Annotated in this window: 52 protein-coding genes and 1 pseudogene (2 of these 53 cut by a window edge); 26 read left to right on the top strand and 27 right to left on the bottom strand. The window is 70.4% G+C overall.

The features are described from left to right. From BLU79_RS19975 to BLU79_RS19955, 5 genes are all read left to right on the top strand, one after another. Positions 1-119: the final stretch of a maleylpyruvate isomerase family mycothiol-dependent enzyme gene (locus BLU79_RS19975; protein ID WP_093907175.1), read on the top strand. The gene continues 568 nt to the left of window position 1, outside the view; the window shows 119 of its 687 coding nt (coding positions 569-687); its start codon lies off the left edge, out of view; it ends in the stop codon at positions 117-119. A 44-nt stretch (positions 120-163) separates the two neighbouring features. Next, positions 164-820, top strand: coding sequence for an MBL fold metallo-hydrolase (locus BLU79_RS19970; RefSeq protein WP_093907174.1), 657 nt, complete (start codon positions 164-166; stop codon positions 818-820). 280 nt (positions 821-1,100) lie between these two features. After that, the gene (locus tag BLU79_RS19965; protein ID WP_093907173.1) at positions 1,101-1,985 is read left to right on the top strand and encodes an ABC transporter substrate-binding protein; all 885 of its coding nucleotides are present in this window, start codon (positions 1,101-1,103) and stop codon (positions 1,983-1,985) included. Then, the gene (locus BLU79_RS19960; protein ID WP_093907172.1) at positions 1,982-2,902 is read left to right on the top strand and encodes an amino acid ABC transporter permease; all 921 of its coding nucleotides are present in this window, start codon (positions 1,982-1,984) and stop codon (positions 2,900-2,902) included. The genes BLU79_RS19965 and BLU79_RS19960 overlap by 4 nt, the downstream gene beginning before the upstream one ends. Before the next feature lie 20 nt (positions 2,903-2,922). Next, complete coding sequence (locus tag BLU79_RS19955; protein WP_093907397.1) at positions 2,923-3,651, top strand: amino acid ABC transporter ATP-binding protein; 729 nt, start codon at positions 2,923-2,925, stop codon at positions 3,649-3,651. A gap of 82 nt (positions 3,652-3,733) precedes the next feature. On the opposite strand, the gene aroQ is transcribed toward BLU79_RS19955, so the two are convergent. Continuing rightward, on the bottom strand, positions 3,734-4,207 hold the full coding sequence (aroQ, locus tag BLU79_RS19950; protein WP_093907396.1) for a type II 3-dehydroquinate dehydratase: 474 nt from the start codon (positions 4,205-4,207) through the stop codon (positions 3,734-3,736). Between the two features lie 104 nt (positions 4,208-4,311). Between aroQ and BLU79_RS19945 the strand changes: the two genes are divergently transcribed. Together BLU79_RS19945 and BLU79_RS19940 are read left to right on the top strand one after the other, a co-directional pair. Beyond that, on the top strand, positions 4,312-5,358 hold the full coding sequence (locus tag BLU79_RS19945; RefSeq protein WP_093907171.1) for a S66 family peptidase: 1,047 nt from the start codon (positions 4,312-4,314) through the stop codon (positions 5,356-5,358). Between the two features lie 94 nt (positions 5,359-5,452). Next, entirely contained in the window at positions 5,453-6,724 is a 1,272-nt protein-coding gene (locus tag BLU79_RS19940) for an MFS transporter (RefSeq protein ID WP_093907170.1), read from the top strand. 67 nt (positions 6,725-6,791) lie between these two features. On the opposite strand, the gene BLU79_RS19935 is transcribed toward BLU79_RS19940, so the two are convergent. The 6 genes from BLU79_RS19935 to BLU79_RS19910 all read right to left on the bottom strand — a co-directional run bounded on the left by BLU79_RS19935 (position 6,792) and on the right by BLU79_RS19910 (position 15,389). Next, a complete protein-coding gene (locus BLU79_RS19935) occupies positions 6,792-7,892 on the bottom strand; it encodes a calcium:cation antiporter (RefSeq protein WP_093907169.1) in 1,101 nt (366 codons plus the stop codon). Positions 7,893-8,188: 296 nt separating this feature from the next. After that, positions 8,189-9,190, bottom strand: coding sequence for a TerC family protein (locus tag BLU79_RS19930; protein WP_093907168.1), 1,002 nt, complete (start codon positions 9,188-9,190; stop codon positions 8,189-8,191). A gap of 232 nt (positions 9,191-9,422) precedes the next feature. Further along, positions 9,423-11,495, bottom strand: coding sequence for a TerD family protein (locus tag BLU79_RS19925; RefSeq protein WP_093907167.1), 2,073 nt, complete (start codon positions 11,493-11,495; stop codon positions 9,423-9,425). A gap of 64 nt (positions 11,496-11,559) precedes the next feature. After that, positions 11,560-12,138 (bottom strand): TerD family protein, encoded by a 579-nt coding sequence (locus BLU79_RS19920; protein WP_093907166.1) that lies wholly within the window; start codon positions 12,136-12,138, stop codon positions 11,560-11,562. A gap of 197 nt (positions 12,139-12,335) precedes the next feature. Beyond that, positions 12,336-14,483: an excinuclease ABC subunit UvrB gene (gene uvrB, locus BLU79_RS19915; protein WP_093907165.1), complete on the bottom strand. Its 2,148-nt coding sequence runs from the start codon at positions 14,481-14,483 to the stop codon at positions 12,336-12,338. A 39-nt stretch (positions 14,484-14,522) separates the two neighbouring features. Further along, entirely contained in the window at positions 14,523-15,389 is an 867-nt protein-coding gene (locus BLU79_RS19910; protein WP_093907164.1) for an MHYT domain-containing protein, read from the bottom strand. 278 nt (positions 15,390-15,667) lie between these two features. Here BLU79_RS19910 and BLU79_RS19905 point away from each other — a divergent pair. The 3 genes and pseudogenes from BLU79_RS19905 to BLU79_RS19895 all read left to right on the top strand — a co-directional run. Beyond that, positions 15,668-16,525 (top strand): annotated as a pseudogene (locus BLU79_RS19905) (glycerophosphodiester phosphodiesterase); the annotation flags it as partial. Between the two features lie 77 nt (positions 16,526-16,602). Further along, complete coding sequence (locus BLU79_RS19900; RefSeq protein ID WP_093907162.1) at positions 16,603-17,157, top strand: methylated-DNA--[protein]-cysteine S-methyltransferase; 555 nt, start codon at positions 16,603-16,605, stop codon at positions 17,155-17,157. Between the two features lie 136 nt (positions 17,158-17,293). Continuing rightward, positions 17,294-18,583 (top strand): MFS transporter, encoded by a 1,290-nt coding sequence (locus BLU79_RS19895; RefSeq protein ID WP_093907395.1) that lies wholly within the window; start codon positions 17,294-17,296, stop codon positions 18,581-18,583. Between the two features lie 486 nt (positions 18,584-19,069). Here the strand turns inward: BLU79_RS19895 and BLU79_RS19890 are convergent, their stop codons facing one another. Next, complete coding sequence (locus BLU79_RS19890; protein WP_093907161.1) at positions 19,070-19,498, bottom strand: VOC family protein; 429 nt, start codon at positions 19,496-19,498, stop codon at positions 19,070-19,072. A 98-nt stretch (positions 19,499-19,596) separates the two neighbouring features. On the opposite strand from BLU79_RS19890, the gene BLU79_RS19885 reads away from it, so the two are divergent. Continuing rightward, positions 19,597-20,505 carry a pseudouridine-5'-phosphate glycosidase gene (locus BLU79_RS19885; protein WP_093907160.1) on the top strand — a complete coding sequence of 303 codons (909 nt, stop codon included), beginning with the start codon at positions 19,597-19,599 and terminating at the stop codon, positions 20,503-20,505. Between the two features lie 228 nt (positions 20,506-20,733). Beyond that, positions 20,734-21,636: a carbohydrate kinase family protein gene (locus BLU79_RS19880; protein ID WP_093907394.1), complete on the top strand. Its 903-nt coding sequence runs from the start codon at positions 20,734-20,736 to the stop codon at positions 21,634-21,636. Positions 21,637-21,749: 113 nt separating this feature from the next. Here BLU79_RS19880 and BLU79_RS19875 read toward each other — a convergent pair whose 3' ends face one another. Then, positions 21,750-22,544, bottom strand: a complete 795-nt coding sequence (locus tag BLU79_RS19875) for a methyltransferase domain-containing protein (RefSeq protein ID WP_093907159.1) — start codon at positions 22,542-22,544, stop codon at positions 21,750-21,752. 270 nt (positions 22,545-22,814) lie between these two features. Here BLU79_RS19875 and corA point away from each other — a divergent pair, with 270 nt between their 5' ends. Beyond that, on the top strand, positions 22,815-23,942 hold the full coding sequence (gene corA / locus BLU79_RS19870) for a magnesium/cobalt transporter CorA (protein ID WP_093907158.1): 1,128 nt from the start codon (positions 22,815-22,817) through the stop codon (positions 23,940-23,942). A gap of 102 nt (positions 23,943-24,044) precedes the next feature. On the opposite strand, the gene BLU79_RS19865 is transcribed toward corA, so the two are convergent. The 3 genes from BLU79_RS19865 to BLU79_RS19855 form a co-directional block, all read right to left on the bottom strand. After that, positions 24,045-24,482: a CBS domain-containing protein gene (locus BLU79_RS19865; RefSeq protein WP_093907157.1), complete on the bottom strand. Its 438-nt coding sequence runs from the start codon at positions 24,480-24,482 to the stop codon at positions 24,045-24,047. A gap of 139 nt (positions 24,483-24,621) precedes the next feature. Continuing rightward, positions 24,622-25,035 (bottom strand): PPOX class F420-dependent oxidoreductase, encoded by a 414-nt coding sequence (locus BLU79_RS19860; protein WP_093907156.1) that lies wholly within the window; start codon positions 25,033-25,035, stop codon positions 24,622-24,624. A gap of 54 nt (positions 25,036-25,089) precedes the next feature. Continuing rightward, a complete protein-coding gene (locus tag BLU79_RS19855) occupies positions 25,090-25,731 on the bottom strand; it encodes a nucleoside/nucleotide kinase family protein (RefSeq protein WP_177001091.1) in 642 nt (213 codons plus the stop codon). A gap of 373 nt (positions 25,732-26,104) precedes the next feature. Between BLU79_RS19855 and BLU79_RS19850 the strand changes: the two genes are divergently transcribed. The 3 genes from BLU79_RS19850 to BLU79_RS19840 all read left to right on the top strand — a co-directional run bounded on the left by BLU79_RS19850 (position 26,105) and on the right by BLU79_RS19840 (position 29,266). Next, a complete protein-coding gene (locus tag BLU79_RS19850) occupies positions 26,105-26,800 on the top strand; it encodes a DUF2293 domain-containing protein (protein WP_093907155.1) in 696 nt (231 codons plus the stop codon). A 317-nt stretch (positions 26,801-27,117) separates the two neighbouring features. Then, entirely contained in the window at positions 27,118-27,597 is a 480-nt protein-coding gene (locus tag BLU79_RS19845; protein WP_093907154.1) for an anthrone oxygenase family protein, read from the top strand. 181 nt (positions 27,598-27,778) lie between these two features. Further along, positions 27,779-29,266: a glutamate synthase subunit beta gene (locus tag BLU79_RS19840; RefSeq protein WP_093907153.1), complete on the top strand. Its 1,488-nt coding sequence runs from the start codon at positions 27,779-27,781 to the stop codon at positions 29,264-29,266. Between the two features lie 129 nt (positions 29,267-29,395). On the opposite strand, the gene BLU79_RS19835 is transcribed toward BLU79_RS19840, so the two are convergent. Then, a complete protein-coding gene (locus tag BLU79_RS19835) occupies positions 29,396-29,947 on the bottom strand; it encodes a carboxymuconolactone decarboxylase family protein (protein ID WP_256333387.1) in 552 nt (183 codons plus the stop codon). 73 nt (positions 29,948-30,020) lie between these two features. Between BLU79_RS19835 and BLU79_RS19830 the strand changes: the two genes are divergently transcribed. Beyond that, positions 30,021-31,508, top strand: coding sequence for a MocR-like pyridoxine biosynthesis transcription factor PdxR (locus BLU79_RS19830; protein WP_093907152.1), 1,488 nt, complete (start codon positions 30,021-30,023; stop codon positions 31,506-31,508). Between the two features lie 107 nt (positions 31,509-31,615). On the opposite strand, the gene BLU79_RS19825 is transcribed toward BLU79_RS19830, so the two are convergent. The 3 genes from BLU79_RS19825 to BLU79_RS19815 all read right to left on the bottom strand — a co-directional run bounded on the left by BLU79_RS19825 (position 31,616) and on the right by BLU79_RS19815 (position 33,624). Further along, entirely contained in the window at positions 31,616-32,404 is a 789-nt protein-coding gene (locus tag BLU79_RS19825) for an SAM-dependent methyltransferase (RefSeq protein WP_093907151.1), read from the bottom strand. A 104-nt stretch (positions 32,405-32,508) separates the two neighbouring features. After that, a complete protein-coding gene (locus BLU79_RS19820; RefSeq protein WP_019757219.1) occupies positions 32,509-32,763 on the bottom strand; it encodes a DUF397 domain-containing protein in 255 nt (84 codons plus the stop codon). Continuing rightward, on the bottom strand, positions 32,764-33,624 hold the full coding sequence (locus tag BLU79_RS19815) for a helix-turn-helix domain-containing protein (RefSeq protein WP_093907150.1): 861 nt from the start codon (positions 33,622-33,624) through the stop codon (positions 32,764-32,766). Between the two features lie 348 nt (positions 33,625-33,972). Between BLU79_RS19815 and BLU79_RS19810 the strand changes: the two genes are divergently transcribed. From BLU79_RS19810 to BLU79_RS19800, 3 genes are all read left to right on the top strand, one after another. Then, the gene (locus BLU79_RS19810; protein ID WP_093907149.1) at positions 33,973-34,599 is read left to right on the top strand and encodes an ATP-binding protein; all 627 of its coding nucleotides are present in this window, start codon (positions 33,973-33,975) and stop codon (positions 34,597-34,599) included. After that, complete coding sequence (locus BLU79_RS19805; protein ID WP_093907148.1) at positions 34,590-35,027, top strand: hypothetical protein; 438 nt, start codon at positions 34,590-34,592, stop codon at positions 35,025-35,027. Before BLU79_RS19810 ends, BLU79_RS19805 begins: the two co-directional genes overlap by 10 nt. Before the next feature lie 212 nt (positions 35,028-35,239). Then, entirely contained in the window at positions 35,240-37,183 is a 1,944-nt protein-coding gene (locus BLU79_RS19800; protein WP_093907147.1) for an ABC transporter ATP-binding protein, read from the top strand. Positions 37,184-37,224: 41 nt separating this feature from the next. On the opposite strand, the gene BLU79_RS19795 is transcribed toward BLU79_RS19800, so the two are convergent. The 4 genes from BLU79_RS19795 to BLU79_RS19780 all read right to left on the bottom strand — a co-directional run bounded on the left by BLU79_RS19795 (position 37,225) and on the right by BLU79_RS19780 (position 41,009). Continuing rightward, a complete protein-coding gene (locus BLU79_RS19795) occupies positions 37,225-37,410 on the bottom strand; it encodes a hypothetical protein (RefSeq protein WP_093907146.1) in 186 nt (61 codons plus the stop codon). Positions 37,411-37,563: 153 nt separating this feature from the next. Beyond that, on the bottom strand, positions 37,564-38,253 hold the full coding sequence (locus tag BLU79_RS19790) for a DUF899 domain-containing protein (RefSeq protein WP_093907145.1): 690 nt from the start codon (positions 38,251-38,253) through the stop codon (positions 37,564-37,566). 80 nt (positions 38,254-38,333) lie between these two features. Further along, on the bottom strand, positions 38,334-39,518 hold the full coding sequence (locus BLU79_RS19785) for a cytochrome P450 family protein (RefSeq protein WP_093907144.1): 1,185 nt from the start codon (positions 39,516-39,518) through the stop codon (positions 38,334-38,336). Between the two features lie 114 nt (positions 39,519-39,632). Further along, positions 39,633-41,009, bottom strand: a complete 1,377-nt coding sequence (locus BLU79_RS19780; RefSeq protein ID WP_093907143.1) for an amidohydrolase — start codon at positions 41,007-41,009, stop codon at positions 39,633-39,635. A 128-nt stretch (positions 41,010-41,137) separates the two neighbouring features. On the opposite strand from BLU79_RS19780, the gene BLU79_RS19775 reads away from it, so the two are divergent. Beyond that, positions 41,138-42,091, top strand: a complete 954-nt coding sequence (locus BLU79_RS19775) for an endonuclease/exonuclease/phosphatase family protein (RefSeq protein WP_093907142.1) — start codon at positions 41,138-41,140, stop codon at positions 42,089-42,091. Between the two features lie 49 nt (positions 42,092-42,140). Here the strand turns inward: BLU79_RS19775 and BLU79_RS19770 are convergent, their stop codons facing one another. Both BLU79_RS19770 and BLU79_RS19765 read right to left on the bottom strand, forming a co-directional pair. Further along, entirely contained in the window at positions 42,141-44,111 is a 1,971-nt protein-coding gene (locus BLU79_RS19770; RefSeq protein ID WP_093907141.1) for an FUSC family protein, read from the bottom strand. Positions 44,112-44,302: 191 nt separating this feature from the next. Then, the gene (locus BLU79_RS19765; RefSeq protein WP_093907140.1) at positions 44,303-44,557 is read right to left on the bottom strand and encodes a response regulator transcription factor; all 255 of its coding nucleotides are present in this window, start codon (positions 44,555-44,557) and stop codon (positions 44,303-44,305) included. Between the two features lie 300 nt (positions 44,558-44,857). Here BLU79_RS19765 and BLU79_RS19760 point away from each other — a divergent pair, with 300 nt between their 5' ends. Further along, entirely contained in the window at positions 44,858-47,299 is a 2,442-nt protein-coding gene (locus BLU79_RS19760) for a SpoIIE family protein phosphatase (RefSeq protein WP_093907139.1), read from the top strand. 1,525 nt (positions 47,300-48,824) lie between these two features. Here BLU79_RS19760 and BLU79_RS19750 read toward each other — a convergent pair. Further along, positions 48,825-49,778, bottom strand: a complete 954-nt coding sequence (locus BLU79_RS19750) for a serine/threonine-protein kinase (protein WP_256333386.1) — start codon at positions 49,776-49,778, stop codon at positions 48,825-48,827. A 235-nt stretch (positions 49,779-50,013) separates the two neighbouring features. Here BLU79_RS19750 and BLU79_RS19745 point away from each other — a divergent pair, with 235 nt between their 5' ends. The 3 genes from BLU79_RS19745 to BLU79_RS19735 all read left to right on the top strand — a co-directional run bounded on the left by BLU79_RS19745 (position 50,014) and on the right by BLU79_RS19735 (position 51,855). Then, positions 50,014-50,742, top strand: coding sequence for a hypothetical protein (locus BLU79_RS19745; RefSeq protein ID WP_256333385.1), 729 nt, complete (start codon positions 50,014-50,016; stop codon positions 50,740-50,742). A 223-nt stretch (positions 50,743-50,965) separates the two neighbouring features. Continuing rightward, positions 50,966-51,391, top strand: a complete 426-nt coding sequence (locus tag BLU79_RS19740; protein WP_093907136.1) for a RidA family protein — start codon at positions 50,966-50,968, stop codon at positions 51,389-51,391. Next, entirely contained in the window at positions 51,388-51,855 is a 468-nt protein-coding gene (locus BLU79_RS19735; RefSeq protein WP_177001090.1) for a GNAT family N-acetyltransferase, read from the top strand. Before BLU79_RS19740 ends, BLU79_RS19735 begins: the two co-directional genes overlap by 4 nt. A gap of 302 nt (positions 51,856-52,157) precedes the next feature. On the opposite strand, the gene BLU79_RS19730 is transcribed toward BLU79_RS19735, so the two are convergent. The 4 genes from BLU79_RS19730 to BLU79_RS19715 all read right to left on the bottom strand — a co-directional run bounded on the left by BLU79_RS19730 (position 52,158) and on the right by BLU79_RS19715 (position 56,241). Continuing rightward, on the bottom strand, positions 52,158-52,619 hold the full coding sequence (locus BLU79_RS19730; protein WP_093907390.1) for a hypothetical protein: 462 nt from the start codon (positions 52,617-52,619) through the stop codon (positions 52,158-52,160). 88 nt (positions 52,620-52,707) lie between these two features. After that, positions 52,708-53,631, bottom strand: coding sequence for a hypothetical protein (locus tag BLU79_RS19725; RefSeq protein WP_093907134.1), 924 nt, complete (start codon positions 53,629-53,631; stop codon positions 52,708-52,710). A 380-nt stretch (positions 53,632-54,011) separates the two neighbouring features. Beyond that, complete coding sequence (locus tag BLU79_RS19720) at positions 54,012-54,725, bottom strand: aspartate/glutamate racemase family protein (protein WP_093907133.1); 714 nt, start codon at positions 54,723-54,725, stop codon at positions 54,012-54,014. 4 nt (positions 54,726-54,729) lie between these two features. After that, positions 54,730-56,241 (bottom strand): NCS1 family nucleobase:cation symporter-1, encoded by a 1,512-nt coding sequence (locus BLU79_RS19715; protein ID WP_256333384.1) that lies wholly within the window; start codon positions 56,239-56,241, stop codon positions 54,730-54,732. Between the two features lie 163 nt (positions 56,242-56,404). Between BLU79_RS19715 and BLU79_RS19710 the strand changes: the two genes are divergently transcribed. Further along, a protein-coding gene (locus BLU79_RS19710; protein ID WP_093907132.1) for a GntR family transcriptional regulator crosses the window boundary here: on the top strand, positions 56,405-57,027 show its 5' portion. The gene runs 43 nt beyond the window's last position; only the first 623 of its 666 coding nucleotides appear in the window; the start codon lies at positions 56,405-56,407; its stop codon lies beyond the right edge, outside the window.

The following is a 57,027-nucleotide window of genomic DNA, read 5'->3' as shown; positions in this document are numbered from 1 at the left end:
CTGCCGAGGTCACCGTCCAAGGGTCCGCACCCGACCTGCTCGGCTGGCTCGCCGGCCGCCGCGACGGGGCCGCCCTCAGCACGGAGGGCGGCACGCTGCCGCCGCTTCCCCCGCTGTAACGCCTGACGGCCCAGCGCCCCCTGTGCGGCTATAGGCTGCCGACATGACCTACAGCGGACAGGTGACGGTCGGCGGCCCCGCCGACGTGCACGAGCTCAAGGACCTGATGATCACCAAGATCGCGGTCGGCCCGATGGACAACAACGCCTATCTGCTGCGCTGCCGGGCCACGGACGAGCAGCTGCTGATCGACGCCGCCAACGAGGCGGACACGCTGCTCGGCATGATCGGTGACGACGGCATCGCGTCCGTCGTCACCACGCACCAGCACGGCGACCACTGGCAGGCGCTCGCCGCGGTCGTCGAGGGGACCGGCGCGCGCACCTATGCCGGACGCGACGACGCCGAGGGCATCCCTGTGTCGACCGACGTCCTGGTCGATGACGGCGACATCATCCAGGTGGGGCGCGTGGAGCTCACCGCGCGCCACCTGGTCGGGCACACGCCGGGCTCGATCGCCCTCGTCTACGACGACCCGCACGGGCATCCCCATGTGTTCACCGGGGACTGCCTGTTCCCGGGCGGTGTGGGCAACACCCGTAAGGATCCAGAGGCGTTCGCCAGCCTGATCCACGACGTCGAGACGAAGATCTTCGGCGTACTGCCGGACGAGACCTGGGTCTACCCGGGCCACGGCAACGACACGACGCTGGGCGCGGAACGGCCCCATCTGCCGGAGTGGCACGCGCGCGGCTGGTGAGTGCGCGCCCCGCGTACGCGCCCCGTGTGAACCATTCACACGAGCCGGTGTCATGCGCGCGCTCCCGGCGGACGTTGTTGCGCAGTCAACTGGAAGCAGCCCCGCACAGGATGACGGCTCCTGAGCGGTACGGGCCGCCGGTCTAAATCCCCGCCCTCGGCCGGCGGCCCCGGCGACTGCCGAGGGGACAATTCACAGGAACGCAACACCCGTTCCCACTATGCGGACATTCACCGTCGTGACCTCGACAAAAGCGACGGTGTACTGTCAATCTCCCGCCATGCACCCTGCCCCTCGCGCGCTGCGCCGCGCCGTCGCCGTCGCAACGACAGCCCTCCTCGCCACCGCCCTCGGCTGTGCTCCGCAGCCGGACGGCAAGGCCGCCGACACGCCGTCGGGGTCGGCCGGGCACACCTGCGCCAAGGGCAAGTTGGCCACCCAGACCTCCGGCAAGCTGACGATCGCCACCGACGAGCCGGCGTACGAGCCCTGGTTCAAGGACGACAAGCCCGCCAATGGTGAGGGCTTCGAGTCGGCGGTCGCCTACGCGGTGGCGAAGCAGCTCGGCTACGACAAGAGTGCCGTCGTCTGGCAGAGCGTGCCGTTCAACAAGGCCTTCGCGCCCGGCGAGAAGACCTTCGACTTCGACATCAACCAGGTGTCCATCAGTGACGAGCGCAAAAAGGCCGTGGACTTCTCGTCCGGCTACTACGACGTCCGCCAGGCCGTCATCGCGCTGAAGGACAGCAAGGCGGCCAAGGCCCAGAGCGTCGCGGACCTGAAGGGTCTCAAGCTGGGCGCCCAGGTCGGCACCACCAGCCTCAGTTACATCGACGACGTGGTGAAGCCGACCCAGGAGGCCGCCGCGTACGCCAAGAACGACCAGGCCAAGTCCGCGCTGAAGAACGGTCAGGTCGACGCCATCGTCGTCGACCTGCCGACCGCCTTCTACATCACCGCGGCCGAGGTGACGGACGCGACCATCGTCGGCCAGTTCGAGAACCAGGGCGGTACGCCGGAGCAGTTCGGGCTCGTGCTCGACAAGGGCAGCGCGCTCACCGCGTGCGTGACTGACGCCGTGGACACCCTGCGCGAGAACGGCACCCTGGCCAAGCTCGAGCAGCAGTGGCTGTCGGACGCAGTCGACGCCCCGGTACTCAAGTGACGGTCACGAAGCAGGAGTCCGGCCACGGGGGCGCCGACGACAACGGTGACATGTCCGGAGCGGGTGGCGACGACTACGTCCCCTCCCAGCGACGTCTCGACCGCGAGCGCTACAAGCGCGCCCGCGCCCGCCGCGCCACGGCGATCGCCGCCCTCTCCACCCTGGTCACCGGCGTCGTTCTCTACCTGGTCGTGGTCAACGCACCGGGCTGGCCACGCACCAAGGAGACGTTCTTCAGCTGGGAGTACGCGCGCGAGGCGTTTCCCAAGGTCCTCGAAGGGCTCTGGCTCAATGTCCGGCTGCTGCTGATCTGCGGCGTGGCCGTGCTGGTTCTCGGCATGCTCATCGCCGTCGCGCGCACGCTGCGCGGCCCGGTGTTCTTCCCTCTGCGCGCGCTGGCGGCGGCGTACACGGACTTCTTCCGGGGCCTACCGCTCATCGTCAACCTCATGATCGTCGTCCTCGGCGTCCCCGCGCTGCGGCTGCAGGGCGTGACCGTCGATCCGGTGCTGCTGGGCGGTACGGCGCTGACGCTGACGTATTCGGCGTACGTCGCCGAAGTGTTCCGCGCGGGCATCGAGTCCGTGCACCCCTCGCAGCGCGCCGCGGCCCGCTCCCTCGGCCTCACCAACCGGCAGGCGCTGCGGCACGTCGTCCTGCCCCAGGCGGTGCGCCGGCAGGTGCCGCCTTTGCTGAACGACCTGGTGTCACTGCAGAAGGACACCGGCCTGGTGTCGATCGGCGGCGCGGTGGACGCCGTACGCGCCGCGGACATCGTCGTGGGACGCAGCCTCAACTACACGCCGTACATCGTCGCCGGCTTGGTCTTCGTGGCGCTGACCATCCCGATGACCCGCTTCACGGACTGGGTGACGGCCCGGATGGACCGTCGGCGCGCCCAAGGAGGAGCCCTGTGAGCGACGCACCTGTGCTGCGCATGGAGTCCGTCCGCAAGACCTTCGGCGGCTCGGTCGTGCTGCGGGACATCGACCTGGAGGTCGCCCCGCACACGGTGACCGCGCTGATCGGTGCCTCCGGCTCCGGCAAGTCGACGCTGCTGCGGTGCGCGAACCTCCTGGAGGACATCGACGACGGCGCTATCTGGCTGGACGGCGAGGAGATCACCGATCCGCGCGTCGACCAGGACGCCGTACGGCGCCGTATCGGCGTGGTGTTCCAGGCGTACAACCTCTTCCCGCACATGACGGTCCTGGAGAACATCACTCTCGCCCCACGCCGTGTGCACGGCGTGTCCCGCACGGAGGCCGAGGCACGCGCGCGTGAGCTGCTGGAGCGGCTCGGGTTGGCCGAGAAGGCCGGCGAGTACCCGGATCGGCTGAGCGGCGGCCAGCAGCAGCGCGTCGCGATCGTGCGCGCGATCGCCGTACGACCCCGACTGCTGCTGCTCGACGAGGTCACCGCCGCGCTCGACCCGGAGCTCGTGGGCGAAGTCCTCACCGTCGTCCGCGACTTGAAGGGGGACGGGATGACCATGGTGCTGGCCACCCATGAGATGGGGTTCGCGCGCGAGGTCGCCGACCAGGTTTGCTTTCTGGACGGAGGCGTGGTGCTGGAGCGCGGCACGGCCGAGCAGATCTTCGGCGATCCGCAGCAGGAGCGCACTCAGCGCTTCCTGCGGCGGATCGTGGAGGCGGGGCGGCTGTAAGGACCGCTCGCAGTGGCGGGGCGGTCCTTACACATCCGCACCGCCGCCTACGTCTTGTGGCCGCCCGCCCCGCCCGTCCAGGTCAGGTGTCCGACTGCCCAGCGCCCGCAAGCGCCGCGATCCGCTCCACCCCGAAGGCGTATCCCTGCACACCGCACCCCGCGATGACGCCGTCGGCGCGCAGGGAGACGTACGAGTGGTGCCGGAACGACTCGCGCTTGTGGATGTTTGAGATGTGGACCTCCAACACGGGCAGTCCGTCACAGGTGTTGAGTGCGTCCAGAATCGCAACCGACGTGTGCGAATAGGCGCCGGGGTTGATCACGATCCCGCAGTGGTTCAGCCGTGCCTCGTGGATCCAGTCGACCAACTCACCCTCGTGGTTGGACTGCCGGAAGTCGATCGTGCCGCCGTGCGCGGCCGCCGCCTTCGCGCACAGGGCCTCGACATCGGCCAGGGTCTCGGAGCCGTAGATCTCCGGCTGGCGCTGGCCGAGCAGGTTCAGGTTGGGGCCGTTGAGAATCATGATCGGGGCGTTGGCCAGGGTGCGGGGCACGGTTCCTCCGGTCCGTTCGGGGTCGGGCGGTCCGTCGACCACCGCTGCTCAGACCCCGGTTTATCACGGTGCAAGGCCCAGGCCGCGGGTCCTACCCTCCAGTCATGACCATGATCTCGTACCCTCCCAAGCCCTCCCCCGGCGACCGCATCGCCGTCATCTCCCCCGGCGCGGGCCTGCCCGGCCTGTTCCCGCGCCCCTTTGAACTGGGCCTGGAGCGGCTGCGCAAGGACTACGAGCTCGAACCGGTCGAGTACCCGGCGACCCGCAAGATGGGCTCGACCCCGCAGGAGCGGGCCGACGACATCCACGCCGCGTTCGCCGACCCCGGAATCAAGGCGGTCATCGCGTCCATCGGCGGCGACGACCAGATCACCGTGCTGCCGCTGCTGGACCGCGAGTTGATCCGGGCGAACCCGAAGCCGTTCTTCGGGATGAGTGACAACACGAACCTGCTCATGTATCTGCGTAACTCGGGGATCGTCGGGTATCACGGAGCGACCGTGATGACTGCGCTGGGCCGATCCGTCGCCATGGAACCGTTGACCGCCGAATCACTGCGGGCCGCACTGTTCACCTCCGGTGAGTACGAACTCCGGCCCGCCGAGCGCTGGAACGACATCGACCGCGACTGGGCCGACCCGGCGACCTTCGACGCGGAGCCGGAGACGAGGCCCGGCGGCGGATGGACCTGGGTGAACGCCGACCGGGTGGTGGAGGGCCGCACCTGGGGCGGCTGTCTGGAGATCGTCGGCTGGCTGCTGATGGCCGACCGGGAGATCGCGCGTGACCTCTCGGAGTACGACGGTGGAGTACTGCTGCTGGAGACCTCGGAGGAGATGCCGAACGCCAACGAGGTCTTCCGGACCCTCCGGAACATGGGCGAGCGCGGGCTGCTCCAGCGCTTCTCGGGCCTGCTCATGGGCCGGGCGAAGACCTGGTCCTTCGAGCGTCCCAACAGCCCGGAGGTTGCCGCTAGTTACGCAGCCGAGCAACGTGAGGCCGTGCTACGGGCCATGCGTGCGTATGCCCCCAACACCCCGATCGTCTTCGACGTGGACTTCGGCCACACCGACCCGCAACTCGTCATCCCCTACGGCGGAATCGTCCGCGTCGACGGGCCGGCCCGGCGCATCACCGTCACCTACTGACGAAGCCCCGCGCGCCCGTACGCCCCCGTAACCCGTGGTCACCGTGGGTAGTTGACGCAGCATGCAAGATGTACGCACCGTTAAGACTCCCTCCATGCTGCGGCTCGCGACTGCCTCGCTCGCCGGGACAGCCATCGAGTTCTACGACTTCTTCGTCTACGGCACCGCTGCGGCGCTGGTCCTGGGCCCACTGTTCTTCCCGACGTTCTCGCCGGTCGCGGGGACCCTGGCCGCCTTCGTGACGTTCGGCGTGGGCTTTGTGGCCCGGCCACTGGGGTCGGTGCTGTTCGGGCACATCGGCGACCGGCACGGACGTCGGCCGGTCCTCGTCGCCTCGCTGCTGCTGACCGGTGCCTCCACGGTCGCGGTCGGCTGCGTACCGACGTACGACACGATCGGTGTGTTCGCTCCCCTGCTGCTGCTCGTGCTGCGCTTTCTGCAGGGGCTCGGCCTCGGCGGCGAGTGGGGTGGTGCCGTACTGCTGACCGTGGAGCACGCGCCGGTCGAGCGACGCGGTCTGTGGTCCAGCTTCCCGCAGGTCGGGCCCGCGGTCGGCTTCCTGCTCGCCAATGGGGTGGTGCTGGCGCTGTCGGCGACGCTGACCGAGGCGCAGTTCGCCGCGTGGGGATGGCGGGTGCCCTTCTGGGCGGCCGGCGTGCTGGCCGTGGTGGGGCTGTGGCTGCGGTCGTCGCTCACCGAGAGTCCCCGGTTCCTCGAAATCGACGACCACGCGCGCGTGCCGCTCGCCGAGGTCGTGCGCGACCACTGGCGGCTGGTGCTGCTGACGGCCGGGGCGCTCGCCATCGGATACGCGATCTTCTACGCCGTGACCACCTGGTCCCTCGCCTACGCCACGGAGCGACTCGGAGTGGACCGCAGCGTCATGCTGACCTGCATCATGGCCGTGGTCCTGGTGAAGGGCTCGCTCACACCGGTGGCGGCGGTGCTCGGCGACCGGTACGGGCGGCGGCCCCTGACCCTGATCGGATGCACTGCCGCCGCCCTCTGGATGTTCCCGATGGTCGCGCTCCTCGCCACGGGCGAGCCGTTGCTGATGTTCCTGGGCTTCCTCGGGGCGATGCTCGCGTTCATCACGATGTTCGCCGTGATCGCCGCGTATCTGCCGGAGTTGTACGAGCCCCGGGTGCGCTGCACCGGCGCCGCGGTGGGCTACAACCTCGGTGGCGTTCTCGGGGGCGCACTCACGCCGATCGCGGCGACCGCGCTCGCCGAGCAGGGCGGCCGGGTGCCCTGGGGTGTGGGGGCGTATCTGACGGGGATCGCACTGCTCAGCCTGGGGTGCTTCGCACTGCTGCCGGAGACGCGTCCGGCAACCGCTGAGGCAGTGAAGCCCGCCACCGGGTGACGGGCTTCACTGCACACAGGAAAGACGGCGGCCACGACTTGGGCGCGCGCTCCAGAAGCGACGGCGGCTACGGATTGAGCGCGAGCTCCAGATACGCCGCGAACAGCACCAGGTGGACGCCGCCCTGGAGCGGCGTCGCCCGGCCCGGCACCACCGTCAGCGCGCTCACCACCACCGTCAGGGCGAGCAGCACCATGTGAGTGGGGCCGAGGCCGAGGACGAGGGGGCCGGAGAGCCAGATGGAGGCCAGGGCGACGGCGGGGATGGTCAGGCCGATGCTGGCCATCGCCGAGCCGAGCGCGAGGTTCAGGCTGGTCTGCACACGGTCACGGCGGGCGGAGCGCAGCGCGGCGATCGTCTCGGGGAGCAGCACCAGCAGGGCGATGATCACGCCGACGACGGCGTGAGGCAGGTCGGCGGCCGCCACGCCGGACTCGATGGTGGGCGACACGCCCTTGGCCAGGCCGACCACGCCGATCAGGGCCAGGCACAGCAGCCCCAGGCTGATCAAGGCGGTGCGGGCGGAGGGCGCGGTGGCGTGGTCGTCCACAGTGATCACTTGGCCCTGCCGGGTGATGGGCAGGAAGTAGTCGCGGTGCCGCACGGTCTGGGTCGCCACGAACAGGCCGTAGAGGATCAACGAGGAGAGCGCCGCGAACGTCAGCTGGACGGTGGAGAACTCCGGCCCGGGCTTGCTCGTCGTGAACGTCGGCAGCACCAGGCTGAGCGTGGCCAGGGTGGCGACCGTCGCGAGCGCGGCTCCGGTGCCCTCGGGGTTGAACACCGCCGTACGGTGTCGCAGCGAGGCGACCAGCAGGCAGAGGCCGACGATGCCGTTGCAGGTGATCATCACGGCTGCGAAGACGGTGTCCCGGGCGAGGGTGGAGCTCTTGTCGCCGCCGTCCGCCATCAGGGTCACGATCAGGGCGACCTCGATGATCGTGACAGCGACGGCGAGGACCAGGGAGCCGAAGGGTTCACCGACTCTGTGGGCGATCACTTCGGCGTGGTGCACGGCGGCCAGGACGGCCCCCGCGAGGACGAGCGTCGCCAGGGCGACGACCCAGCCGGGCAGGTCCCGTCCCCAGGTGAAGACCAGCAGGACGACCGCGAGCACCGGCACGAAGGACGTCCACCGGGTCGTGAGCGGCCTGAGCCGATCGATCATGGAGCGATCGTCGCAGAGGGCTTGGGGGTTCGCATTCCGGTCCGGGTGGGTGTCGGGTGGCCCCGTGCCCTCGGGGTGCGGGGTTCCTGTGGGTCGTATGTCGCTACGCGAAATCGGTCGTCTCCTGTACGTCGCAGTCCGTGAAGGACGGCGCCCTGCTGCACAGCGCGGCCGTCTGCTCCGCGAGACTTGGTCGCCGGTCGAGGAAACCCCGCGGACAACAAAGCACCAGGAGCGGTGCTCGGCGATTCGCTGGGCACCACTCCCGGTGTTGGTTGTTCCTACGTCCGACTTGGTCAGACGTCGATGCTGTCCTTCGGAGTGCCTTCGCTCCGCTCCTGTGCCGCCTCGGCCGCCGCCTGCTTCTTCGAAGCCCTCAGGCTGGTGATCGTGGTGACGATCAGGACCGCGCAGATCACGCCGAGCGAGACCGGAATGCTGATCTCGGGGACGTGGACGCCGGACTCGTGCAGCGCGTGCAGCACCAGCTTCACACCGATGAAGCCCAGGATGATCGACAGACCGTAGCTGAGGTGGACCAGCTTCTTCAGCAGGCCACCGATGAGGAAGTACAGCTGCCGCAGACCCATCAGCGCGAAGGCGTTGGCCGTGAACACGATGTACGGGTCCTGCGTCAGACCGAAGATCGCCGGGATGGAGTCCAGCGCGAACAGCACGTCAGTGGTACCGATCGCCAGCATCACGACCAGCATCGGGGTCATGACCCGCTTGCCGTTCTCCCGGATCCACAGCTTGGTGCCGTGGTAGCGGTCGGCGACACCGAACCTGCGCTCGGCGGCCTTGAGCAGCTTGTTCTCCTCCCACTCCTCGTCCTCCTCGCTGGCCCGGGCCTCCTGGATGAGCTTCCAGGCGGTCCAGATCAGGAAGGCACCGAAGATGTAGAACACCCAGGCGAAGCTGGCGAGGATCGCGGCACCCGCTGCGATGAAAATGGCCCGCAGCACCAGGGCTATGAGGACACCGACCAGCAGCACCCGCTGCTGGTATTGGGACGGCACCGCGAACTTCGCCATGATCAGGACGAAGACGAAGAGGTTGTCGACACTCAGTGACTTCTCGGTGATGAAGCCCGCGAAGAACTCGCCGCCTGCCTGTCCACCGCCGAAGATCATCAGGCCGAGCCCGAAGAGGCCCGCCAGGACGATCCAGACGACGGTCCAGATCCCGGCTTCCTTGATCGACACGTCATGCGGCTTGCGGCCGATGAAAAAATCGACCGCGATAAGGGCGGCAAGGCCCACGATGGTCAGGACCCATAGGGTCGGGGAAACATCCACTGCGCCTCCGGCAGTACGTAACGGCAAATGTCAGCGTCGTCGCGCGCCGGAGGTCTCTTCCACCCACTATGGGCCGACGCCCCGGGATCTGGCCGGATCCGTATTGACGGGTACGTCGCAGCAGACAACAGACAGGGAGTACTCCCCTCCGTGCAATGAACAGTACCCCAATCACCAAGGAAAGGTAAAGCGATTGGCAAAATAAACGCCAAGTGTGCTGGTCAGGGGCGCTTTACTGGTACTTGGCGCGAGCTGCGGCGACCTGCGTGAGCACCTGCTGAAGCACCTGGCTGCCGAGCGGCACGAGTGAGGGCTCGTAGGTCCAGGCGTGGCCCACCCACGGGTCGGCGAGGTGATCGTCCGGAACGGGCGTCAGTCGCAAAAGCGAACGCCACAACGGGTCGAGCAACGGGCCGTAGCCGGCCGCCTCCTCGCGGTCCGCGACCATCATCAGGTGGACGCCGACGGCCGGACCCTCGTCCGCCAGGTAGCGCAGCTGGTTCACTGCCCGGTCGTCGAAGCCGTGCGGGAAGTCGTTGACGATCAGCAGCTGCTCGGAGGTGTCGAAACCGGGCGGCAGGGAGTCGGGCGCACCACCGCGCACCGCCATCTGCACCAGATCGACGCGCTGCGTGAGCCGCGCCAGGACCTCCGCGACGCCCGCCGCGCCCAACGCGGGCGGGGCCGCGAGCACACCGGTCTGCACCAGCGGTGCCAGCGGCTGGGCGCCCGAACCCGCCGGATCTATGACATGCACCGTGAACTCGCCCGCCGGATAGACGGCGAGCAGCCGGGCAGCGTGCGCCACCGCCGTCTCCATGGCGAGGCGCCGCAGATCGTGGGAGTCAGTGAACGAACCATCGAGTGATCCGCCGCGCCCGCTGTCGATCCACAGACCGCGCTCCAGCGGCAGTCGGACCAGCATCGGGATGCGCAACTGTGCGCTCTCAGGCAGGTGGAGGTCGCCCAGGCGCAGGGCCATGGGGATCTCCATCGGTACGCGGTAGCCGTGCCAGACGGGGTTGTCCCAGCGCGCGTAGGCGGGCGGCAGCGCGGGTTCGACGACCTCGGCCTCGGCGGTGAGCTGCACGATGTCCCGGTCGAGCGTCGCCCTGGCCTGGTTGACGAGTTGCGCGTGCTTGGCCTGGGCCGCCTCGCGTGCGGCATCGCCCTGTCCGCCGATCCGGCTGCGCGGGTCCGACAGGACCTGGTCGAGCTCCTTCTCCATGCGCGATTCGGCGAAGTCGACCGCGCTGCGGTAGGCGGAGGTCGTCCGGGCCAGGTCCTCGAACATGCCCCACACCTGGTTGTAGAGCCGCTCGTCCATGGACCAGCCGGTGGCGTCACCCGCGACGGGCTGCGCGGGTTGCCCGGGCTGGGCCGGGGGTCCGGTCGGCGGGGGCGGCGGCGGAGCCGCGTTCTGGCGGCGCGGGTGGCTGTAGTCGATCGGGCCGCCGGATGTGGGCGCGGACGGCTCGGCGGGATCGGTGGCGCCGGTTCCGCCCTGATACGGCGGCTGCGGCGCGGACTGGCCCGCTACGCCGGGCGCCTGGATGTCGTACGAATCCGGCTGCGCCGCCGACTGGCCGGGCCCGCCCGGTGTCTGGGTGCCGTACGGCGACGTCGGCTGCGGTGGTACGGGTCCGGGGGCACCCTGCGGTGCGGGGCCGCCCTGGTCCGGGCCGAGCGCCGGTGCGGCCGTCTGCCGGGAGCGGTCGCCGTCGGTCCGCGGTGGCGCCGGCACCGAGCGCGCCATGCCCTGGGCCACGGCTTCGTTGATGCCGCCGGCGAGTTGGTGGGCCTGGGTCAGGCCCTGGTCCGTGAGGAGGTCGGCGAGGCCGCCGGCGTAGCCCTGGCCGATCGCGCGCACCTTCCAGGCGCCCTGGCGGCGGTAGAGCTCCAGGGCGACGACGGCTGACTCGGCCTCCAGACCGGTGATGGTGTAGCTGGCGACCTCGGTGCCGTCGAGGCCGGTGACCGCGACGAAGGGGGTTGCGATGGCGCCGAACCGGGTCGGGCCGCCCACCCCGGTCGGCAGGGCGAGCAGCACACTGACCCGGTGGACGGCCTCCGGCATGGCGTCCAGGTCCACCGCGAGGCGGTGGTCGGCCGCCGCCTGCCGGGAGACCTCGAGGCCGGGCAGGGTGGGGGCGCCGGGGTGGGCCACCCATTCGACGCCGTGGATCCTGCCCTGCTCGTCGCCGAGCGTGGCTCCGGCCACGATCGGCGTGCCGGCCGAGACCCGGATCTCCAGACGGGCCTGGGAGAGCGGGTGGTTCTGCCCTCGCACCAGCTCGGCCGTCATGCCTTCGTCCCCCTGTGTCGCTTGTGTCGTGTCGTGTGCCGCCCGCCGGGCCGCCTGGCAGCTCTTACAGGTGCGGCAGGATCGCCGGCATCAGGTCCTGGAAGGTGCGGCCGTTGGCCGGGGTGCCGAGGGCCGTCATCGCCCAGCCCGGGCCCGAGCGGTGCACCTTCGCCATGATCTGGGCCGTGTAGGAACCGCCGCCCGCGAGGGTGTAGCGGGCGAGCTCCTCGCCGTTGGTCTCGTCGACCAGGCGGCAGAACGCGTTCTGCACCTCCTGGAAGGTCTGGCCCGTGAAGGAGTTCACCGTGAAGACGATCTGGTCGATGTGGACCGGGATGCGCGCGAGGTCGACGAGGATCGCCTCGTCGTCGCCGCCCTGGCCGACACCGCCGACGAGGTTGTCACCGGTGTGGCGCACCGAGCCGTCGTCGCTCACCAGGTGGCGGAAGAAGACGACGTCGACCGGCTGCTTGTCCGCGAACAGGACGGCGGAGGCGTCGAGGTCGACCTCCCGTGTCCGCGAGCCGAACAGGCCGCGCCGGGGAGCCGCCTGCCAGCCGAGACCCATGCGCACCGCGGTCAGGCTGCCGCCGTCGTTCTTCTGCAGACTGATGGCCTGACCCTTGGTCATGTTGACGGACACGTGCTGATTCCCCTCTCGAGCTGTCCCCTGTTGCCCGCGGGCTCCGCGGATGACCAGAACCCTACGCAGGGGCACTGACAGTGCCGTACCCCGGTCCGCACTTTGTGTCGGTCTTGCAACACAGCGCGTGCTCGGCAGGCCCACGACGGCCGTTCGGGGGCGCCGCTCCCGGGCTGGGGACCGGCGCCCATGGCCCGTCAGGCCAGGCCCGCCTCCTTCATCTGGCGCAGTTCCTTCTTCATCTCGGACACCTCGTCACGCAGTCGGGCCGCGATCTCGAACTGCAGATCCGCGGCGGCGGCGCGCATACGCTCCGTCAACTCCTCGATCTGCTCGGCGAGATCGGCCGCCGGCCGGTCGGTCGGCACCGTCTCCTTTGTCTTGCCCTTGGCGGGCTTGGCCGCCTTCGCTCCCTTGGCCGCCTTGTCACCGAGTGAGGGCACAGGGGCCTTGGTGCCCCGGCCGTCCTTCTTCGCGCGGTAGCCCGTGCCGAGCAGCTGCTCGGTGTCGACGCCCTCGCGGGCGATCTGCGCGACGATGTCGTTGATCTTCTTCCGCAGCGGCTGGGGGTCGATGCCGTTCGCCTTGTTGTACGCGACCTGCTTCTCCCGGCGGCGGTTGGTCTCGTCGATGGCCTTCTCCATCGCCGGGGTGATCTTGTCGGCGTACATGTGGACCTGGCCGGAGACATTGCGCGCCGCGCGGCCGATGGTCTGGATGAGGGAGGTGCCGGAGCGCAGGAAGCCCTCCTTGTCGGCGTCGAGGATCGCCACCAGGGACACCTCGGGGAGGTCGAGGCCCTCACGCAGGAGGTTGATGCCGACGAGGACGTCGAACTCACCGGCGCGCAGCTCCCGCAGCAGCTCGACACGGCGCAGGGTGTCGACGTCGCTGTGCAGGTAGCGCACCTGGATGCCGAGCTCCAGGAAGTAGGCCGTGAGGTCCTCGGCCATCTTCTTGGTGAGGGTGGTGACCAGGACGCGCTCGTCCTTCTCGACGCGCTCCCTGATCTCGTGCACCAGGTCGTCGATCTGGCCCTCGGTGGGCTTGACGACGACTTCCGGGTCGACGAGGCCGGTGGGGCGGATGATCTGCTCGACCTGGCCGTCCCCGCGGGAGAGCTCGTAGTTGCCGGGGGTCGCCGAGAGGTAGACGGTCTGCCCGATGCGTCCCTGGAACTCCTCCCACTTCAGAGGACGGTTGTCGAGGGCGGAGGGCAGGCGGAAGCCGTGATCGACGAGGGTGCGCTTGCGGGAGGCGTCGCCCTCGTACATGGCGCCGATCTGCGGGACCGTGACATGCGACTCGTCGATGACGAGCAGGAAGTCGTCCGGGAAGTAGTCCAGCAGGGTGTTCGGCGGGGAGCCGGGCTCGCGGCCGTCGAAGTGCATCGAGTAGTTCTCGACGCCGGAGCAGCTGCCGATCTGGCGGAGCATCTCGAGGTCGTACGTCGTACGCATCCGCAGCCGCTGGGCCTCCAGGAGCTTGCCCTGTTTCTCCAGTTCGGCGAGACGCTCCCCCAGCTCCTTCTCGATGTCGTTGACGGCCCGCTCCATGCGCTCGGGGCCCGCGACGTAGTGGGAGGCCGGGAAGACGTACAGCTGTTCGTCGTCGCTGATGATCTCGCCGGTGAGCGGGTGGAGTGTGGACAGGGCCTCGATCTCGTCGCCGAACATCTCGATGCGGACGGCGAGCTCCTCGTAGACCGGGAAGATCTCGATGGTGTCGCCACGTACCCGGAAGGTGCCGCGGGTGAAGGCCAGGTCGTTGCGCGTGTACTGGATGTCCACGAAGCGGCGCAGCAGTTGGTCCCGGTCGATCTCCTCGCCGACCTTGAGGGGGACCATGCGGTCCACGTACTCCTGCGGCGTACCGAGGCCGTAGATGCAGGAGACCGAGGCGACCACGACCACGTCACGGCGGGTGAGCAGCGAATTGGTCGCGGAGTGGCGCAGGCGCTCGACCTCCTCGTTGATCGAGGAGTCCTTCTCGATGTAGGTGTCCGACTGCGGGACGTAGGCCTCGGGCTGGTAGTAGTCGTAGTACGAGACGAAGTACTCGACGGCGTTGTTCGGCAACAGCTCGCGGAATTCGTTCGCCAGCTGGGCGGCCAGCGTCTTGTTCGGCGCCATCACCAGGGTGGGGCGCTGGAGCTTCTCGATCATCCACGCGGTGGTGGCGGACTTGCCTGTGCCGGTCGCGCCGAGCAGGACGACGTCCTTCTCGCCGGACTCGATGCGCCGGGCGAGCTCGGCGATGGCCTGCGGCTGGTCGCCGCTGGGCTGGTAGGGACTGACGACCTCGAAGGGCGCCACCGTGCGTTCGATGCTGGAAACGGGCCGCATGAACCCACCGTACGACCCGCCACTGACAACGCGGTCCGATCAGTGGTTCTGCGGGGTTCGGGAGCCTCGGTGCCCCTGGGTGCGGCGGGGCCGCAGCGGCGGACGGCGGGGCGGGTGCGGGACGGTGGCGTGGGCCGGGACACCCGGCTTGTGCTCCACGGGGGCCCCGGTGGGTTTGCCCATGACCATCTTCGGGTCGAACAGTACGACGGCGCCCGCGAGGAGGAGGAAGGCGAGCGGGCCGACCAGCATCGGCGCGAGCAGGGAGGCCGGCGAGTCGCCCGAGGGGAGAGATTCCGTGCGGTGGAGATGGACGCTGAGGGCGGCCATACCCGTGTAGTGCATGCCGCTGACGGCGAGACCCATGACGAGGCTCGCGCCCACGCTCCACAGGAACCCTCTGACCTGTCCGGCGGCCCACAGGGCGGCGGTGGCCGCCACCATCGCTATCACCACGGAGGCGGAGACGGTGAAGGTGTTGTACTCCAACCTGCCGTTCAGTTGCATCCCGGCCATACCCAGGTAATGCATCGAGGCTATGCCCAGGCCGGTGATCGTTCCGCCGGTGAACAGGGCCGTTCCGCTGGCCCCCTTGTAACCGACGATGAAGATCCCGACGCCCACCATGACGATGGCGACGGCAAGGCTCGCGAATGTCATCGGTTTGTCGTAATGGACGGGCGTCCCCTCGACCGTGAACCCCATCATCGCGACGAAGTGCATGGTCCATATCCCGGAGCCGATGGCCGCCGATCCCAGCGCGAGCCAGCCCGGGCGCCAGGACTGCGAAACGAGCATCGATCTGGTGGTGCAGCGCAGTCCGAGAGCACCGCCCAGGCAAGCCATGAGATAGGCCACCAGCGGTGTGACGAGTCCATAGCTGAATCCGTCGATCGTGCCCTGCATACGCAGCTGCCCTTCCCGCCCACTTACGTCCCGGAACTCCGTGAAATGCGCCCCCTCCCACGACCGCCCGAGCGGTCAGGGTTGAGGCAGAGAGTAACTCCCACCGCAATGGTCGAACGATTTTCCGGCAAAGAAACACGGGCTTGCCCCAGTTGTGCGGCAGAGGTGAGCGGGCCCGGGCAACTCCATTCAATCTGTGGCCATTCTGTACTCCCTCGCCGTTGACCGTCTGCTGTCACAGTTGAGCTGTCCGTGATCGTTCGACGCGAGGAGTACGCATGCACGCGCGCGCTGTAGCCGCCACGACGACCGCGCTCCTGGGAACCGCCGCTCTTCTGCTCCCCGCCTCCCATGCCCGGGCGGACGCCGAGCCGCCCACGGTCATCGCCCACCGGGGGGCCTCCGCCTACGCGCCCGAGAACACGCTGGCCGCCGTCGACAAGGCCGCCGAACTGGGCATCAGCTGGGTCGAGAACGACGTACAGCGCACCAAGGACGGCGAGCTGGTCGTCCTCCACGACGACAACCTGAAGCGCACGACCGACGTGGAGCAGGTCTTTCCCGACCGGGCGCCCTGGAAGGTGAAGGACTTCACCGCCGCCGAGATCGCTCGCCTGGACGCGGGCAGCTGGTTCGGCCCCGCACACGCGGGCGCGCGTGTGCCGACCCTGGAGCAGTTCACGGACCGCCTGGAGCTGCACCACCAGAAGCTGCTCCTGGAGATCAAGAACCCCGATCTGTACCCGGGCATCGAGCGGCAGACCCTCCGCGTGCTGGACGACGCGGGTTGGCTTGATCCGCACCACCTCGCGAGCCGTTTGATCGTGCAGAGCTTCAGCGCCGACAGTGTGCGGACCGTCCACGAGCTGGAGCCCGCCGTCAAGACCGGCTTCCTGGGGACGCCGCCCGCGGCGGACCTCGCCGGGTACGCGACCTTCGCCGACCAGATCAACCCCTCGTACAGCTCCATCTCCAAGGGCTACGTCGCCTCCGTCCACGCGTTCACCGGACCGCACGGCAGGCCGCTGGAGGTCTTCACCTGGACCGTGAACGACGCGGACACCGCCCGGCTGGTCGCGGGGTACGGCGTCGACGGCATCATCACCAACACTCCCGACGTGGTGAGGGACGCCGTGTCCGAGGACCCGAGCCCCGCGCAGGAGCCGGCGTCCGCTCCCGGGGCGTTGTCAGTGGTGGGGCCTACGGTGGGCGCATGGACAGCCATGGGCAGTACGAGCAGCAGGTCGTGTGGGCCGTCGTCGGTACGGACATCGGTCCACTGATGCTGACCGCGACCCGCGACGGCCTGGTCAGCGTCGTCTTCCACGCCACGGAGAGGGTGCGCGAGAAGGCACTCGACGGACTGGCGTCCCGGCTGGGCAGCGAGCCGGTCGAGGCACCCGGCTCTCAGGTGCTGGCCGAGGCGATACGTCAGGTGGAGGAATACTTCGCGGGTACGCGGCGCGACTTCGAGCTGCCGCTGGACTGGTCGCTCATCTCCGGCTTCAACCGGGAGGTGCTGCGCGAGCTGGCCTCCGGGGTCCCCTACGGCACGGTTGTCGGGTACGGCGATCTGGCCGGGCGGGTCGGACAGCCGGGTGCCGCACAGGCGGTGGGGATGGCGATGGGTGCCAATCCGCTGCCCGTGGTGGTGCCCTGTCACCGGGTCGTGGAGAGCGACGGCGGCATCGGCGGGTTCGGGGGCGGCCTGGAGACCAAGCGGAAGCTGCTGGCGCTGGAGGGGGTACTGCCGGAGCCGCTGTTCTGAGGGCTCTCTGGGGCTTCAGAGGTTGGGAGGGGGAGACTGCGGCTGTGGCGACATCTATCACCCACCTGCACGCGGCCAGTCCGGTGTACTCACCGCTGTCGGCCGATCCGGTGCGCCGTACGGCCGGGTGCGCGTCGTGACCGCCGTCGAGCGGCAGGTCATCGCGGCTGTCACGCCCGACCGGCTGCCGGCCCTGCGGCGCCGCACAACGGCGGTGCTGATCACGACCCAGATCCTGGGCGGGCTGGGCGTGGCCACCGGAATCGCGCTCGCGGCCGTGCTGGCCACGGAGGTCAGCGGCACCGAGTCCTTGTCCGGGCTCGCGCCCACCGCGACCGTCACCGGTACGGCCGTGCTGTCGATGCCACTGGCTGCCCTGATGACCGCACGCGGGCGCCGTCCGGGGCTGGTGCTGGCCTATCTCATCGGGGCTGTGGGCGCCGGTGTCACGGTGGTCGCGGCCAGTGTCGGGAGCTTTCCGCTGTTGCTGTGCGGGATGGCCGCGTTCGGCGCGGCCTCGTCGGCGAACTTGCAGGCGCGGTTCGCCGCCGCCGATCTGGCCGAGCCCGAGCGGAGGGCACGGGCCATCTCACTCGTCGTGTGGGCGACGACCATAGGCGCGGTCCTCGGTCCGAACATCGCCGCGCCCGCGGGTCGGAGCGTCACGGGCCTCGGGATACCCGCGGCGGCCGGTCCGTTCCTGTGGGCGGCCGGGATCTTCCTGATATCCGCGGCCGTCGTGGCAGTACTGCTACGACCGGACCCGCTGCTGACGGCGCGGGCACTCGCACCGGCCGACGAACAGTCGCCCGCGGGCCGTTCGCTGCGCGCCGGGCTGACCGCTGTCGCCGCCTCGCCGCGGGCCCGGCTCGCGGTGGTGACGGTCGCCGTGGCGCACACGGCGATGGTCTCGGTGATGTCGATGACGCCGGTCGACCTCGCGCACCACGGGGCGGGCATCGATCTGATCGGGCTGGTCATCAGCGGGCACATCGCGGGCATGTACGCGTTCGCGCCGCTCATGGGGCGGCTGTCGGACCGGCTGGGGCGGTTGTCCGGGATCGGGCTCTCCGTGGGGCTGCTGGCATGCGCGGCGTTCCTCGCCGGTACGGCGGGCGGCAGCCACGAGCAGACAGCCGTCGGGCTCTTCGTGCTGGGGCTCGGCTGGTCGGCTGGGCTCGTCTCCGGTTCCGCGCTGCTCACGGACTCCGTGCCGCAGCCCGCGCGGGCCGCCGCTCAGGGGCTGTCGGACCTCATCATGAACGCCTCCGCCGGCGTCGGCGGAGCGGTCGCCGGACTCGTGGTCGCTCGGGCGAGCTACGCCTGGCTGAACTTCACCGCCGCGTGCCTTCTTGTCCCCCTGGCTGCGTTTGCGCTGTTCACGCGGGGCAGGCAGCGGGCGCGGGACGTCTCCGTGGACGGTTGAGGTCACGGGCCCGGCTGTCCCTCTCGGGTCAGCCGCCGAGCCACGTGATCGCGCCCGCGTGACGTGGCACCCACAGAGGCATCGGCATCAGCAGAGGAGTCAGCCCGGCCGCTGCCCGGCGTCCGGCGCGGCCATTGGGCCCACGCTTCGGCTCCGAGCCGAGCCCTCGCCGTACGCACGCGAAGACCCGCCGGGAAAGGGCCTCGGTAGCAGACTCGGTCATGCGCACAGCCGCTGGCATCCGACTGGCATCTGGAGGACCCGGAGCCGAAGGGACGGCGATCACGCATGAGCGGAAACAGGGCAGTGGATCTACGCCGAGTTCAACCAGGGCGCAAGCCGCAAGTACGTGCTGAATCCGCATGGGGCGCTGGACGGCGTACGGCTGGTCTGACGTCGCTGAGCCGGTCTGGCGTCTCCAGAGGGCCTGACATCTCCAAAGGGGGCCACACCCGTGTGACCCCCTCCCCTGCTTGCTGCTCGTTGCTACTCGTAGTGCCGCGCCTCGAAGACGTTGCCGTCGGGGTCGCGGAAGTAGAAGCTGCGCTTGGCCTTGCCGCGGGCGCCGAAGGAGTCGTGGGAGATGTCCGACACCGGCGCGCCGCGTTCCTCCAGGCGTGCTCGCAGGGCGGCGAAGTCGTCGTGGGGCAGGGCCAGGCAGACGTGGTTGACCGGGTGGCCGGAGCTGTCGGCGGCGCCGGGCAGCATCGTCATGCGCTTCGCCATGGTGCGCGGCATGAGGTCGAGGATGGTCTCCTCGTTGAGGCGCACGGAGGGGAACGGGACCGCCCCCGCGGAGTACTCGGAGAGCCTGACCGGCTCCATGCCGACCGCCTTTTCGTAGAAGTCGGCCGACGCCACCGGGTCACGCACCCAGAGGACGACATGGTCGAGACGTGCGGTGTTGTCCGTCATGTACCCAGGCTGGTGTCGTCTCCCACAGGTCGCAAGGGTTTGACCCGGTGCGCCGACCGCCAGAGATGAGGGAAGACCGACAGACAGGAGGCAGGCGCGTGGTGCTTGTGGTGTCCGAAGAGGTGCGAGAGGCGATCGACGCGCGTCGACCCGTGGTGGCCCTGGAGTCCACGATCATCGCGCACGGGCTGCCGCGCCCGCGCAACCTGCAGGTGGCGCTGGAGCTGGAGGACGTCGTACGGCGGGAGGGTGCCGTTCCCGCGACGATCGCCGTGCTGGACGGTCGTCCCCATGTCGGGCTGGACAAGGAACAGCTGGAGCGGATCGCGAACGAGGACGGGATCCGCAAGCTGGGCCACCGTGACCTGCCGCTCGCGGTGGCCTCGGGGGCGAGCGGGGCGACCACCGTGTCGGCGACTGCTCTGCTGGCGGCCCTCGCCGGCGTACGGGTGTTCGCGACGGGTGGGCTGGGCGGCGTGCACCGTGAGTGGACGGTGACCCAGGACGAGTCGGCCGACCTGGGGCTCCTGGCACGGACGAGAATCACGGTGGTGTGTGCCGGCGTGAAGTCGATCCTGGATGTCCCGGCGACCCTGCAGCGGCTGGAGACCCTGGGGGTCGCTGTGGCCGGCTATCGCACGGAGAGCTTCCCCGGCTTCTACCTCTCCGACTCGGGGCATCCGGTGGACTGGACGCTTCGGTCGCCGCAGGAGGTGGCCGAGGTGATGCGCGCTCAGGACGCCCTGGACGGGCCCGAGTCCACGCTGATCGTCGCCAACCCGGTGCCGGAGGAGGAGCAGCTGGATCCCGAACTGCACGCGCGTGTGCTCGCCGACGCGCTGCACGCGTGCGAGGAGCAGGGTGTCATCGGTCAGGCGGTCACTCCGTTCCTCTTGGACTACTTGGTGCGGCACACGGACGGTGCCTCGCTGAGCGCCAATCTCGCGGCGGTGCGCGGCAACGTACGGCTGGCGGGGCGGATCGCGGCGGCCTGGGCCGGAGCGTGAGGGCACGTGACCGGGACGGGGCGCGAGCGGCACGGGGCCAGGACTGGGCCACGCGGAACCGGGAGTGAGACGGGCGGTCGCGGGCCGGGGAACGAGGCAGCCACGCACAAGCACGGCAACGGCGGGACAGCGCCGGACAGTTCGGGGAACGGACGGGCCGACTACGGCGGGACAGCGCCTCACGGTTCGGGGAGCGGACCGGATGGCAACGACACCCTCGACGGCGCGCTGCTGGTGGTCGGGGACGTGGTGACGGACGTGATCGCCCGACACCGGGGGCCGCTGGCCTCGGGTACGGACACGGTGGCGGCCATCCGGACGGTGCCGGGCGGCGCGGGCGCCAACGTGGCCTGCTGGGCCGCGTATTGGGGCTGTGCGGACGTGCGGTTGCTGGGGCGGGTCGGAGCGGATACGGCCGCATGGCACGAGCGCGAGCTGGCCGCGAGCGGAGTACGGCCCTGTCTCGTCGTGGATCCGCAGGCGCCGACCGGGACGGTCATCTGTCTGGTCGACACCGGCGCCGCCGCCGAGCGCACGTTCCTCACCGACAGCGGCGCGGCCTTGCGCCTCGAACCCGCCGACTGGTCGGATGCGGTGCTCGACGGTGTCGCCCGGCTGCACCTCTCGGGCTACCTGCTCTTCTCCGAGCCGGGTCGGGCGCTCGTTGCGGTGGCTCTGGAGTCGGCACGCGCGCGTGGCGTGCCGGTGAGCCTGGATCCTGCGTCGGCGGGGTTCCTCGTGGCGCTCGGCGTCGACCGTTTCCTCGCACTGGTGGAGGGCGTGGACGTCCTGCTGCCGAGCCGTGACGAGGCGTGCCTGCTCACGGGGCTGCCCGATGGGGCGGACGCGGCGGCCAAGTTGAGCCGCCATGTCCCGCTGGTGGTGGCGAAGCAGGGCGCGGACGGCGCCCTGGTCGCCCGCTCGGGTGCCGTGGGCGCCCATGTCCCCGCCGCGCCGGCGGCACCGAGGGACACGACGGGTGCGGGCGACGCCTTCACCGGCGCCTTCCTCGCGGCGCTTCTCTCCGGCGCCGGACCGGAAGACGCGGCTCGGGAGGGGTGCCGGGCGGGAGCACTGGCGGTGGAGCGGGTGGGCGGGAGGCCGCCGCGGTCGAGTGACGACCGCCCGTAGAGCGGACTGCATAGGCCCGAGTCCTACAGTGGGCCGCCCAGTCCCGTTCATACGGCAGGCCGCCTACGCCCTGCGTGCCCCTTGCCCCCTGTCCACTGTCTACGCCTTGCGATCTACACTTTGCGCCCCCACGCCGAGATCATCGGGGTCGCGGCCAGGTCAATGCCGCCGGTGGTGATGTTGGCGAGGTGGTGGTCGATGTCCTGGTCGGTGGCGACGCCCGCGGTGACGAGTTGGTCGCGGATCTCGCTGATGGTGGCGGACTCCAGGGCGGCGCAGGCGGGCGAGGCGATCGGGAAGTACGCATCGGCCGCCACCCGGCGCAGTCCGGCCGCGCGGAGCAGGCGCGGGAGTCTGCGGCCGAAGGAGAGGTCGGCGCCGCGCTCGGTGAGGAAGGCGCGGACGCCGTCTCGTAGGCGATTGGCCAGTTGCTGTTCGGGGCCGTACTCGTCGGGGCAGAGCAGGGGCTGCAGGACGGGGTCGGTGTCCTCGACCAGGAGCCGGCCGCCCGGGCGCAGGGACTTGATCATCGATCGCAACGCCCGTTCCCGGTCCGGTACATGAGCGAGGACCGCCCGTGCGTGCACCAGATCGAACTCCTCCCCCGGCGGTTCCTCGGCGGCCACGTCGTGCACACGGACCTCGACCGGCGGGCGCGCGGCCGGGGCGAGCGGTGCGGTGTCGAGGTCGGTCGCGACCACCTTTCCGGTCGGGCCGACCTTCTTGGCCAGCCAGGAGACCACCGACGTGCCGTCGGCGCCCACCTCCCAGCAGCGCCAGCCGGGTCCGATGCCGAACCCTTCGAGGTGGCGGAACGTCGTGGAATCGAAGAGAGGGCCCAGTGCGTCGCGGTTCTCGCCCGCCTCGGCCTGCCGGTTGTCGAGGAGATACCCATCGGTTCGCATCATGCAGAGATCGTCCCATTTATACTGTTTGCCCGGAGTGGTCGACGCTCGGCGGGATGCTTCCGAATTCAGTCCGCCCCCTCCCACTCCGGTCATTTCACGCCCCGTCACGCCCATTCCTTACGTCGACCTGGGCGAAGTCCCTTCATCCACAGGCGGGAACAAAGCGGAATCTTCCATTCCCACAGGCTTACCCGCAGCTCACCCCCAACTGGCAAACTGGCGGCCAGGGCGCAGAAAGCGCGGCGCGAGGATCCACGCAAGGAGATCCAGATGTCCATGGCAGGGAATCTGCGGAAGGTGACGGGCCTCGACAAGGTCGGCAGCCTCCGCAAGGTGGCACGGCTGGCTCGACGGCGCCCCCGTGTCGACCTCAGCCACCCCGCCAGGTCCCCGCTGGGCTCCTCCGTGGTGAACTGCGTGACGTACCGGGACGGCGTGCGGGTCCAGGAGAACGGCGATCTGGTCGACGTCGTGCAGCGGGTACGCAAACGCGGGGGCGGATTCGTATGGCTGGGCCTCCATGAACCGACGGATCAGGAGTTCGCGGGCATCGCCGAGCTGTTCGCCCTGCATCCCCTGGCGGTCGAGGATGCCGTGGAAGCCCATCAGCGACCGAAGCTGGAGCGCTACGACGAGACGCTGTTCGCCGTGTTCAAGACGGTCTGCTACGTCGAACACGAGAAGCTCACGGCCACGAGCGAGGTCGTGAACACCGGCGAGATCATGGTGTTCGTCGGCCAGGACTTCGTGATCACGGTGCGACACGGGCGGCACGGCTCACTGGGACCGTTGCGCGAGGAGTTGGAGTCGAACCCCGAACAGCTCGCCAAGGGACCGGCGGCGGTACTGCACGCGATCGCGGACCACGTGGTCGACGACTATCTGAGCGTCACCGACTCGGTGCAGGAGGACATCGACGAGGTCGAGACGGATGTGTTCGCGGAGAACGGCGCGCGGGCCGACCCCGGGCGGATCTACCAGCTCAAGCGGGAACTCCTGGAGCTGAAGCGGGCCGTGGTTCCGCTGAGCCGTCCGCTGGAGGATCTGGCCACGGTGCAAATCCGGGTGGTCGAGCCGGAGATACAGGCCTACTTCCGCGACGTGTCCGACCATCTGCTGCGGGCCAAGGAGCAGATAGCCGCCTTCGACGAACTGCTGAACTCGATCCTGCAGGCGCACCTGGCACAGGTCACCGTCGCGCAGAACGAGGACATGCGGAAGATCACGGCCTGGGCCGCGATCATCGCCGTGCCGACGATGGTGTGCGGGGTGTACGGAATGAACTTCGACTACATGCCGGAGTTGCGCTGGACGTTCGGCTACCCGCTGGTCCTCGCCGTGATATCCGTCGCGTGCGTGGTCCTGTACCGCGGCTTCCGGCGCAACGGATGGCTCTGACGCCTCCTCCGGCCGACCCCGGCCGACTCCGGTGCGTCCTCGTCCGGCAACGATCGGCCGGGCGAGGACGGCACAGGAAGTGAGGGTGGGGCGCTCGCCGTGTCAGCGCGTCCTCGGCGTCGCGGACATGGCATAGACGCTCTCGGCCCAGTGGGCGATCTCGCCCTCCGGCAGGTGCCGTGCCAGATCGGCCTCGCTGATCATGCCGACCAAGCGCTTGTTGTCGATGACGGGTAGCCGGCGGATCTGGTGCTCCTTCATCTCCCGGAGCACGTCGGTGATGTCGGCGGTCGCATCGATCCAGCGCGGGGTGCCCTGGGCCATCTCACCGGCGGTGATCTTGCTCGGGTCGTGCCCCATGGCCACGCAGCCGATGACGATGTCACGGTCGGTGAGGATGCCGCAGAGCCGTTCGTTCTCGTCGCTGATGGGCAGAGCTCCGACGCCCAGCTCACGCATCAGCTGGGCGGCGCGGTCCAGGGTCTCGTGGGCGGGGATCCACTGGGCGCCTCGGTGCATGATGTCTCCGGCAGTGGTCATTGGAGTACCTCCCGATGCCGGACGGCCGGCGCGGCGCGGGAAGCACCGCTAGTCCCGGCGCCCTCATTCTCGCCGTGCCGTCCAGTGCATGCACCTGGAACCGTGCGGTAACGGCCACCGGCGCGCGGACGCCCGCCGATCAGGCCGAGAAGCGCACGATCTTCCGCGGTACGACACGGATGATCACGCGAGTCTCGTCGTCCTTCTCGGCGGGCGGATCGATGCCGAGGTATTTGTGCGAGAGCTCGAACGGGAGCCGCTTGGCCTCGTCCGGGTGGATCTCGGCGGTGCCGCGGATCTCGACGGAGTTGTAGGGGTTGGCGAGGTCGTAGACCGAGATGCTGACGCGGGGGTCGCGGCGGAGGTTGCGCACTTTCTGGCGGGTGTCGACGGAGGAGAAGAGCACGGTGTCGCCTTCGCGTTTGATCCAGACCACCGAGTTCTGCGGGGCGCCGTCGGGGCCGAGGGTGGCCACGCCGGCGAAGTTCTTGCCGTCGAGCAGGGAGAGAACGGAGTCGTCGAAGGGAATCGGATCACTCGTGGAGGTCGCCATGACAGCAGAATAGTTAAATGCATGTGCATGCAAAAGCGGTTTGCCGGATCCGGCTCAGCCGTTCCACGCCGGATGTCGCGGGTCGTCGGCGCGCACCAGGACATCTGCGGTGCCGGCCGGGTCGGTCTCGTGGTCGTAGCGCTCGAAGGCGGGGAGGGTCCAGTGCTCGGCCTCGGGGGTACGGCGGCGCAGGGCGCCGGGTGAGAGGAGGACATGGACGGTCAGGTCGAAGGGAAACCAGTGACGCAGAAGGAGGGGACCATGCAGCAACAGGACACCGCCGGGCGGGAGTTGGACGTAGGGGCTGCGGGTGGCCCGATCGGTCACCGGGTCCCACAGGTCGGGCAGGACACGGCCGTCACCGTCGGGTTCGAGAGGGCCGAAGACCTCGCGCCACAGGGCGCTGGTGTCGAACCAGCCGTCGTAATAGGCATCCACGTCCTGGTGGCCGTACTCCAGCCGAACCGAGGCGGGGCGCAGGAAACCCTCCGTGCCGACGGTGAACGAGGGGCGGCCTCGTGCACGCAGCGCCTCGCCGACCCGCTCGGCGAGGTCTCCGGGGCGGGCCGCCGGGGCGCCGTCGATGGCGATGCGCGGCCAAGGGCTGCCGTCGGCCGGCTTCAGGTCGAGCAGCCGCTCGGCCAGCAGGTCGCCGAGCCGGTCCCAGGTGATCGCTTCGAGTCGCACAGAGCCCATGATGCGACAGGGGGCGGTCGGGATGATGGTGGGGCTGCGGAGTGCGGGGTGCTCCGCGGTCGCGGGCCGCGCGGCTTCGGAGTCCAGACGCGTGCGGGCCGGGGGCGAGGTCGGAGTCAGGGGCGGGATCATCGATCTGGGGCGGGATCATCGGTCTGCGATCCGATCCACCATCCGCCACTCGCGATGCGCAGAGGTCGGCGCCAGGCGGAACGGGCCCAGTCGGGTACGAGCGCGGGATGGGGTGGGCGTCCGAGCTCGACCGCAACACGCCACACACCTCGCCCGGCGCACCCGTACCGCGCCCGGTCAGGCAGTTTCCGGCCCCCGCCGGGGAGTTCCCCGGACCCGCCCCGAGGGGAATGAACCCGGTATGGCACCGCTCGCAACTCCCCCGCCCCGTACCGGCCTTCTGGTGATTCAGCCCCTCAAGCGGCGGCACTGTGCGGAGTGTCATGCGGGGCCGTTGCAGATGCTCGTGCTGGAGGACGGGACGCCGCGTTGTCTCGACTGTGCCGATCTCGGGCATCTGGTGTTCCTGCCGCGCGGCGACACGGCTCTGACGCGTCGGTCGCGGGAGGAGAGTGCGCTGTCGGCGGTGGTCGTGCGGTTCAACCGGCGCCGGAGCCGTTATGAGCGGCAGGGACTACTCGTCGAGGAGGCGGGGCTCGCCCGGGCCGAGCAGCGGTGTCTGGCGGACGTGGAGGCTCGACGGCGGCGCCGGGTGCGGGACGCCCGGCGGCGGGCGCGGGAGGACGTTCGGTTCGCGGAGGCGTTCGCGGCGGAGATACGGCGGCTGTTCCCGGGGTGTCCGTTGGACCGGGCGCGGGATATCGCCGCACATGCGTCGATGCGGGGAAGTGGACGGGTGGGGCGGAGCGCGGCGGGGCGGGCGTTGTCCGAGGGGGCGGTGACGTCGGCGGTCGTGGCGTCCGTGCGGCATCTGGACACGCGGTACGACCAGCTGCTGATGAGCGGGTTGCCACGGCACGAGGCCCGGCGGCGGATCGCGGCGGCGGTGGAGACGACATTGCGGGCGTGGCGAGGGGAGGTGTCAGGGGTCGGCTGACGGTGATCCCCCGCAGCCGACCGACTCCGCAACAGCGGACGCCGACGGGAGGGAGGGCGGGCGCGGAGGAGGGCGGGGAGGGGGGAGGGGGAGGGAGGGGGCAGCGGACAGACCCCGCCAGGCCCCCAGCCACCCCCACCCCCACCCACGATGCCGCCCTCAAAGCACAGCACCCCCCGGACATCGCCCCGATGGACGCTCACGTATGCGCTCGCGTCGCTCGGCCATGGTGACCGTTCTCGTACAGGATTTCACTTGAGGTGACAGTTGGGCAGGGTCGGGAATGATCTCGGCAGGATGCGGGAGTTGACGTTGACATGATTGATGGGCCGTACTTCGTACTCGTCGTGATCGGTGTGGTCGGGACCGGCCTCGTGGCCGGGGTCTTCTGTGCTTTCTCGACCTTCGTGATGCGTGGGCTCGCCACGCTGCCGCCGGCGCAGGGGGTCGCCGCGATGAAGGCGATCAATGTGACGGCGTTGGCGCCGGCGTTCATGCTGGTGTTCCTCGGGACGGCGGTGCTGTGCGCGGTGATCGCGGTGGTGACGTTCGTGCTCTGGCCGGACGAGGGGTTGGTGGAGCTGCTGCTGGGCAGTGGGCTGTATCTGTTCGGCACGTTCGGAGTGACCATGGTGGCGAACGTGCCCCGCAACGACGCGCTGCTCAAGCTCGACGCGGGTGCCCCTGAGGCGGCCGCCTACTGGCCGACGTACGTGCGCGAGTGGACGGCGTGGAACCACGTCCGCATGGTCGCCTCGGCCGCCGCGACGGTGGCGTACGCCCTGGCCCTGAGCTGACCCCCGCCTCCCGCATGGGGTGGGAGAAAGCGCTGTCCCCCACCCTGCGCACGTGGCCGGTGAGACGTATCGTTGCCGGGAGAGTGCCGGAGGAGTGGCTGAAGAGTGCCGCCCGATGACGCACGGCTCCCACACGTCACACGCGCACATCACGTCACACGCGCACATGAGGAAGACGGCCATGGCCGATCCCAAGGGTTTCATGACCACCCCCCGCCAGGACTGGCCGCGTCGGCCCGTCGAGGAGCGGGTCCAGGACTGGGACGAGGTGTACGTCCCCGGGGCGCTGCTGCCGATCATCAGCAAGCAGGCCGATCGTTGCATGGACTGCGGCATACCCTTCTGCCACGAGGCCTGTCCGCTGGGCAATCTGATCCCCGAGTGGAACGACCTGGTGTCGCGGGAGGACTGGCGGGCGGCGGCGGACCGGCTGCACGCGACCAACAACTTCCCCGAGTTCACCGGGCGCTTGTGTCCGGCTCCCTGCGAGGCCGGGTGCGTGCTGGCGATCAATCAGCCGGCCGTCACCATCAAGAACGTCGAGTGCGCGATCGCCGACCGGGCCTGGCAGGAGGGGTTCGCTCCGCCACGGCCGCCGGATCGGCTGTCCGGCCGGACGGTCGCGGTGATCGGGTCGGGGCCCACCGGGCTCGCGGCGGCGCAGCAGTTGACCCGGGCGGGGCACACGGTCGCCGTGTACGAGAAGGACGACCGGATCGGCGGGCTGATGCGGTACGGCATCCCCGAGTTCAAAATGGAGAAGCACCATCTGGAGCGGCGGATCGAGCAGATGCGGGCCGAGGGGACCAGGTTCCGTACGTCGACGGCGGTCGGGCGGGACGTCGGAGCCGCCGAGTTGCGCTCGCGCTACGACGCCGTGGTGATCGCCACCGGTGCCACTGCTTGGCGTGAACTGCACGTTCCCGGGCGGGAGTTGAGCGGTATCGAGCAGGCGATGCAGTATCTGCCGCTGTCCAACCGGGTGCGCGAGGGGGATCTGGAGACCTCCCCGATGTCCGCCGCCGGGAAGCACGTCGTCATCGTCGGCGGCGGGGACACCGGGGCCGACTGTCTGGGCACGGCTGTGCGGGAGGGCGCCGCGTCCGTGACACAGCTGGACATCTACGCCCAGCCGGGCGCCGAGCGGGACGAGGACGCCGAGCCCTGGCCGACGTACCCGAAGATCTACCGGCTGTCGGCCGCGCACGAGGAGGCCGGCGAGCTGGAGACGGCGCCGGCTGCGGACGCGGACGCGCGGTTGTTCGCGGCGTCCACGCTCCGCTTCACGGGTGACGCCGACGGTCACGTGCGGTCGCTGCACCTGGTGGAGGTGGATGCGCGGCGCCGCCCGATGCCGGGCACCGGGCAGACGCTGCCGGCCGACCTCGTACTGCTCGCCCTCGGCTTCTCCGGGCCCGACCTGGAGGACGGGCTGATCGACCAGTTGGGGCTGGAGCTGGAGCCTCGCGGCACGATCGCGCGGGATGCCGGGTTCGCGACGAACACCCCTGGCGTGTTCGCCGCGGGGGATGCCGCCCGGGGGCAGTCGCTCATCGTGTGGGCGATCGCCGAGGGGCGGGCTGTGGCGGCGGCCGTCGACCGCTATCTGACGGGGAGTTCCAGGCTGCCGGCGCCGATCTCGCCGTACGACCGGCCGATGACCGTTTGAGGCGGCGCCACAGCCAGGCGACAGAACCATGCGCCGGAACCATGCGCCGGAAGCAGGCGCCGGAAGCAGGCGCCGCAAGTAAGCGGCGGAAGCACGCGCCGCAACCAGGCGGCGGAAGTAGGCGCTCCGCTACCGCCGTTCGTCCGTCCCCGCCACCTTCCCCGTGGCCAACGCCACCCTGTTCCAGGTGTTGATCGTCATGATCAGGGCCAGGACGTGAGCCAGCTCCCCGTCGTCGAAGTGGGCCGCGGCCTGTGCGTAGACCTCGTCGGGGACCCGTCCGTCGGACACCAGAGTCACCGCTTCTGTCAGAGCCAGGGCCGCCTGTTCCTTCTCGGTGAAGAAGTGGCGGGCCTCGCGCCAGACGGCGACCATGTGCAGCCGGTCCTCGCTCTCGCCGGCCTTGCGGGCGTCGTTGGTGTGCATGTGGAGGCAGTAGGCGCAGTGGTTGAGGTGCGAGGCGCGGATCTGGATCAGTTCGACCAGGGTCGGGTCGAGGCCCTCCCGGGCGGCGGCGTCGAAGCCGATGATGGCGCGGAAGACCTTCGGGGCGGCCTTCGCGAAGTCCAGTCGGGTCCGCGCGGCCTCAGCGGCGGCGATGGCGGCAGGGGTAGCGGCCGGGGTAGCGGCCGGGGTGGCAGCCGTACCGGCGGTCGTGGTGTCGATCGTGTGCGTCGTCATGTCCCCAAATCTATGGGCCGGAAAGACCGGCTGTAGGGTTCATTTCCATGGCGAGATCGTGGGTCAATTCTCCGTGGTGAAATCGTGGGTCAACTCCGCGGAGCGGATCGGCGCGGACCTTCATCTGGAGTTGTCCGGACCGGGTGGGCGTCGCGCCGCGCTGACGCGTGCCCTGCGCGAGGCCGTGCGCAGCGGGCGGCTCGCGCCCGGCACCCGGCTGCCGCCGTATCGCTCGCTCGCCGCCGACCTCGGGGTCGCCCGCAACACGGTGGCGGACGCGTACGCGGAGCTGGTCGCCGAGGGCTGGCTCACCGCCCGGCAGGGGGCGGGGACGAGGGTGGCCGAGCGTGCCGAGCCTCTGCGGCCCGCCGAGCGGGTGGCCCGTAGGACACGCCGGACGCCGCCACGCGCGCGTGGGCCTCGGCACGATCTGCGGCAGGGCACCCCGGACGCGTCGGCGTTCCCGCGTGCGGCCTGGCTGGCCTCCTATCGGCGGGCCCTCCAGCAGGCGCCGAACGAGGCCTTCGGGCCCGGGGATCCCGCCGGACGCGTCGAACTGCGGGAGGCGCTCACCGAGTACCTGGCACGCGCGCGTGGTGTGCGCACCGAGCCGGGCCGCATCGTGATCTGCTCCGGTTTCGCACACGCCCTGCGGCTGCTGTTCGGCCAGGACACGGGCAAAGGCGGAAGCGGCAGCCGGAGCGTAAGTCGTGGCGTGCTGCGCGGGCCGCTGGCCGTCGAGGGGTACGGGCTCGGTTTCCACCGGGAACTCCTCGCCGCCGCGGGCGTACGGACCGTACCGCTCCCCCTCGACGAGGACGGCGCGCGAGTCGACCGGCTGGTGCGCGAGCGGGCCGTGCTGCTCACGCCCGCGCACCAGTTCCCTACCGGCGGTCCGCTGGGCCCCGAGCGACGTGCCGCCGTCATCGACTGGGCACGCGCGCGTGGGAGCGTGATTCTGGAGGACGACTACGACGGCGAGTTCCGCTACGACCGCAAACCCGTCGGCGCCGTCCAGGGCCTCGATCCCGAGCGGGTGATCTTCATCGGCTCGGTCAGCAAGAGCCTCTCGCCGGCCGTGCGGCTCGGGTGGATGGTGCTGCCGGAGCGGTACGTCGACGACGTGCTCGTGGCCAAGGGCGAGCGCGAGGCGTGGGCGAGCGTCCTCGACCAGCTGAGCCTTGCCGACTTCATCGTCTCCGGGGCGTACGACCGTCATGTACGGCGCATGCGGCAGCGGTACCGGAGCCGCCGGGACCGCCTCGTCGCGGCGCTCGCCGAGCACGCGCCGCACATCGAGGTCACGGGCGTCGCCGCCGGACTGCATGCGGTGCTGCGGCTGCCGGCCGGCACCGAGCGCTCGACGGTCAAGGCGGCCACCTGGCAGGGCATCGCCCTCGACGGCCTCGCCGGGTTCCGGCACCCGGAGGCCACGGAGACGGACATGCCGGTCCGTGACGGCCTCGTCGTCGGCTTCGCGACGCCTCCGGAGCATGCGTTCGGGGCAGCGCTGGAGACGCTGTGCGGGGTGCTGCCGCCGGGGGCGGAGCAGGTGCTGTAAGGCGCGAAGTCACGGCCAAGGCCCCGCCCCGCCCGCCCCTCCAGGACTGACGCCCCACCCCGCCAGGACGGGCGCCCCACTCCGCCAGGGCTGAGGCCCCACCCCCGCTACGGCTTGCGCGCCACCGCCCCGTACCCGGGAATGACACCGTCGTCCTGCCCGGGCACCGGCTCCCCCAGCTCGGGGTGCCAGCGGTGGGGCACCTCCACGCCGGGCTCGACGAGTTCGAGGCCGTCGAAGAAGCGGGTGAACTCTTCGCGGGAGCGCAGGGCGAGCGTGACGCCGGCCGCCTTGAGCTTCTCGGTCGCCGCCTTCGACTCCTCCGGGGTGAAGTCGGCGCTCGCGTGGGTCATCACCAGGTAGCTGCCGGAGGGGAGTTCGGACAGCAGTCGGCGGACCAGTTCGTGCGCGCCGTCCTCGTCGGGGACGAAGTGCAGCAGCGCGACGAGGGAGAGGGCCACCGGCCGGCCGAAGTCCAGGACCTGCTTGGCGCCTTCGATGATGGCGTCGGGGTCGCGGACGTCGGCCTGGAGGTACTCCGTCACCCCTTCCTCCGTGCCGCGCAGCAGGGCCGCCGCGTGGGCCAGCACGATGGGGTCGTTGTCGCAGTAGACGATGCGTGCGTCGGCGGCGACTACCTGGGCGATCTGATGGAGGTTCGGCTCGGTCGGGATCCCGGTGCCGATGTCCAGGAACTGGCGTACGCCGTTCTTGGCGAGCCAGCGGGTGGCGCGATGCATGAACGCGCGGTTGACCCGCGCCATCACCGGGACGCGCGGGTCGAGAGCGAGCATCTGCTGCCCCATGGCCTCGTCGACGGGGTAGTTGTCCTTGCCGCCGAGATACCAGTCGTACATCCGCGCGGGGTGGGGCTTGCTGGTGTCGATCTCGGTCATGAGGCACTCCGTAAGACGCAATGGATTATCAAGTAAGCACCAATTCAAGGAAGTTGTACGAGTGGCACGCAAGTGGCTCAGGACACGAGTGGCACGCAAGTGGCTCAGGAAAGGAGGAAGTCCGCCTCCCCCGCCTTGGCACCCTCGATGAACGCAGTCATCTCGTCCGTCGTGTAGATGAGGGCCGGCCCGTCCGGGTCGGTGGACTGACGGACGGCGATCCGGCCGTCGGCGAGCTTCATCGCCTCCAGACAGTTGCCCCCGTTGCCGCCGCTCCACGGCTTGTGCCAGCCTTCGCTGCCCAAGTCCCGCGCGGGCATGCCGTTGTAGACGCGTATGCGCGGTTTGATGCGATCCATTCACAGCTCCTTGCGGAGATCCCGGAGGATCTCCTTCGTACGATGTGCCGTAGCGGCCTGCGCCGCCATGCGGTCCATGACCTCGAGGTGGGTCGCCACTTCGGTGCGCGCGTCGAGGTAGACGGCGCCGGTCAGGTACTCGCTGTAGACCATGTCCGGAAGTTCGGGCACGGCGAATCGGAACAGCACGAAGGGCCCGTACGTGCCGGGGTGCGGCCCGTTCGCGAACGGCGCCACCTGCAGGGTCACGTTGGGCAGCTTCGTGGCCTCGAGCAGCCTGTCGATCTGGGCACGCATCACCTCCGGACCGCCGACCCGACGGCGCAGCACGGTCTCGTCCATCACGACCCACAGCCGGGGCGCGTCCTCACGGGTGAGCAGTTGCTGGCGTTGCATGCGCAGGGCGACATGGCGCTCGGTGTCGTCGGGGCTGGTCTGGCCGATGGCGCCCGATTCGAGCACCCCGCGCGCGTAGTCGTCGGTCTGCAGCAGGCCGGGCACGAAGTGGGGTTCGTACGACCGGATGAGGCTCGCGGCGCCTTCCAGGCTGACGTACATCGAGAACCAGCCGGGCAGGATGTCGTGGAACCGCTGCCACCAGCCGGGCTTGTTGGCCTCCTCGGCCAGTTGCACATAGGCCTCGGCCTCGCCGTCGGCGATGCCGTAGGCCTTCAGAAGCAGCTGCAGGTACGGGATCTTGAGCGCGACCTCGGCCGTCTCCATACGGCGGACCGTGGCGGGGGCGACGCGGAGGATGCGCGCGGCCTCCTCGCGCTTGAGGCCGGCACGTTCCCTCAGATCCAGCAGGCGCCGACCGAGGACGACCTGACCGACCGTCGGCGCGGACCGCGGCTCGCTCACGCTCCACCTCCACGATGAATCCCGAACAGACCGACTTGTTCCCGCTTGTTCCCGCTTATTCCTACTTGTCCATGCTGGTTCTCGCTGGTTCCTGCTTATTCCTGCATGTTTCCGCTTACTTCTGCACGTTCCCGGCAGAACGACTCAATCCTGACAGGATGCCTGGATCCTGACAGGCCGACGGCGCCATTCGAAGACCTTTTCGAAGATCGCGGTGGATCTTCGGTGATCCCAACTGGCGCCGTTCGACATGCTGTTGCGAGCAGTGTGCCACGGCCTTCCAGAGAGTCACACAGCACTCTGCATTTTTCAGAGTGACACTTGCCAAGTGTTCACGGCGGGGAGATAGTGGCAAGCGTGATTCCGTCCCCGCCCTTAGGAACAGACGCCGTCGCGGCCCCCCACGGCCTCGGCGCCGCCCCGGCAATCGGGCCCCAGCGGGGCGCCCCTGCCGAGCGCCGGTTCCGCTTCGAACTGGCCGCGCATCCGGGTTCTCCCGCGCAGGCCAGACGCCTGACCAGGGCGCGGCTGAACGGCTGGTCGGTGTGCGAGGACACCTGCGACACGGCGGCTCTCGTCGTGTCGGAGCTGGTCACCAACGCGATCGTGCACACCGCCAGCGAGCACATCGTCTGCGAGCTGAACGACGGAGCCGAGCTCGTGCGCATAGCCGTGCGCGACGAGGGCTGCGCTCCGGGTGAGCCGCATCCGCTGGCGGCGCGGCCCGAGGAGGAGCACGGGAGGGGACTGCTCCTCGTCGACGCCCTCTGCCATGCATGGGGGGCTCAGGAGCAGGGGTCCGGGCTGGTGGTCTGGGTGGACCTACCGCGCAGCGGCACCTCCCTCGGTGACACCGAGCCCCGCAACGACCTCGGCTGGGGATCCCGTCCCAAGCCGGGGCCGTCCGACGGTTCCGGTGACGACGAGGCGCAGGCGCGGTTCGGCGGCGGGGGGACGGGGTTCGGATGGCTGTGAGCGGTGCGTCCGGCGGGGGTCAGGTGCTGAGCCTGGACACGCTGGTGCGGCTCCGTCGCAGCGTGCGTACCGCTGACGCCGGTCCTCGGCGGCTGTCGGTTCCCGACGGGATGACGGCGCCCTTGGGCTGTGACGCGGTCGCGGTGCCCGCCCGCTTCGGGCCTCTCGTGCTGCCTCTACTGCCTCGTGTGGGGTGTGTGTACGCCGACGAGACGCACTGGTGGTGGATGGTGCCGGCGGACTCCGACTACGCCTTGGAGTGGCCGGCGTCGGTGCGGTACGTGACGGGGGCGATGGCCATGGACGCGCCTCGGCTGATCCGTCGGGCGGCCGGGACGGTGCCGTATACGCCGCCGATTCCGCTGTATCTGGCGTTGTGCCGGGTGACGGGGACTACGCCTACCTGGTCGCGGCAACTGTCTGCGTGAGGCTGCCCTTAAGGGGCCTCGTCCTCAAACGCCGGACGGGCTGAAAGCCTGGACCGGCGTCTGAAGGTGGCCGTACTCGCGTCACCAACCGCCCCCTCCTCCACGGCGTACGCCCGCGCGCACCCCCCACCCCCACTCGCGCCCTCCCCCGAACCCGCCCACCCCGCCATAGTGGCCCTCCGTCACGAGCGACAGTCGGGGGAGGCTGGGCGGTGGGGAAGAAGAAGGATGGTGTCGAGGGCGGGGTTTCCGAGTCGGAGCGGCTGTTGTTCGGGGGGCCTCTGCGGTACGACATGGGGTGGAATCAGCATCGGGACGCCTTCTTGGAGCTGACCTTCCGGGCCATGGTGACGCGGTTGCCGTCGCTGTTGGCGTCCAGTTTCCGGCTGGCCTGGCAGGCCGATCGGCGGGCCGCGCGGACCGTGCTGGTGGCCGAGGTGGGGCGAGGGCTGGGTCAGGCGGTCGGGCTGCTCGCCGTCAACAGTGTGCTGGGGCGGCTGATCGGGGGCGGGGCGCTCGAGGAGCGGTTACGGGGTGCCGTTCCCGCGCTGGTCGCCATGGCCGTCGTCATGCTCGTCTCGACGCTGCTGCGGGCCGCGTCGACGTACGCCACCGGCCGCCTGGAACCCAAGGTGGAGCGCGTGGCGACCGAGCTGTATCTGGAGCGGGCCGCCGCCGTGGAGCTGGCCGCGATCGAGGACCACGCCTTCCACAAGCTGCTGGACACCGCGCAGTACGGCGCCTCCTCCGCCCGCCGCATGATCGCGTACAGCGCGCGTGTCGTGAACGCGGGTATCTCGCTGATCGCCGCGGCGGGAGTGCTCGCCGTGCTGCACCCCGCCCTGCTGCCGCTCCTCGCCACCATGACCCTGCCCAGCGCCTGGAGCGCCCTGACCAACGCCCGGCGCCGCTACGAGTCCTTCCACACCTGGGTGCAGCACTCTCGCGCCGGCCACCTGATCAGCGGGCTGCTGACGGAGCCCGCCGCGGCACCCGAGATCCGGGTCCATGGGGTCGGGCCCTTCCTCCTGCGCCACTACCGGGCGATGTCGGAGACGGCGGAGGCGGAGCAGGCCCGGCTGGCGCGGCTGGCGGCGCGTACGGGGCTCATCGCCGCGGCGTGGACGGGGCTCGCGACCGTCGCGACGTACGCGACCCTCGGTGGACTGCTGCTCGCCGGTGCGATGGCGCTCTCCGTGGCGGGTACGGCCGTCATCGCCATCCGCACCGGCTCGTCGAGCCTCGACAGCCTCGTCCTGGAGGTCAACGCGCTCCATGAGGAGGCCCTCTTCGTGGGCGATCTGCAGCGGCTGTACATCGAGGCGGCCGAGCGGGCGATTCCGGTCGGCGGGGTGCCGCTGCCCGAGGATCCGCAGGAGATCCGGTTCGAGAACGTCAGCTTCGGCTACCCCGGTGAATCCGCCCGGCCCGCCCTCGACGACGTCACGCTCACCCTCCCCCTCGGCCGGATCGTCGCGCTGGTCGGTGAGAACGGCTCCGGCAAGACCACCCTGGTCAAGCTGCTGGCCGGCCTGTACACCCCGGACCGGGGCCGCATCCTCTGGGACGGCGTCGACGCGGCCACGGCCGACCGGCACCAACTCGCCGAGCGCATCGCGATGGTGGCCCAGGACTTCAAACGCTGGCCGTTCACGGCCAAGGTCAATGTCGCCGTCGGCCGCTCCTCCGCACCCCTCACCGAGGAACGTCTGAGCGCCTCGCTCGCCGAGGCCGGGGCCGAGGACGTGGTGGCCGATCTGCCACGCGGCCTGGACACCCTGCTGGCCCGCCAGTTCAGCGGCGGGCACGAGCTGTCCGGCGGGCAGTGGCAGCGGCTCGGGATCGCTCGGGCGGCGTACCGGCGCGGCCACATCCTGATCGTGGACGAACCCACGGCGGCGCTGGACGCACGGGCCGAGCTGGAGGTCTTCGACAAGATCCGCGCCTTGGCCTCCGCGGGCCAGACGGTCGTCCTCATCACGCACCGGCTGGCGTCCGTACGCCATGCCGATCTGGTGCACGTCCTCGACCAGGGCAGGCTGGTGGAGTCCGGGACCCCGGACGAGCTGCTGGCCACCGGCGGTGTCTACGCGGAGCTGTACTCGCTCCAGGCGGAGCAGTTCACGACGCGGGTGCCCGCCCCTGAGGCGGGCTGATCAGCACGGGGGCTCGGCGGGAAGCCGAACCCGCTCTCGTCTCACGCGGCGGCGTCAGCCACGACCTCGCCGGGGATGATCACCAGGAACGCGTCCGTCGCGAGGTCCATCACGACCTCGGCCGCCAGACCTTCCATCCGCCGCGCGTGTGCGAACTCCTCCGCCGGCCACGATCCACGCGGACCGCCCGCAGGGAAGCGTTCGAGCACTGTTCGCCCGTTCACCATCCTGACCTCCGATAAGCGTCGTACTTGTAGGAGTTAACGCCTGTCGGAGGTGAAACGCCTCGCCCGGTGACGGGACTGAGACGTAGTTGACACTCGTTCACCGCGATGTGTGAGCATCTGCTCACTCTCGATGATCAAATGTTACGCCATGTGTCAATCCTCGTACTCGTCGTGATATCGGACGCGCTCGCTGCCCGCAGGCGCCCCAAGAGCCGACGCGCGCCCCTTGGGCTCCTCCCACTCCTCCTGCCGGCCCAGCGCGGTGAGGTCCAGGAAGCCGGTGGTCGAGCCCAGCCCGTCCAGGCCGCGCTCATACGTCGAGTAGGTGTGGAAGACACGGTCCCGGTCCCGCAGGAAGCAGCTGACGCCGGGCCGCTCCACCACCTCGCCCTCGTGCTCCAGGGTCGCCTCGAAGTCGTGGTTGAAGTCGCTGCCGCAGGACGAGTACCAGGGCACCGTCCACCCCATGCGCGCCTTGAACGGCAGGATCTTCGGGTACGGCGCCCGGGAGACGGCGACCAGCGTCGTGCCGCGTGCCTTGAGGTGCGCCAGATGCCCGATCTGGTCCAGGAACCCCGAGCAGCTGCGGCAGCCGGCGTCCCATTCGGGGGCGAACATGAAGTGGTAGACGACGAGTTGGTGCCGCCCCTCGAAGAGGTCGAGCAGCGTGGCCTTGCCGTCGCCGCCCTCGAAGACGTACTCCTCCTCGACCTCGACCATGGGCAGTCTGCGCCGCTCGGCGCCCAGCGCGTCACGCGCGCGCGTGACCGCCTTCTCCTTGACCAGCAGTTCTGCGCGCGCCGCACGCCACTGCGCGCGCGAGACGATCTCCGGAAGCGACATGGGCGCCCCTCCTGTGCAACGGTCCCTTCCGGGTGGTGACCGGCGGGAAGGGCGGAACTCATCGCCGCGCCCGGAGAACTTCAGGAGATTTTTTCGGCGTACGTCACCGGCAGCGCGAGCAGGCCACGCGCGCGCAGCGAGCGACGCCACCGCGGGTCGCCTTCGACCAGGGCGAGTTCCGGGAACCGTTCGAGCAGCGCGACCAGGGCGATCTCCGTCTCGGCGCGGGCCAGCGGGGCGCCGAGGCAGTAGTGGATGCCGTGCCCGAGGGCGAGGTGCCCGGAGGCGTCGCGGGCCAGGTCGAGGCGGTCGGGGGCGGGGAAGCGGGCCGGGTCGCGGTTGGCGGCGGAGAGGGAGAGCAGGACGGTGTCGCCGGCCGGGACGGTGACCCCTCCGATGGTGACGTCCTCGGTCGGGAAGCGGCGGATGGCGAGCAGGGCGGGGCCGTCGTAGCGGGCGAACTCCTCGACGGCTTGCGGGATTCGGGAGGGATCGGCGCGCAGGGCGGCGAGCTGCTCCGGATGGCCGAGCAGCGCGAGCACGGCGTTGCCGATGAGCTGCACGGTGTTCTCGTACCCGGCGAACAGGATGAGGAAGGCGAGGGACATCAACTCGTCCTCGCCGAGCCGGTCGCCGTCGGTGTCGCGGACCGCGATGAGGTCGGAGAGCAGATCGTCGGCGGGCTCCGCGCGCTTGTCCGCCAGGAGCTCGGTGAAGAAGCCGAGCATCGCCGCGACCGCGCCTTTCGCCGCCTGCGGACGGGCGGGGTCGGGCGCGACGAGCGTGTCGGTCCAGGCCCGGAAGTCATGCCGGTGCCGGTCAGGGATGCCGAGGAGGTCGCAGATGACGGTGATCGGCAAAGGCGCCGCGTAGGCGGCGATCAGGTCCGCGGTGCCGTGCGGGCCGAGCTCGTCGAGGAGGCGGTCGGCGGTCTGCCTGATCGGCGTACGGAGTTGTTCGACACGGCGCGGGGTGAAGGCGCGGACGACCAGTCGGCGGATGCGGGTGTGGTCGGGCGGTTCCATGTTGAGGAGGTTGGCGTCGAGGGCCGGCGGCAGGGCGAAGCCCGTGTAGTTGCCCTCCTTCGCATGCCTCTTGTCCACGGAGAGCCGTGCATCGGTGAGGGCCTCACGCACGTCCTCGTACCGGGTGACGAGCCAGGCGGGATTGCCGTCCGTGCCGGCGATCCGGTGCACCGGGGCGGTGTCCCGAAGGCGCCGGTACACGTCGTGGGGGTGGTCGAGGAGGCCGTCGGCGGGATCCATGCGGATCAGCCTAGTGCCGGGAGATCACGGGCTGCCCGACTGCGTCACGCCCTGGGCGAGTTGGCCGACGACGTCCACGACTCCCTGCCCGAAGGCGGTCGGAGCGACCGGATTTCAGGTGTTGTATTCCTGGACCCGCTTGCCATGACTCCGATCGAGCAGAGCCGGCATGCGCTCCCCCAACTCCCGTACCACCGTCGGCACATCGATCGTCAACAGCTCCCGGTCGCGCATCAGGACCCGCCCGTCGACGATCGTCGTGCGGACGTCGGAGGAGCGGGCGCTGTGCACGAGGGTGGCGGCGAGGTCGTGGACGGGCTGGGTGTGCGGGCCGGTGAGGTCGACCAGGATGATGTCGGCGCGGCGGCCGGGGGCGATGCTGCCGACCGTCTCCCCGAGTCCTACCGCGCGGGCGCTCTGGAGTGTGGCGTGGTGCAGGGCCTGACGGGATGTCAGCCAGCGGGGGTCGCCGGTGGTCGACTTCTGGATGAGGGCGGTGAGGGCCATCGACTCCCATACGTCGAGGGAGTTGTTGGAGGCGGCGCCGTCGGTGGCGAGGCCGACGGGGATGCCGAGGTCGTGCAGGGCGCGTACGGGTGTGGTGGTGGGCCAGGCGAACTTGAGGTAGCCGCGGGGCGCGGTGGCGACGGCGACGCGGCCGGTGACGTCGCGGAGCACAGGCAGGTCGCGGTCGAGGATGCCCGTGGCGTGCGCGATGAGGACGTCGGTGTCGAGGATTCCGGTGCGGGCGAGGACTTCGATGGGGGTGACGCCGTGGCGGGCGAGGCTGGTCTCGGCCTGGTCGCGGTTCTCGGAGGCGTGGAGGTGGACGGGGAGGCCGTGCTCGCGGGCGAGTTCGGCGGTGGCGGCGAGGTCGGCGTCGTCGACGGTGTAGGGGGCGTGCGGGGCGAGGGCGGTGGTGATACGGCCGTCGGCGGCGCCGCGCTGCCGTAGCGCGAACTCCACTGATTTCTCCCGCCCTTGAGGACCCTGGGAGGAGAAGTAGGCCTCCCCGAGGTGTGCCCGCATCCCGCACTCCGCCACAACGGCTGCGACGGCATCCATCGAGAAGTAGTGGTCGGCGAAGCAGGTGACGCCGCCGCGGATCATCTCGGCGCAGGCGAGCCGGGCGCCCAACTCCACGTCCTTCTCCGTGAGGTTGGACTCGACGGGCCAGACGACGTCGTTGAACCACTCCTCGGTCGGCAGGTCCTCGGCGACCCCGCGCAGGGCGACCATGGGGGCGTGGGTGTGGCAGTTGACGAGCCCCGGGAGGGCCACCTGTCCGCCCGCGTCAATGCGTTGTCCGGCTTCGACTTCGGTCTCGGCTTGGGTCCCGGCTTCGGTTTTCGCCGGGCCGGTGGTGACGGACTCGATGACTCCGTCTCGTACGACGATCGTCGCGTTCTCCTCGAACCCGATGCGCTCTTGATCGTCGTGCACGAGGACGGTGCATCCGGTGATGACGAGATCGGCGCGAGAGTCACTCATTACGCCAACGTACGACGGTGTGGTCGCGCCGCGTGAGCCGAACCGCGCATCCCGTCACCGCTCTGTCGCGAGGCGGCCCGGCCGAGCACGCTGGCCTCACCACCACGGCTCGCGGAAAGAGGCCCGGCATGCTCCTCGGCACCTGGAACCTGGAGAACCTGTACCGGCCCGGCGGCGAGTTCGGCCCCCAGGACAAGGCCGCGTACGAGACGAAGCTCGCCGCGCTGGCGGCGGTCGTGGCCGAGCTCGACCCTGCGCTGCTCGGCGTCCAGGAGGTCGGGGAACCGGAGGCGCTGCGGGACCTGGTCGGGATGCTGGGCGGCGACTGGCACGTCGCGCTCTCCGAGCATCCGGACGGCCGGGGCATCCGGGTCGGTTTCCTCAGCCGTACGGAGCTCAGGGTCCTGCACGACACGGACGCGTTCCCGGCGAAGCTGGGCCCGGTGCAGGTGGGCGACGACGGCGAAACGGTGGCGCGGTCGGGGCGGGGCTTCCTCTCGGTCGAGACGGAGACGGCGGCCGGACCGGTACGGGTGGCGGTCGCCCACCTCAAGTCGAAGCTGCTGTCCTACCCCGGCGACCGCTTCCAGCCCCGGGACGAGGGCGAACGGGCACGCTACGGGGCGTACGCCCTCTACCGGCGGGCGGCCGAGGCCACGGCGCTGCGCGCGCTGGCCGACGTACTGCTGGCCGGTGACGGACGCGAGCGGGACGTCGCGGTACTGGGCGACCTGAACGACGAGGTACAGGCGGCGACGACCCAGATCCTGCTGGGCCCGCCCGGCTCGGAGATCGGCACCCCGGGCTTCAAGGTCAAGGACAAGGGCGACCTGGGCCGCCTGTGGAACGTGGCACCCCTGATCCCGGCCGACCGGCGCTTCTCGCGTGTCAACTCCGGGCGGCATGAGCTGATCGACCACATCCTGTGCAGCCATCGCCTGATCCACCGGGTGACGGCGGCGGGCACGGGGCTGCCGGGGGCCGGTTCGCCGGAGCTGCCGTCGGTGGGGGCGGATCCGCAGGAGCGGCGGGGTGCGGCGGGGTCGGATCATGCGCCGGTCTGGGTGCGGGTCGGGGGCTGAAGGGACGTAGGGGACTCAGGGGGCTGGGCGGCGGGCTGAGGGGGCGGCCTCACACGGCGACGGGCAGCTCCGGCTGGTGCAGCCCCATGCGCTGCCGTCCTGTCGCCAGTTCGTCGAGGAGTTCGGCGAGGCGCTGGGTGTGGTGGGGCGTGAGCCGACCGGTGTCGTCGAGGTGGACGGCGCATGCGGTGGTCGTGTCGACGAGCCTCTCCAGAGCGTCGGCGAGTTCGTGAGCGCCCTCCGCGTGCCGGGCGAGCGCGGGCAGTTCGGCGGAGGCGAGGGCGATGGCGGTACGGGCCTCGGCGAGCGCACGGTAGGCCTCACGGCGGAGGGTCCAGCGGAGGGCGCGGTCGGCGGAGGCGGCCGGGTGACCCTGAGGGGCGTGGTCGTCGTACCTGTCATGGTCGGCATCGGAATCGGCATCCGTCCCTACACGGGCACCGGCACCGGCCTCGCCCTCGCCCTCGCTCAGCACATGCGCGAGGTAGGCATGCGCGGCCCGGCTCGCCGCGGCGAGTCGCGCCCGTACGCCCCCGCCCCGCTGCCCCGGCATCGGCAGATGCCCCACGACCAGGACGATCGCGCAGGCCAGCAGCGTCTCCCCGATCCGGCTGACGGAGGCTTGCGGTTCGCCGCCGACCATCACCAGGGCGAGCACGAGGACGGTCACGACGGCGGTCTGGGCGGCGAAGTGACGGGTGGCCACGGGGATGAGGGCGCCGCTGAGCGCCACGAGCGCGATGAGCCCTTCCGACCGCGGCAGCACGGCCGCGAACCCGGCGAAAAGGAGGGCTCCCAGCACGGTGCCCGCGGCCCGGCACAGCACCCTGGACGCGAGGGGACCGAGGTCGGGCTTGACGAGGAAGACGGCGGTGGCGGGGAGCCAGTACCAGTGCTCGTGCTCCCCGTACCACCGGGCGTGGTGCAGGGCCTGGGCGATGCCGGCGCTCGCCCCGAAGCAGAGGGCGACGCGCAGCCCGTACTCCCGTCCGCCGGCCCCGAACACCGACCGGAGGAGGTCCTTTGGCGTACGGCGCCGGGTGTGCAGGTCGCTGGTGCCCTTGCTGCGGTCGAAGGCCTCGGCGGCATGCAGCAGGGCGTCGTCGAGGGCGCGCAGCGCGGGCGCGGAACGGGACGGGGCGGGGAGCGGGCCGGTGTGCGTGTTGTCGCGTACGGCGACGGCGAGGCGCCGGGGGCCCTCGGAAGCGCGGGCCGACAGGGCCTCCCCGGCCCAGGCGAGCGCGGTGGCGGCCTCGGCGAGCGGCAGCGCGGCGGCGTACTGCGCGTGCAGCCGCCGCTCGGCGGAGGAGGAGGCGTACCGCCGCAGCCGGGGTCCGGTGAGGGCGTCCTGTGCGTGGTCGAGGGCGGCGGTGAGCGCGACGCGGCGGGCGATGGCGCGGTCGGTGCCCACGGCGTCGAGCAGCTCGGCGACGGCGTCGTACACCCCCGCGACCGCGTCCCGCTCGCCGTCGAACCGGAAGTCCCCGGCGAGTGAGCCGGGGGTGGGAAGCGCGAGCCGCAACGCGAGCAGCCAGACGGCACCGGCGAGATAGGCGAGCACCCGCTGCCAGCCGCTCTCGGGCAACGGCATCCCGGCCCCGATGGCGGCGGCGACGAGAAGCTGGGTACCGGCACCGGAGGCCACCGGTCCGACGGCGCTGATGCCACCGGCGAAGAGCCCGAGGCCGGTCAGGAGAAGGGTGAGCGGTAGGGCCCCGAGGTGGTCCCCGGTGTACGTCCCGACGAACATCCCGCATGCCCCGGCGAGCGCGGGTACCCCCAGCCGCTTGACGGAGGCGCGGCGGCTGCCGGGGCGGTCGTTGATGCCGGCGAGCATGGCGGCGATGGCGGCGACGACACCGAGGGAGACGCGGTCGACGAGGACCGCGGCGAGGAGGAGCGGCCCGGCGGCGAGTGCCCCTCGGGTGACCGCGCTCCAGGGGACCGGGCCGCGCTGGGCGCGCAGTGCGTGGGCCAGCCAGGGCGGAAGGGTGAACGTCGGGGCCGCGGGGCGGGTCACAGGGCTCCTGTCGGGACGAGGGCGGGGCGGGCGCCTTCGGGCGACGGTGGCCGGGCGGTGGGTTGTGCTGCCCACGGTAGGTCGAGGTCTTGGAGGGGATGGAACGGCCGTATTTCGAGGATGTGACGATGCGTGGCAGGGCCACGTTCTTTATGAACGCAATCGCCGCTCGTCCTCGACGCGATCGCGGTTCACAGGCCGAGGGCGATGGCGAGGCGGGTGAGTTCCGCGGTGGTGTTGACCTGGAACTTGGCACGGATGCGGCGGAGGTAGGCGTCGACGGTGTGCCGGGAGAGCCCCATGTCGCGGGCCGCTTGGCCGTAGGTCTGGCCTGCGGCGATGTGGCGCAGGGTCTCCCGTTCGCGGGGGGCGAGCGTGGCGGCTTCGGTGGGAGTGTCCGCTTCGGTGGGAGTGGCGGCTTCGGCGGGGGTGGCGATGAGGTTCATGGGGGTGTTCTCCGGCGGTCGGCTCGGTCGTCTCCGCTCGCACCCTTGAAAGCAGAAGAGAATGTCTTATTGCTGCTGTTTGTCCCTTGTAAAGACGATGTCTGGAGAACGTCATCGCCGCGTCCGCCCGTTGTCACAGGCGTGTCACAGGCAAAGTTCCGCCCAAGTGTTCGCCAACTGTCAGGCCTGGTCCGGCCGGGACCGGCCGTGGGAATGAGGGTTTCCGGTTGGTGGTCCGCACGCTTCAGCAGCACGCTGGTTAGGGGTGCCGCAGGTACCTGAACGGCCAGAGGAGCGGTGATGGCGCAACCTTCCTCCCCTTCCGGCGAGCGGGCACGGACGGGTGCCGTGTCTCAGCCGGCGTGCACGGCCACGGTGGATGAGCGGGGCATCGTGACGGGGTGGAGCGAGGAGGCCGGGCGGCTCCTGGGCTACGGACCGGCGGAGGTGGTGGGGCATCCGGCGGCGCGACTGCTGGCCGGTGATGTCGGGGAGAGTGCGCAGCGGGTCGTGGCCGGGCGTCGGGGGTGGAGCGGTACGGCGGTGTTGCGGCATCGGGACGGTCGGCGCCTGAACCAACGGCTGCTGGCGCACCGCCGGGCATCCGGGGGCGCGGCGACCGAGTGGCTGGTGGTGGCGAGGGCGGCCGACGGACCGTCGTCGATGCCGGCGGAGGTGCTGCCCGGCGGTGGAGTGTTCGGGGAGTGGGTGCTTCGCCAGTTGCCCTGCGCCGTCGGGGTCTTTGATCTGGAGCTGCGGCTGGTGGCGGCGAACGCCGTACTGGAAGGGGCGCTGTCGCTGAGCGAGGAGGAGATGCGCGGGTGGAGGCTGGCGGAGCTTGCGCCGCATCCGTCGAGTGATCGGGCCGAGGCGGGGATGCGGCTCGTGGTGGAGGGGGGCGGGGTGCAGCATGTCGCGGATCTGATCGGCCCGGGCGGTGTGGGTGCGGAGGGCGCCTGGTCGGCGTCACTGGCTCCACTGAAGGACGCGGACGGCCGGCTGCGCGGGGTGTGTCTGGTGGCGCCCCCCACGACGGGGGCGTTTCCGGCCCGGCAGCGGATGCTGCTTCAGGACCAGGCTCGCATCGGCACCACCGACGACGCCGAACGCACGGCGCAGGAACTGGCCGAGGTCGCGGTGCCCGCTGTGGCCGACTTCGCCGCCGTCGAAGTGCTGGACGACTTCTGGTACGGCGGCGGGGCGGGCGCTGTCGTACCGCCCGGGTCGGCGGGGCGGGTGCGCTTGAGCCGTGTCGCGGTGCGCTCCGTCGTCGGGGACGCCGGCGTTCCGGTCACGGTAGGTGAGTCAGTCCGCTACCCGGCCGTCTCGCCGGTGACCCGGTGCCTGACCGAGGGGCGGGCGGCCGTGTACGGGGTGGCCGAGCCGGCCCTCGCCCGGTGGGCGGACGAGGACCCTCAGGCCGCCTGGATCGGCCGCGCGGGGGTGCATTCGGTGATGGTGGTGCCGCTGCGCACCGAGGGCGGCGTACTCGGTGTGATGCTGCTGGGCCGACACCGGCGCCGCGAGCCCTTCGACACGGACGATGTGTGGCTGGGCGAGCAGCTCGCGGGCACGGCGGCCGAGGGGATCCACCGAGCCCGGCACCGCGGTCGGGCGCACACCACCACCGTGACCCTGCAGCGCAGTCTGCTACCGCAGACGTTGTCCGATCAGCAGGCCCTGGACGTCGCCACCCGTTATCTGCCGGCCGGTGGCCGGGCCGGGGTGGGCGGCGACTGGTTCGACGTGATCCCGCTGTCGGGCTCCCGGGTGGCGCTGGTGGTGGGCGATGTGGTCGGTCATGGCATCCGTGCGTCGGCGACCATGGGCCGGGTGCGCACCGCGGTACGCACCCTGGCCGACGTCGACATGCCGCCTGATGAACTGCTGACCCACCTCGACGATCTCGTGGTGCATCTGTCCGCCGAGGAGGCCGGGCCCCAGGAGTCCGCGCAGGGCGCCGCGGGCATCGGCACCACCTGCCTGTACGGCGTCTACGACCCCATCTCGCGACGCCTGACACTGGCACGGGCCGGCCACCCCCCACCCGCCGTGGTCGGCCCCGACGGCACGGTGCGCTTCCTCGACGTCCCGCCCGGACCGCCCCTGGGCCTCGGCGGCCTGCCCTTCGAGACCGTCGAGACCGAGTTGGCCGAGGGCAGCCTGATCGCCCTGTACACCGATGGCCTGCTCGAAGTACGCGACCATGACATCGACGAGGCCCTGGACAAGATGTTCGCCACCCTCGCCCGCCCCGCCTCGGCGCCGGACACCGTCTGCGACCGGCTCCTCGCCGCCATGCTGACCCACCCGCCGGACGACGACATCGCCCTGCTCGTCGCCCGCACCCGCAGTCTCGGCGCCGACCGGGTCGCCACCTGGGAACTGTCCTTCGATCCCACGGTCGTCGCCGAGGCCCGCAGGCTGGCCACCGACCAGCTGGCCGCCTGGCATCTGGAGGAGGCCGGGTTCGTCACCGAACTCGTGGTCAGCGAACTGGTCACCAACGCCCTGCGCTACGGCCACGAGCCCGTCCGGCTGCGCCTGATCCACGATGGCCACACCCTCATCTGCGAGGTCTTCGACTCCAGCAGCACCGCCCCGCACCTGCGCCGCGCCCGGATCTTCGACGAGGGAGGACGCGGCCTGCTCCTGGTCGCCCAGCTCGCCCAGCGCTGGGGCACCCGCCACGAGGCGATCGGCAAGACCGTCTGGGCCGAACAGTTCCTCACCCCGGACTGAAAGGCACCGCGTTCCCGGGCGCCGGGGAGCCTGGCATACGGCCCCGTCTGCGGGTGAGGAGTTCACACCGCATGGCGCCCACCCGTCGGGTACGCGCTGTCGTGCGGCCGACGACGAGCACGAGTATGCCGCGGGCATGAGTGTGCCGCGGGCGCAGCGCACCCGCGGCATACCGAGGTAGTCGACCAGGAGGGCGGCGCCCGCTCGCGGGGCTGCCGGACAGCCGGTGGCATCCTCGCAGCGCCTCGTCGGCGCCGCCCGGTGGGCCGCAACGCCCCGCTTTCTGAACGAGCGATCGAACCAGCCCACCTGTCCGGGAGGCCAAGGCCCAGGCCGTGCGGCGATCGGCGGGGCGTGGGCGCCGCATGGTGTGGCGTGGGTGTGCGGGCCGCCCTGGGGGCGATCGTGCGGGGGTGTGCCGTCTGGGCGAGGCATCGCCGCCAGAGCCGTGTGGACATGAGTGCCGGATCTTTTCGGGGAGGGTCGGATTCGGGGGAGGTGCAAAAGGAGACGGGGGGAATGCCGCGCTGGCTCTCACCCCGTCGCAGTGGGCGTCGTGCCCGCAATTCGGTTCCGTCGGCAAGAGCGGGGGACGGCGTCACCACCGCCTCCCGTTCTCGCCGCACGCGCCCTAGGGGGCCTGTTCCTCGACCGGGCTTCCTCAGCTGGGGCCTCAGCGGTGCCCGTGACCGTGGCCATGCCCGTGACCGTGACCGTGACCATGCCCGTGACCATGCCCGTGACCGTGGCCATGCCCATGACCGTGCCCGTGACCGTGACCGTGACCGTGACCGTGACCATGCTGGGTCGCTATGGCCGCCGCCGACGTCGGGGACATCGGGGCCGCCGTTGCGGCGGTGGCGGGCAGGATGACGCCTCCGGTGACGACCACGGCCGACGCCACCAGTGTGGCTACGCCGAACCGACGCTTGGGACGGGCGTCCTTGCGAGTGCGGGTCGTAAAGTTCATGGTTCCTCCTGAAGTGAAAGGCACTGACCTGTGCCGCGATGCCTCGTTTCTTCCGGTTAGTTCCGGTGAGGCCTGCCTTGCACTTCCAGTAGGCGCCATTCGTCCCGTCGGGTCATGTTCCGAGGGCTCGGGACTTGACAGACCCGAAGCCGCCGGGTACCGCACGGAGGCGGTGGGCGAGGCGCCTTCGGCCGGACGGATCGGGCGACCCGCGCAGGCGCGAGCGGAGGAGCAGACGACGGGCGCGTCCGGTCGCACTTGAGGGTGAACTGCCCTGCGGCAAAGGCCTGTTCGCCCCCGATCGTGCGGCGTATCAAACAGGTTGGGAGTGTGGCAGCCGAGGGAGAGCGGCCGACACGCGGGCGGGCCATGCCCTCGGCGACTTGTTCGGCGTCGCCCTCAAACGCGAGACACCGCGCGGCGCCCGCCGCTTCGACAGCGCCCGAACCTGCCGCCCGGCGCCGTCTTCTGCTGGATCACCCGCTACAAAACCCGCTGCCGTCGCCGCGCAGGGCCCGCACCCTCAATCAGCCCACGAACGCCACAGGTCCCCGCTCAGCGACCGAGCCCCCGGGCAAAGACCGGCCGGGCCCACGGGGGCGGATCAGGAGGCGGCCCAGCAGTCCGGTCCCCCTGGGGCGGCGCATGGGCGGCCGGCCGGGCACCCTGCGCCGCGGCGCGCAACGCCGCCACGAATTCCAGGCAGGAGTCGTAACGGTCCTCGGGAACCTTGGCCAGGGCCCGGTCCACGACCGCGTCCATCGCCGACGGAGTACCCGGCCGCCGCTCGCTCAAGGCGGGCGGCTGATCGTATTGGTGGGCCCACAGCAGTTCCATGCTGTCGTCCCGCTGGAAGGGCGGCCCGCCCGCGAGGGTTTCGTAGACGACGCAGGCGAGGCTGTACAGATCGCACCTGCCGTCCACCGGACGGCCCGCGACCTGCTCCGGTGCCACATAGTCGAGCGTGCCGACGAACTCCCCCACGGACGTGAAGCCGGTCAGCGACAGCGACTTCTTCGTCAGCCCGAAATCCGTGAGATAGACGTGCTCGGGGTGGTCACTGTCCGTACCCCGGCCCATCAGCACATTGCCGGGCTTGACATCCCGGTGCACCAGATCGTGCTCATGGGCCGCGTCGAGGGCGGACGCCACCTGCGCGGCGATGCGCAGTGCGGTGTCGACCGGCAGGGGGCCGTCCCGGTCGAGCAGGGCCCGCAGATCCAGCCCGGGGACATAGCGCATGGCGATGTACAGGACACCGTCCGCCTCACCGGCCTCGAAGATCGGCACGACGTGCGGATGGTCGAGCGCCGCGGCCACCCGCTGCTCGTGCGCGAAACGACGGCGGAAGGTGTCGTTGTGGACCATGTCCGGGGTCAGCAACTTCAGCGCCACCGTACGTTCCAGCCGCAGATCCCGGGCCCGGTACACCACGGCCATTCCGCCGCGACCCAGCTCGCACTCCACCTGGTAGCCCGCGATCTGCGCCCCGATCAGTCCGGCACCCATCGCATGCCCCCATCCGCACATCACCGGCCAACACGCCACCGGCGCCCCACAGGCGCATCACCCAACCGGCAAGTCTCGTGTTCACCCACCTTCACCCACCATTGTCCTGCGCTCCCGCCCGACCGGCCACCAAGTCCCGCTCCACCCGCTCGATCCCTGCTCTTCGTCGCGTTGTCAGTGGCGCACGTTATGAATGAAGTCGTCACTCAGTGTTACGACAACGGGGGAAGCAGTGATGACGACGCACGAGAAGACTCCGACGGATCGGAGTGAGAAGCAGGGCGGAGAGCAGAGCGAGGAGCGGGGCAGGGAGCAGAGCCGAGAGCACCAGCAGCCCACCCGCACCCACCTCTCCGCAGCCGGACTGCGGGCCAGGGGGTGGACTCCCGCGATGATTCGCCAACTCCTGGGCGATCCCGATCTGTTGCGCCCCCACCCGCACTTCCGCCCCGCCCCGCAGACCCGCCTCTACGGCATCGAGCGCGTCGAGGCCGCCGAGCACAGCGAGGAGTTCCGAGGCGCCTCGGCCGCTGCCGCGCGCAGGTCGGCCGCCGCACGGGCGGCAGCTCTGCGCAGGCGGAGGGAGGTGCTGACGCGGATCGCTGCGGAACCCATCGAGGTGCCGCGACTGGCCCCGGACCGGCTCACGGCGCTGGCGGTCGAGCACCGCAGCCGCCGAAACGAGGAGCGGGCGCTGTGGCGCCGGGGACATGTCGCGGTGCCCGCCACCGTCGAGCGGGCCGAGCCCGGCGCGCTCGACCGCTGGAAAGTGGACTATCTGCGACATCGACTGACCCGCTGCGACGAGATCCTCGACGAGTTGTACGGACGCACCGGCCGCGCGGCAGCCGAGGAACTGCTGCGCCGCCGGATCTACGCGGCCATCGCCCAGGCGTATCCGGACCTTGCGCGGGAGTGCGAACGCCGGCTGCGTGAGCGGGGGTACGGGTCGTCGCCGGGATGACCTGTCCGGGTGGGGGGCCGCCGCCGACGGGCCGTCGCACGGCCGCATCCGTTGCACCAAAGGGCCTTTCGGCCGTACGGCGACGGGCTCGGGGAAATTCGGATGCGAGCGGCGGTGCGGGCGCGCATGATCGGCGGATTGACCGTCGCCCCTCGCCACCGCACCGACCTCGCCCCCATATCAGCGTCGTACCGGCATACCGCCGTACCGCTCAGGAGCCCGCATGATCCGCCGCGTCACCTCCCCCGCCCTCTTCCCGCCCCCCACCTACTCCCACGCCTCCGTCGTCGAGGCCGGCACGAAGCTCGCCTTCCTCGCCGGGTCCGTGCCCCTCGACGCCGACGGGAACCTCGTGGGAGAGGGGGACCCGGTACGGCAGGCCGAGCAGGTGATCGCCAACCTGGAGGAGCAACTGCGGGCGGTGGGCAGCGATTTGGCCCACGTTCTGTCGACCGACGTCTATGTGGTGAGCAGTGAGACGGCTGTGTTGTCCGCCGTCTGGGAGGTCGTCGAGACGTCCGGGCTGAGCATCGGCCCTCAGTCGTCGACGCTGCTCGGGGTCGCCTGCCTCGGATACACGGGGCAGTTGGTGGAGATCACGGCCACTGCCGTCGTTCCCGAGGGGCAGGAGGAGGTGGCTCGGCCGTGACCCCCATCGCGCTCCGCCGCGCCCTCGCCACCGACGCCGGTGCCGCCGCCGACGTCTGGCTGCGGTCGTTCGCCGCCGCGCTGCCGACGGTCGTTCGGCCGCACTCGGACGACGAGGTGCGGACGTATTTCCGGGAGGTGGTGGTGCCGTTGCGGGAGACCTGGGTGGCCGAGGCCGCCGACGGCGTCGTCGGCCTCATGGTGCTCGACGGTGACCAGCTCTCCCAGCTCTACCTCGCCCCCGACTGGCGTGGCCGCGGCATCGGCGACCGCTTGGTCGACCTCGCCAAGCGGCGCAGACCAGACGGCCTGACCTTGTGGACCTTCCAGGTCAACAAGCCGGCCCACCGCTTCTACGAGCGACACGGCTTCGTCGCCGTCGAGCACACGGACGGCAGCGGCAACGAGGAGCGCGAGCCGGACGTGCGCTTCGACTGGCGTCCGGTCCACCCTGAACAGACCTGAGCCGGTCCCGGACCCGTGCGGTCGCTCCCGAGGGAGCCCATGCGCGTCCGGTGACCCCCGGGGCAGCCCCGGTCCAGTCCTGTTGAGCGTCTGGTGCCGGATGAGCTGGGGGAGCTGTGGGAGCTGTTCCAGCGGGTGGTGCCAGCGGCTCCTTCGCGGCCTTAGGGCAGTGGGCCCCATCGCCATGATGACCGGCGAGTCTATGCCGGGACCATACCGACAGCTCAAGGACACGGACGGCGCCGCAGCGCGGCCGGCGCGCCGGCCGGAGGTGCCGGCGGGCCGTCCGCGTCCTTTAGGGGTCAGCTCATCCAGGTGCCCGCCCCGCACTCGGAGGCGGTCACCCAGCGGTGAGAGCCGATCGAGTTGTCCATGCTCTCGCCGTTGGTGAACTTGTTGCGGGAGAGGTTGTCGACGAAGAACTCGTTCGGCGACAGGCAGGCGTATTCGCTGTTCATGCCGGCGATCCAGTGGAAGGCCACGACGTCCTTGCCGCCGATGAAGCCGCTGTTCATGACGGACGAGGCGCGGTTGTAGTCCTGCTCCTGGAAGTCGCCTTCGACGTCGCCCCAGCTCCAGTCGTTGCCGACGGACGCCCCGAGCAGCTCGCCCTGGCAGTCGTAGCCGTCCCAGGCGCGGACGTAACCGTCGCGGCCGGGCCACTTGGCGTTGCAGCCGGAGGCCGCCTGGGCGGTCGTGGGGATCGTGAAGCCCAGGGCCGTCAGGCCCAGTGTCACCACGGCGGTGGTCAGCTTCTTGCGCATGATTCTCTCCCGTTTGATGTGCTTGTCATGTACATGCATCATGTACACGCTGCTTCCAGGCCGGTCAGCCGTGGAAGGTCTGTGGTGGTCAGGCCCGGGGCCCGACCAGCTTTGCGGCGCGGGCGAACGCCTCGTGCTGGATACGGCGGCTCGTGTCGAGCGCCTCTCCGTAGCGGTCGCGCAGCCTGTCCACGTAGAACCGCTCCCGCTCGGCGCCGACGGCCTTCAGGGACGTGGCACGCGCGCACGTGGCGTCGTCCGTGGCGAGCTCCCGCTCGGTCTCGAACGCCTCGTCGGGCGACGTCCCCGCCGTCGGCAGCAGGGCAGCGGCACGCCGTGCCGCGGGCGGATCGGCGTAGGAGTGCCCGGCCCGCTTCATGCACTGGGCCCATGCCTTCAGCGCCGCTTTGAACTTCTTGTCACGCAGGACCTGGGGCACGTAGAGCGGCCTGAGATTGGCGGCGACCTTGTCGGCGCGGAACCAGGCCTCCAGATCGCCGTAGAGCCGCCGCTCGGACTCGGCAGCGCATCCCCCGACCTTCTTGCGGATGGTTCCGCCGCCGGGCAGGTCGGCCGAGATCATGGGCGCTTCGAGCCCGCCGTCCAAGGCCTTGTCGTAGGCAGCCCGCCGCTGAGGCGTCAGCGACGCACGATAGGCCAGATTGGGGTTGGCCCGACGGGCCCGGTCCTCCTTGGCCTGAATCCGGCTGCCGTACCCGTGCTTGCGGGCCCAGTCGATGTCGTCCTGCACATAGCCGAGCGTGCGGCTCTCCTCCAGGCTCAGCCGCTCGGCCTCCCGGAACTCGAACCCCTGGCGGGTCATGCAGTCCCGGATCAGCCGCTGCTGGGCGTCCGAGATCCGCAACTGCTCCACGTCGGTCAGAGGCCGTATCCCGGCAGACGCCGCGTCAGGCCGCCGAGGTGTCTCCTCGACCGCACAGCCGGCCGTGACGGCTATCAGCGCGGCCAGGGCACTGCTCACGAACGCGAACGCGAACGCACGCTTCCTCACCGGTCTTTCCCCCGTTGCTCCGGCGCCTGCCGACGGCGCCGCGGACACGCCTGTGCCCGCCCCCCTGACGAAATCGCTCCCGCCCGCAGGCAGCCGGAGCGTCCCGCGAGGCAGTGATCATCGTATGTGACGGCACCGACAGCCGAGCAGTTCCCGTTCACAGGCACAAAGATCGGGCGGATGTCCTACGGGGCGTCCCCTGTGGTCCGCGCACCCGCGGGCCCGGGGTAGGCAGCCCAGGCAGAGAGTCGGGTCCAAGGCCCCGGAAAGGTCGCCGACCTGTGCATCGAACTTGGCCTACTCCACCAGCCGTTGACCCCCACCCGCGGCTTCCTACCGGCCGACGAGTCGTCGCACCCACTCACCAAATCAAATGCCGTCTAAGACGCCCCCCACACCCGCCGCTTCACCAACGGCTTCGCATACCCCCCGACCCGGCTCGTCGTCAGCCCCAACCCCACCAGCGACTCGGCGAGTTTGACGGCCGCCGCCACCCCGTCGACCACCGGAACCCCCAGCTTCTCCCCCACCGCCCGCTGCAACCCGGTCATCCCGGCACACCCCAGCACCAGAACCTCGGCACCCGCGTCCCGCGCCCGTTCGGCTGCCGCCAAGAACGCGGATTCCGTGCGTTCGCCGGACTCCAGCTCCAGCACCCCGAGCCCGGTACCGATCACGGCGACGCAGTTCCGCCCCACCCCGGCCGTCTCCAGGCTGTCCTCGATCTGCCCGCACGACCGTTCCAGCGTGGTCACGACCCCGTACCGCCGCCCCAGCAGACAGGCCAGATGCGCCGCCGCCTCCGTGATGTCGACGACCGGCACATCCACCAGCTCCCGGACGCCCTCCCGCCCGTGCTCCCCGAAACCGGCCATGACCACGGCGTCGTACGCGGGACCCTCGTACGTTCGCAGCGCGTCCATGACCGCCGCCGCCGAGAGGTAGCTGTCGAGCCAGCCCTCCGCCGACTCGGGTCCCCACGTGGGGGTCAGCCCGAGCACGGTGGTGCCCGGGCCTGCGGCGGCCCGGGCACCTCGTACGATCTCCTCGGTCATCTCCTGCGTGGTGTTGCAGTTGGTGACGACGATCCGCACGTTTTCAGACCTCCTGCGTCACGGAACCGGTGGCGGAGTCGGTGCCGGGCGCGGTGTCGGCCGCCGTGGTGCCGGACGCGGCGCGCTCACCGCGGCACAGCACCAGGTACAGCCCCGCCGCCATCGCCGTACCGATGAACCATGAGTACGGCGCCACATCGCTGAACGTCTTCACCAACGCCAGCACCGCCGCGACCCCCGCCGCCGGCAGGAACGCCCACAGCGCCTTGGGGTTGACGCCCTTGCGGTAGTAGTAGCGGGAACCGGGGGTGGCGTCGAACAGTTCGTTCACGTCCACGCGGCCGCGCTTGACCAGGTAGTAGTCGACCATGATCACGCCGAACAGCGGGCCGAGGAAGGCGCCGAGACCGCCGAGGAAGTAGTTGACGACCGTCGGGTTCGAGAAGAGGTTCCACGGCGTGACCACCAGCGCGGCCACCGTGCTGATCATGCCGCCGACCTTGAAGGTGATCTTCTGCGGCCAGACGTTGGCCAGGTCGTACGCCGGTGAGACGAAGTTGGCGACGATGTTGACGCCCATGGTGGCGATGGCGAAGGTCAGCGCCCCGATGACCAGGACCCAGGTGTTGCCGACCTTGGCCACCAGCTCCGCCGGGTCGGTGATGGCCTCGCCGAACACCTCCAGCGAACCGGCCGTGACGATCACCGAGACGACCACGAATGCCGTCGAGTTGATGGGCAGGCCCCAGAAGTTGCCCTTGCGGACCGTCCGGTAGTCGGGCGCGAAGCGCGAGAAGTCGCAGAAGTTGAGCATCAACGTGCCGTACGTGGCGAGGATCAGGCCGATCGCGCCGAACCACTGCCGCCACTGCTCGCCGACGGACACCGGGTGCGGGGTGTCGGTGAGCGAGATCGTCCAGCCCGCCTTGGCGAGGATCCACACCGCCAGCGCGATCATCACCAGCCAGATCGCCGGGCCGCAGAAGTCCTGGAACTTCCGCACCGACTCCATGCCCTGGCTGATGATCAACGCCTGGAGCAGCCACAGGGACAGGAACGACACCCAGCCGAGCGCATCCAGGCCCAGGAAGGAACTGTGCGTCCAGGACTCCAGTCCAGGCCAGGCGGCCAGCAGCATGATGTTGACGGCGACAGAGGCCAGGTAGGTCTGGATGCCGTACCACATGATGGCGATGACGGCCCTGATCAGCGCCGGGATGTTGGCGCCCCAGACGCCGAAGCTGATGCGGCTGACGACCGGGAACGGGACGCCGTGGCGCTGGCCGATCCTGCCCATCCAGTTCATGCCGATGTAGATGATCACGAAGCCGACGAGCAAGGACGTGAACACCTGCCACACGTTCATGCCGAGGACCAGCAGACCGGCCGCGAACGTGTAGTTGCCGAGGTTGTGGACGTCGGACATCCACATGGCGAAGAGGTCGAAGACCTTCCAGTTGCGCTTGCCCGCGGGGGCGAGGTCTTCGTTGGTGAGCCGGGGATCGGGAACGAACGCTGCTGTGCCGGTGGCTTCGGCACGGTCGGCGAGTGACACGGGGCCTCCAGGAAGGGGACGGAGTGGAGGACTGCAGCCGTTTGGTATACCAAACTGCGGTCATGGTCTCCCCGTCAAGCGTTCTGACCGATGTCCTCTTTGTTAACGCTCCGTAAAACACCCCGCGGGTCGGCGAAGATGGCTCCATGAGGAAGATGACCCCATGAGCTCCCCGACGAAGATCGAACCCCTCGGCGCCGTCCGTGAGCGTGTCCTGGCGACCTTGCGGCAGGAGATCATCTCGGGCGGCCTCCGCCCCGGCGACCGACTGGTCGAGCGGGAGCTGGCCGACCGCTTCGGCGTCTCCCGCGTACCGGTCCGCGAGGCGATCCGCGCGCTGGTCGCGGAGGGGTTCGTCCACTTCGAGACGCCACGCCGTACGGTCGTACGACGGCTGACCCCGAACGACGTCAAGGAGCTCTTCGAGCTGCGCGAGGCGCTGGAGGTGTACGCGGCGGGACTCGCCGCATCCCGTGCCACGCCGGAGGACCTGGCCGAGGCCGAGCGGCTCCTCGACCAGGCGGCCACCGCCACCGAGGCGGGGGACGCCGAAACGATCACGGACATCAACAGCCGGCTGCACGACCGCATCGTGGCCATGGCGGGCAACAGCCTGCTGCTCGAAGCCCTGGAACCGGTCGCGGGCCGCCTGCGCTGGATGACCCGACGCAACGAGGAATGGCCACAACTCCTGGTGGAACACCGGGAGTTGTACGAGGCGATCGCCTCCGGCGACCCGGCCCGCGCCCGCGCCCACGCCCTCGCGCACGTCCGGACCAACTACCG

The sequence above is a fragment of the Streptomyces sp. cf386 genome (assembly GCF_900103585.1).
Lineage (GTDB): Bacteria > Actinomycetota > Actinomycetes > Streptomycetales > Streptomycetaceae > Streptomyces.
Note: the sequence above shows the minus strand (reverse complement) of the source record. Positions and strands in the feature narration are given on the sequence as shown.

Bases quoted from the DNA above. Each gene is read 5' to 3' on its own strand.
- BLU79_RS19965 (WP_093907173.1), top strand. From the start codon at position 1,101: ATGCACCCTGCCCCTCGCGCGCTGCGCCGCGCCGTCGCCGTCGCAACG.
- BLU79_RS19740 (WP_093907136.1), top strand. From the start codon at position 50,966: ATGATCCGCCGCGTCACCTCCCCCGCCCTCTTCCCGCCCCCCACCTAC.
- BLU79_RS19760 (WP_093907139.1), top strand. From the start codon at position 44,858: ATGGCGCAACCTTCCTCCCCTTCCGGCGAGCGGGCACGGACGGGTGCC.
- BLU79_RS19765 (WP_093907140.1), bottom strand. From the start codon at position 44,557: ATGAACCTCATCGCCACCCCCGCCGAAGCCGCCACTCCCACCGAAGCG.
- BLU79_RS19845 (WP_093907154.1), top strand. From the start codon at position 27,118: ATGATTGATGGGCCGTACTTCGTACTCGTCGTGATCGGTGTGGTCGGG.
- BLU79_RS19855 (WP_177001091.1), bottom strand. From the start codon at position 25,731: ATGGGCTCTGTGCGACTCGAAGCGATCACCTGGGACCGGCTCGGCGAC.
- BLU79_RS19780 (WP_093907143.1), bottom strand. From the start codon at position 41,009: ATGAGTGACTCTCGCGCCGATCTCGTCATCACCGGATGCACCGTCCTC.
- BLU79_RS19785 (WP_093907144.1), bottom strand. From the start codon at position 39,518: ATGGATCCCGCCGACGGCCTCCTCGACCACCCCCACGACGTGTACCGG.
- BLU79_RS19860 (WP_093907156.1), bottom strand. From the start codon at position 25,035: ATGGCGACCTCCACGAGTGATCCGATTCCCTTCGACGACTCCGTTCTC.
- BLU79_RS19745 (WP_256333385.1), top strand. From the start codon at position 50,014: ATGACGACGCACGAGAAGACTCCGACGGATCGGAGTGAGAAGCAGGGC.
- BLU79_RS19875 (WP_093907159.1), bottom strand. From the start codon at position 22,544: ATGATGCGAACCGATGGGTATCTCCTCGACAACCGGCAGGCCGAGGCG.
- BLU79_RS19825 (WP_093907151.1), bottom strand. From the start codon at position 32,404: ATGACCGAGATCGACACCAGCAAGCCCCACCCCGCGCGGATGTACGAC.
- BLU79_RS19935 (WP_093907169.1), bottom strand. From the start codon at position 7,892: ATGATCGATCGGCTCAGGCCGCTCACGACCCGGTGGACGTCCTTCGTG.
- BLU79_RS19890 (WP_093907161.1), bottom strand. From the start codon at position 19,498: ATGACGGACAACACCGCACGTCTCGACCATGTCGTCCTCTGGGTGCGT.
- BLU79_RS19910 (WP_093907164.1), bottom strand. From the start codon at position 15,389: ATGCAGGGCACGATCGACGGATTCAGCTATGGACTCGTCACACCGCTG.
- BLU79_RS19795 (WP_093907146.1), bottom strand. From the start codon at position 37,410: ATGGTGAACGGGCGAACAGTGCTCGAACGCTTCCCTGCGGGCGGTCCG.
- BLU79_RS19840 (WP_093907153.1), top strand. From the start codon at position 27,779: ATGGCCGATCCCAAGGGTTTCATGACCACCCCCCGCCAGGACTGGCCG.
- BLU79_RS19940 (WP_093907170.1), top strand. From the start codon at position 5,453: ATGCTGCGGCTCGCGACTGCCTCGCTCGCCGGGACAGCCATCGAGTTC.
- BLU79_RS19805 (WP_093907148.1), top strand. From the start codon at position 34,590: ATGGCTGTGAGCGGTGCGTCCGGCGGGGGTCAGGTGCTGAGCCTGGAC.
- BLU79_RS19970 (WP_093907174.1), top strand. From the start codon at position 164: ATGACCTACAGCGGACAGGTGACGGTCGGCGGCCCCGCCGACGTGCAC.
- BLU79_RS19865 (WP_093907157.1), bottom strand. From the start codon at position 24,482: ATGACCACTGCCGGAGACATCATGCACCGAGGCGCCCAGTGGATCCCC.
- BLU79_RS19945 (WP_093907171.1), top strand. From the start codon at position 4,312: ATGACCATGATCTCGTACCCTCCCAAGCCCTCCCCCGGCGACCGCATC.
- BLU79_RS19730 (WP_093907390.1), bottom strand. From the start codon at position 52,619: ATGCGCAAGAAGCTGACCACCGCCGTGGTGACACTGGGCCTGACGGCC.
- BLU79_RS19850 (WP_093907155.1), top strand. From the start codon at position 26,105: ATGGCACCGCTCGCAACTCCCCCGCCCCGTACCGGCCTTCTGGTGATT.
- uvrB (WP_093907165.1), bottom strand. From the start codon at position 14,483: ATGCGGCCCGTTTCCAGCATCGAACGCACGGTGGCGCCCTTCGAGGTC.
- BLU79_RS19835 (WP_256333387.1), bottom strand. From the start codon at position 29,947: ATGACGACGCACACGATCGACACCACGACCGCCGGTACGGCTGCCACC.
- BLU79_RS19900 (WP_093907162.1), top strand. From the start codon at position 16,603: ATGGACAGCCATGGGCAGTACGAGCAGCAGGTCGTGTGGGCCGTCGTC.
- BLU79_RS19925 (WP_093907167.1), bottom strand. From the start codon at position 11,495: ATGACGGCCGAGCTGGTGCGAGGGCAGAACCACCCGCTCTCCCAGGCC.
- BLU79_RS19955 (WP_093907397.1), top strand. From the start codon at position 2,923: ATGGAGTCCGTCCGCAAGACCTTCGGCGGCTCGGTCGTGCTGCGGGAC.
- BLU79_RS19820 (WP_019757219.1), bottom strand. From the start codon at position 32,763: ATGGATCGCATCAAACCGCGCATACGCGTCTACAACGGCATGCCCGCG.
- BLU79_RS19750 (WP_256333386.1), bottom strand. From the start codon at position 49,778: ATGGGTGCCGGACTGATCGGGGCGCAGATCGCGGGCTACCAGGTGGAG.
- BLU79_RS19775 (WP_093907142.1), top strand. From the start codon at position 41,138: ATGCTCCTCGGCACCTGGAACCTGGAGAACCTGTACCGGCCCGGCGGC.
- corA (WP_093907158.1), top strand. From the start codon at position 22,815: ATGTCCATGGCAGGGAATCTGCGGAAGGTGACGGGCCTCGACAAGGTC.
- BLU79_RS19790 (WP_093907145.1), bottom strand. From the start codon at position 38,253: ATGTCGCTTCCGGAGATCGTCTCGCGCGCGCAGTGGCGTGCGGCGCGC.